At 41.4% G+C, this 57,671-nt stretch carries 54 protein-coding genes and 3 riboswitches (1 of these 57 running past the window's edge); of the genes, 8 read left to right on the plus strand and 46 right to left on the minus strand.

Translation table 11 applies throughout. From position 1 onward, the window contains the following. Both ASG93_RS36410 and ASG93_RS17810 read left to right on the plus strand, forming a co-directional pair. The coding region (locus ASG93_RS36410) for a hypothetical protein (RefSeq protein WP_235550883.1) at positions 1-180 on the plus strand (180 nt) is incomplete at its 5' end. 180 nt (positions 181-360) lie between these two features. After that, the gene (locus ASG93_RS17810; protein WP_056833891.1) at positions 361-768 is read left to right on the plus strand and encodes a c-type cytochrome; all 408 of its coding nucleotides are present in this window, start codon (positions 361-363) and stop codon (positions 766-768) included. An 8-nt stretch (positions 769-776) separates the two neighbouring features. On the opposite strand, the gene acpS is transcribed toward ASG93_RS17810, so the two are convergent. Next, entirely contained in the window at positions 777-1,163 is a 387-nt protein-coding gene (gene acpS / locus ASG93_RS17815; protein ID WP_056833892.1) for a holo-ACP synthase, read from the minus strand. Positions 1,164-1,440: 277 nt separating this feature from the next. On the opposite strand from acpS, the gene ASG93_RS17820 reads away from it, so the two are divergent. Then, positions 1,441-2,418, plus strand: a complete 978-nt coding sequence (locus ASG93_RS17820; RefSeq protein WP_056833893.1) for an aldo/keto reductase — start codon at positions 1,441-1,443, stop codon at positions 2,416-2,418. A 64-nt stretch (positions 2,419-2,482) separates the two neighbouring features. Here the strand turns inward: ASG93_RS17820 and nadE are convergent, their stop codons facing one another. The 15 genes from nadE to ASG93_RS17890 form a co-directional block, all read right to left on the minus strand. Further along, on the minus strand, positions 2,483-3,292 hold the full coding sequence (gene nadE / locus ASG93_RS17825; RefSeq protein WP_056833894.1) for an ammonia-dependent NAD(+) synthetase: 810 nt from the start codon (positions 3,290-3,292) through the stop codon (positions 2,483-2,485). Between the two features lie 171 nt (positions 3,293-3,463). Continuing rightward, on the minus strand, positions 3,464-3,901 hold the full coding sequence (locus ASG93_RS17830; protein WP_056833895.1) for a BrxA/BrxB family bacilliredoxin: 438 nt from the start codon (positions 3,899-3,901) through the stop codon (positions 3,464-3,466). 119 nt (positions 3,902-4,020) lie between these two features. Beyond that, positions 4,021-4,422, minus strand: a complete 402-nt coding sequence (locus tag ASG93_RS17835; protein ID WP_200984496.1) for a DUF3905 domain-containing protein — start codon at positions 4,420-4,422, stop codon at positions 4,021-4,023. Between the two features lie 17 nt (positions 4,423-4,439). Next, positions 4,440-5,327: a prolipoprotein diacylglyceryl transferase family protein gene (locus ASG93_RS17840; protein ID WP_056833897.1), complete on the minus strand. Its 888-nt coding sequence runs from the start codon at positions 5,325-5,327 to the stop codon at positions 4,440-4,442. Positions 5,328-5,393: 66 nt separating this feature from the next. Beyond that, complete coding sequence (locus ASG93_RS17845) at positions 5,394-6,275, minus strand: polysaccharide deacetylase family protein (RefSeq protein ID WP_056833898.1); 882 nt, start codon at positions 6,273-6,275, stop codon at positions 5,394-5,396. A 199-nt stretch (positions 6,276-6,474) separates the two neighbouring features. Continuing rightward, the gene (locus ASG93_RS17850; protein WP_235550884.1) at positions 6,475-7,455 is read right to left on the minus strand and encodes a substrate-binding domain-containing protein; all 981 of its coding nucleotides are present in this window, start codon (positions 7,453-7,455) and stop codon (positions 6,475-6,477) included. Between the two features lie 356 nt (positions 7,456-7,811). After that, positions 7,812-7,973 (minus strand): hypothetical protein, encoded by a 162-nt coding sequence (locus tag ASG93_RS35165; protein ID WP_156410942.1) that lies wholly within the window; start codon positions 7,971-7,973, stop codon positions 7,812-7,814. Positions 7,974-8,557: 584 nt separating this feature from the next. Continuing rightward, a complete protein-coding gene (locus ASG93_RS17855) occupies positions 8,558-9,244 on the minus strand; it encodes a PspA/IM30 family protein (RefSeq protein ID WP_056833900.1) in 687 nt (228 codons plus the stop codon). 3 nt (positions 9,245-9,247) lie between these two features. Continuing rightward, the gene (locus tag ASG93_RS17860) at positions 9,248-9,706 is read right to left on the minus strand and encodes a PspC domain-containing protein (protein WP_056833901.1); all 459 of its coding nucleotides are present in this window, start codon (positions 9,704-9,706) and stop codon (positions 9,248-9,250) included. Between the two features lie 2 nt (positions 9,707-9,708). Beyond that, positions 9,709-10,371, minus strand: coding sequence for a PspA/IM30 family protein (locus tag ASG93_RS17865; protein ID WP_056833902.1), 663 nt, complete (start codon positions 10,369-10,371; stop codon positions 9,709-9,711). 43 nt (positions 10,372-10,414) lie between these two features. Further along, positions 10,415-10,711, minus strand: coding sequence for a LiaF transmembrane domain-containing protein (locus ASG93_RS17870; RefSeq protein WP_056833903.1), 297 nt, complete (start codon positions 10,709-10,711; stop codon positions 10,415-10,417). 331 nt (positions 10,712-11,042) lie between these two features. Further along, positions 11,043-12,029: a DUF6612 family protein gene (locus ASG93_RS17875; protein ID WP_056833904.1), complete on the minus strand. Its 987-nt coding sequence runs from the start codon at positions 12,027-12,029 to the stop codon at positions 11,043-11,045. Positions 12,030-12,042: 13 nt separating this feature from the next. After that, entirely contained in the window at positions 12,043-12,285 is a 243-nt protein-coding gene (locus ASG93_RS17880) for a hypothetical protein (RefSeq protein WP_056833905.1), read from the minus strand. Positions 12,286-12,331: 46 nt separating this feature from the next. Next, positions 12,332-12,425: riboswitch (cyclic di-GMP riboswitch) on the minus strand. Positions 12,426-12,642: 217 nt separating this feature from the next. Further along, positions 12,643-14,904, minus strand: a complete 2,262-nt coding sequence (locus tag ASG93_RS17885; RefSeq protein ID WP_056833906.1) for an S-layer homology domain-containing protein — start codon at positions 14,902-14,904, stop codon at positions 12,643-12,645. Between the two features lie 23 nt (positions 14,905-14,927). Beyond that, positions 14,928-16,370 (minus strand): O-antigen ligase family protein, encoded by a 1,443-nt coding sequence (locus tag ASG93_RS17890; RefSeq protein WP_056833907.1) that lies wholly within the window; start codon positions 16,368-16,370, stop codon positions 14,928-14,930. Between the two features lie 214 nt (positions 16,371-16,584). Continuing rightward, positions 16,585-16,672, minus strand: a riboswitch (cyclic di-GMP riboswitch). A 605-nt stretch (positions 16,673-17,277) separates the two neighbouring features. Between ASG93_RS17890 and ASG93_RS17895 the strand changes: the two genes are divergently transcribed. Then, complete coding sequence (locus tag ASG93_RS17895) at positions 17,278-19,563, plus strand: stalk domain-containing protein (protein ID WP_056833908.1); 2,286 nt, start codon at positions 17,278-17,280, stop codon at positions 19,561-19,563. Between the two features lie 426 nt (positions 19,564-19,989). On the opposite strand, the gene ASG93_RS34225 is transcribed toward ASG93_RS17895, so the two are convergent. The 16 genes from ASG93_RS34225 to ASG93_RS17970 all read right to left on the minus strand — a co-directional run bounded on the left by ASG93_RS34225 (position 19,990) and on the right by ASG93_RS17970 (position 33,260). Next, positions 19,990-20,154: an IDEAL domain-containing protein gene (locus ASG93_RS34225; RefSeq protein WP_082614952.1), complete on the minus strand. Its 165-nt coding sequence runs from the start codon at positions 20,152-20,154 to the stop codon at positions 19,990-19,992. A gap of 545 nt (positions 20,155-20,699) precedes the next feature. Then, entirely contained in the window at positions 20,700-21,452 is a 753-nt protein-coding gene (locus tag ASG93_RS17900) for a hypothetical protein (RefSeq protein ID WP_056833909.1), read from the minus strand. Positions 21,453-21,617: 165 nt separating this feature from the next. Next, a complete protein-coding gene (locus ASG93_RS17905) occupies positions 21,618-21,962 on the minus strand; it encodes a hypothetical protein (RefSeq protein WP_056833910.1) in 345 nt (114 codons plus the stop codon). 14 nt (positions 21,963-21,976) lie between these two features. Further along, positions 21,977-22,237 carry a hypothetical protein gene (locus tag ASG93_RS17910; RefSeq protein ID WP_235550885.1) on the minus strand — a complete coding sequence of 87 codons (261 nt, stop codon included), beginning with the start codon at positions 22,235-22,237 and terminating at the stop codon, positions 21,977-21,979. Further along, positions 22,234-22,464: a hypothetical protein gene (locus tag ASG93_RS17915; protein WP_056833911.1), complete on the minus strand. Its 231-nt coding sequence runs from the start codon at positions 22,462-22,464 to the stop codon at positions 22,234-22,236. The genes ASG93_RS17910 and ASG93_RS17915 overlap by 4 nt, the downstream gene beginning before the upstream one ends. Positions 22,465-22,927: 463 nt before the next feature. Then, on the minus strand, positions 22,928-23,746 hold the full coding sequence (locus ASG93_RS17920; protein ID WP_056833912.1) for a hypothetical protein: 819 nt from the start codon (positions 23,744-23,746) through the stop codon (positions 22,928-22,930). Positions 23,747-23,813: 67 nt separating this feature from the next. Continuing rightward, on the minus strand, positions 23,814-24,428 hold the full coding sequence (locus tag ASG93_RS17925; protein ID WP_156410944.1) for a hypothetical protein: 615 nt from the start codon (positions 24,426-24,428) through the stop codon (positions 23,814-23,816). A gap of 301 nt (positions 24,429-24,729) precedes the next feature. Next, a complete protein-coding gene (locus tag ASG93_RS17930; protein WP_156410945.1) occupies positions 24,730-25,080 on the minus strand; it encodes a hypothetical protein in 351 nt (116 codons plus the stop codon). A 10-nt stretch (positions 25,081-25,090) separates the two neighbouring features. Then, complete coding sequence (locus tag ASG93_RS17935; protein ID WP_056833915.1) at positions 25,091-25,738, minus strand: hypothetical protein; 648 nt, start codon at positions 25,736-25,738, stop codon at positions 25,091-25,093. Positions 25,739-26,622: 884 nt separating this feature from the next. Next, positions 26,623-27,210 (minus strand): hypothetical protein, encoded by a 588-nt coding sequence (locus ASG93_RS17940; RefSeq protein WP_056833916.1) that lies wholly within the window; start codon positions 27,208-27,210, stop codon positions 26,623-26,625. 17 nt (positions 27,211-27,227) lie between these two features. Beyond that, on the minus strand, positions 27,228-27,899 hold the full coding sequence (locus tag ASG93_RS17945; RefSeq protein WP_056833917.1) for a hypothetical protein: 672 nt from the start codon (positions 27,897-27,899) through the stop codon (positions 27,228-27,230). Positions 27,900-28,061: 162 nt separating this feature from the next. Further along, positions 28,062-29,279, minus strand: a complete 1,218-nt coding sequence (locus tag ASG93_RS17950; protein ID WP_056833918.1) for an IS110 family transposase — start codon at positions 29,277-29,279, stop codon at positions 28,062-28,064. A 463-nt stretch (positions 29,280-29,742) separates the two neighbouring features. Then, positions 29,743-30,282 carry a hypothetical protein gene (locus tag ASG93_RS17955; protein WP_056833919.1) on the minus strand — a complete coding sequence of 180 codons (540 nt, stop codon included), beginning with the start codon at positions 30,280-30,282 and terminating at the stop codon, positions 29,743-29,745. A 7-nt stretch (positions 30,283-30,289) separates the two neighbouring features. Then, positions 30,290-30,955, minus strand: coding sequence for a hypothetical protein (locus ASG93_RS17960; protein WP_056833920.1), 666 nt, complete (start codon positions 30,953-30,955; stop codon positions 30,290-30,292). 138 nt (positions 30,956-31,093) lie between these two features. Next, complete coding sequence (locus ASG93_RS17965) at positions 31,094-32,335, minus strand: IS110 family transposase (protein ID WP_056833949.1); 1,242 nt, start codon at positions 32,333-32,335, stop codon at positions 31,094-31,096. Positions 32,336-32,483: 148 nt separating this feature from the next. Continuing rightward, on the minus strand, positions 32,484-33,260 hold the full coding sequence (locus ASG93_RS17970) for a recombinase family protein (RefSeq protein WP_056833921.1): 777 nt from the start codon (positions 33,258-33,260) through the stop codon (positions 32,484-32,486). 173 nt (positions 33,261-33,433) lie between these two features. Here ASG93_RS17970 and ASG93_RS17975 point away from each other — a divergent pair, with 173 nt between their 5' ends. Further along, entirely contained in the window at positions 33,434-33,646 is a 213-nt protein-coding gene (locus ASG93_RS17975; RefSeq protein WP_056833922.1) for a helix-turn-helix domain-containing protein, read from the plus strand. Between the two features lie 253 nt (positions 33,647-33,899). Here the strand turns inward: ASG93_RS17975 and ASG93_RS17980 are convergent, their stop codons facing one another. The 9 genes from ASG93_RS17980 to ASG93_RS18020 all read right to left on the minus strand — a co-directional run bounded on the left by ASG93_RS17980 (position 33,900) and on the right by ASG93_RS18020 (position 42,525). Next, the gene (locus ASG93_RS17980; protein ID WP_056833923.1) at positions 33,900-34,817 is read right to left on the minus strand and encodes a phage/plasmid replication domain-containing protein; all 918 of its coding nucleotides are present in this window, start codon (positions 34,815-34,817) and stop codon (positions 33,900-33,902) included. A gap of 126 nt (positions 34,818-34,943) precedes the next feature. Next, positions 34,944-35,558: an ATP-binding protein gene (locus tag ASG93_RS17985; protein WP_056833924.1), complete on the minus strand. Its 615-nt coding sequence runs from the start codon at positions 35,556-35,558 to the stop codon at positions 34,944-34,946. Positions 35,559-35,685: 127 nt separating this feature from the next. Next, positions 35,686-36,345: a hypothetical protein gene (locus ASG93_RS17990; RefSeq protein WP_056833925.1), complete on the minus strand. Its 660-nt coding sequence runs from the start codon at positions 36,343-36,345 to the stop codon at positions 35,686-35,688. Positions 36,346-36,361: 16 nt separating this feature from the next. Continuing rightward, on the minus strand, positions 36,362-37,153 hold the full coding sequence (locus tag ASG93_RS17995) for a hypothetical protein (protein ID WP_156410946.1): 792 nt from the start codon (positions 37,151-37,153) through the stop codon (positions 36,362-36,364). 112 nt (positions 37,154-37,265) lie between these two features. Then, positions 37,266-38,510 (minus strand): IS110 family transposase, encoded by a 1,245-nt coding sequence (locus ASG93_RS18000; protein WP_056833927.1) that lies wholly within the window; start codon positions 38,508-38,510, stop codon positions 37,266-37,268. 344 nt (positions 38,511-38,854) lie between these two features. Continuing rightward, the gene (locus ASG93_RS18005; protein WP_056833928.1) at positions 38,855-39,730 is read right to left on the minus strand and encodes a recombinase family protein; all 876 of its coding nucleotides are present in this window, start codon (positions 39,728-39,730) and stop codon (positions 38,855-38,857) included. Positions 39,731-40,052: 322 nt separating this feature from the next. After that, positions 40,053-41,369, minus strand: a complete 1,317-nt coding sequence (locus ASG93_RS18010) for a phage/plasmid primase, P4 family (RefSeq protein WP_056833929.1) — start codon at positions 41,367-41,369, stop codon at positions 40,053-40,055. Between the two features lie 269 nt (positions 41,370-41,638). Further along, on the minus strand, positions 41,639-41,845 hold the full coding sequence (locus tag ASG93_RS18015) for a hypothetical protein (RefSeq protein WP_056833930.1): 207 nt from the start codon (positions 41,843-41,845) through the stop codon (positions 41,639-41,641). Between the two features lie 65 nt (positions 41,846-41,910). Further along, positions 41,911-42,525: a hypothetical protein gene (locus tag ASG93_RS18020; RefSeq protein WP_056833931.1), complete on the minus strand. Its 615-nt coding sequence runs from the start codon at positions 42,523-42,525 to the stop codon at positions 41,911-41,913. 147 nt (positions 42,526-42,672) lie between these two features. Between ASG93_RS18020 and ASG93_RS18025 the strand changes: the two genes are divergently transcribed. Next, positions 42,673-42,870: a CopG family ribbon-helix-helix protein gene (locus ASG93_RS18025; protein WP_056833932.1), complete on the plus strand. Its 198-nt coding sequence runs from the start codon at positions 42,673-42,675 to the stop codon at positions 42,868-42,870. A gap of 1,308 nt (positions 42,871-44,178) precedes the next feature. On the opposite strand, the gene ASG93_RS18030 is transcribed toward ASG93_RS18025, so the two are convergent. From ASG93_RS18030 to ASG93_RS18050, 5 genes are all read right to left on the minus strand, one after another. Next, positions 44,179-44,631, minus strand: a complete 453-nt coding sequence (locus tag ASG93_RS18030) for a hypothetical protein (protein WP_056833933.1) — start codon at positions 44,629-44,631, stop codon at positions 44,179-44,181. 16 nt (positions 44,632-44,647) lie between these two features. Next, on the minus strand, positions 44,648-50,986 hold the full coding sequence (locus tag ASG93_RS18035; RefSeq protein WP_056833934.1) for a DUF6531 domain-containing protein: 6,339 nt from the start codon (positions 50,984-50,986) through the stop codon (positions 44,648-44,650). Positions 50,987-51,002: 16 nt separating this feature from the next. Further along, positions 51,003-53,000: an S-layer homology domain-containing protein gene (locus ASG93_RS18040; RefSeq protein WP_056833935.1), complete on the minus strand. Its 1,998-nt coding sequence runs from the start codon at positions 52,998-53,000 to the stop codon at positions 51,003-51,005. A gap of 145 nt (positions 53,001-53,145) precedes the next feature. Beyond that, positions 53,146-55,872 carry a stalk domain-containing protein gene (locus ASG93_RS18045; protein WP_056833936.1) on the minus strand — a complete coding sequence of 909 codons (2,727 nt, stop codon included), beginning with the start codon at positions 55,870-55,872 and terminating at the stop codon, positions 53,146-53,148. 56 nt (positions 55,873-55,928) lie between these two features. Beyond that, positions 55,929-56,023, minus strand: a riboswitch (cyclic di-GMP riboswitch). 192 nt (positions 56,024-56,215) lie between these two features. Beyond that, positions 56,216-56,905 carry a 3D domain-containing protein gene (locus ASG93_RS18050; protein WP_056833937.1) on the minus strand — a complete coding sequence of 230 codons (690 nt, stop codon included), beginning with the start codon at positions 56,903-56,905 and terminating at the stop codon, positions 56,216-56,218. Positions 56,906-57,186: 281 nt separating this feature from the next. Between ASG93_RS18050 and ASG93_RS18055 the strand changes: the two genes are divergently transcribed. Both ASG93_RS18055 and ASG93_RS18060 read left to right on the plus strand, forming a co-directional pair. Further along, positions 57,187-57,528, plus strand: coding sequence for an ArsR/SmtB family transcription factor (locus tag ASG93_RS18055; RefSeq protein ID WP_156410947.1), 342 nt, complete (start codon positions 57,187-57,189; stop codon positions 57,526-57,528). 2 nt (positions 57,529-57,530) lie between these two features. Then, a protein-coding gene (locus ASG93_RS18060) for an SRPBCC family protein (RefSeq protein ID WP_056833939.1) crosses the window boundary here: on the plus strand, positions 57,531-57,671 show its 5' end (the start). The gene runs 393 nt beyond the window's last position; 141 of the gene's 534 nt are visible here — the first part of the coding sequence; its start codon is at positions 57,531-57,533; the stop codon falls past the right edge of the window.

The raw sequence follows: 57,671 nt of genomic DNA on the forward strand, positions 1-57,671 counted from the left end.
CTATTAAGGGCATTGACCCGTTGCAACCCCATCGTACAGGAGACGCTCCTTTTATTTCAAAGGCCAAATATTAGCGTCTACAGGAATGTTCTTATTTGGCAGATTGAGCTTAACAGCAAATTCGGTGAGCAGCCCACATTTTCAGCAGTAATGTGGAGATTTGATGCACAAAATGCATGATAACTCTTCAAATCATCAGAAAATAAATGATTATTTGCTGCACTTTTTGCAGCTTTCTGCGAAATCTAACGCATTTCCATACTATCCCCCCTCTGCCAAAGCTTGGTGCTGCCTAACTGAGGCTAGAAAGGGAATATAGAATACAGTTAGAATCAACCCCAGCATAGGAGGAAGCTCGCTATGGAACAAAACAAAAAGGCTTGCGCTCGCGCAAGCCTGAATAAAAATCTGATAGGCGCGCTCGCCATCGCACCGATGGTTCTAACGCTAGCCGCGTGCGGCGGCGGTACTTCGGGCGGCAGTGCCGCCACGAAGACACCGGCCGCTACCGCGGCAGCCGAGAGCAACCCTGCTTTCGTGAAGGCGCAGGAGCTCTTCACAACGAACAAGTGCATCAGCTGCCACGGCGTTGATCTTGCCGGCAAAGTCGGCCCTAAGACGAATTTGCAAAAGGTTGGCAGCAGACTGAGCAGCGAGCAAATCGCGAACAAGATCAAGAATGGCGGAGGCGGAATGCCCGTCTATAAAACCACGATTTCCGAGGAGGAAATCGGACTTTTATCCGAGTGGCTCAATTCGAAGAAGTAACCGCCGCTTTAGAGCTTTTCCACGATTGCATAGGCGGCAGCCATCGATTCCGTATGTGTAATGCTAATATGGATGCGGTGGCTGCCTACTAAGCCTGCCCGCAGCAGCGCTGCCTCGTTTACACGGCATACCGGTTTGCCAAGTTCATCCGGCAGCACCTCGACGTCTTGAAAGCCAATTTGCTTACCTATGCCGCAGCCAATCGCTTTGACAATGGCCTCCTTTGCAGCAAAACGCCCTGAAGCAAACTCAGCAAGTCGGCCACGCCGTCTCTGTGCCAACTCTCTCTCCTGAGGCGTCAAAATCCGTTCAAGAAACCTTTCGCCCGTAGAACCCTCTAACATTTTGCGAAGCCGTGCAATTTCAACCAAATCCGTTCCGACTCCAATAATCATAGACACCTGAACCCCACTTTTCTTGCAACGTTGTGCGTACAATTTACATGATTCCTTGCTTGCGGTCAAGGGGGAGGAAGCGCTCGTCTACACTTGCCCCTAGTCTATCCTTGTTCATTCTTATGGATGTGAATTGGACCATTTTGTTCTCCCCAGCTCTTCATGTCTCCCCCAACGCTTACTTCGAGGTAAGTAAGTTACACTATTTTCAGCTCTTCTGCCGATCTTTGACTAGGGGTATACTGGGTATAGATTAAAAGCTGGGAGGCCAAACATAATGAGAATCATGCCACTAGAGAAACGTGGAATATCGAATAGCCGAGTCGTCTATGGATGTATGGGAATTGGCGGGGAATGGAATTCGACTCCTTATTCGAAAGAAGATTACATCATCGCTGAAAAAGCTGTAGAAGCTGCATTGTCCATTGGCATTACGATGTTCGATCATGCTGATATTTATAAAAAAGGCAAATCCGAGTCTATTTTCGGAGAAATCCTCAAAAAAAGACCTGATCTGCGCGACCAAATCATTCTGCAATCCAAATGTGGCATTCGCCCTGGTGATGGCGTGCTTCCAACTCGCTTTGACTTCTCCAAAAGCCATATCATAAGCTCAGTTGATGGAATTCTTCAGCGTCTTGGCGTGGAACATCTGGATATTCTCTTGCTGCATCGTCCAGATCCGCTTATGGAACCTGAAGAGATTGCAGAAGCTTTCAATCAATTGCGATCAGCTGGAAAAGTGCGTCATTTCGGTGTATCCAACATGTCTTCCGCACAAATTCGTTTCATTCAAAATTCACTGCCAGAACCGATCGTTGTGAACCAATTGGAAATGAGCTTAGCCCGTCTAGACTGGTTGGATCAAGGTATTTCAGTCAACCAGAAAGCTGGCTTGGACACCAACTTCGCAGACGGCATCATGGAGCATTGCCAAATGCAAGACATTCAAATCCAGGCTTGGGGCCCTCTTGCCAATGGAAAGTTCTCTGGCAGCAGTCTCGATGATGCACCTGAAATCGTGAGACAAACAACGGCTCTCGTACAGAAACTAGCCGACCAATATGAAACCAAACCGGAATCCATCGTGCTAGGATGGCTCATGAAGCACCCAGCTCGCATTCAACCTGTCATCGGTACGTCTTCCGCAGAACGCATTGTCGCTTGCAAAGACGCCGTGAGAATAGCCGAATCCCTGACTCGCGAAGAGTGGTACACCCTCTATACCAGCTCCCGCGGCAAACAGATGCCATAGACGTAATTCACTAACACCCCCCGGCCTCTTTTGGCCGGGGGGTGTTTTATGTCTTCGCGAAACTCTATACACCCGGAATCGGGATGCGTTTATGCTCCGTTTTCAAATATTGCTTCTCCAGCTTCTCCTGCACAGCGGGATCAATTTGCTTGCCTTCGAGGTAGTCACTGTTATCTCCGTATGTAATACCCAGCTCGTTCTCGTCCGTCTGTCCGTCCCAGAGTCCGGCTGTCGGGGCTTTATCCAGCACGCTTTGCGGTACGCCAAGCTTCGATGCAAGTGAACGCACTTGACGCTTGTTCAGCGTGCTCAACGGCGTAATGTCGACCGCACCGTCGCCATATTTGGTGAAGAAGCCCGTGATTGCTTCAGATGCATGGTCTGTCCCTACAACAATCAGACCAAGTTCAAAAGCAAGTGCATACTGCATAACCATGCGTGTCCGCGCTTTGATGTTGCCTTTGCCGCCACGGCTTACATGCTGGTGGACGCCGATATGCTTGAGACCATACTCGACTTCAATGGCCATTTCGTCGACGGCTTCTTCAATATTATTTTCGATTTGATATTTCAAATCGAAGGCTTTGGCCACCGCGTAGCTGTCCTCGATATCCACTTGCTGACCGTATGGCTGAAACACACCAACGGTTTTGTACTCTTTGCCCTTCTCGGCCGTCAGCTCGTCCGTCGCTTGCTTGCACAATCCCGTAGCCACTGCGCTGTCGATACCGCCGCTGATAGCAATCAGCAGGCCGTTTGCATTCGCACCCAATACATAGTTTTTCAGAAAGTCCACACGTTTGCGGATTTCTTCATCCACATCAATCTCCGGCTTAACGCCGAGCTTCGCGATAATTTCTGTTTGCAAACTCATGCCTCTCTCCACCTTTTCTATAGTTTGAAACCATTCGTTCTTTAAGATTTAGTATAGACTTTCATTCTTGAAATTTCAAAGGCAAATCCATCGAACATGGCTCCAAAAAGCAAAAAGGCCCACTTGCAAATACTGCAAGGCGGGCCTTTCCGAACATATTCATGCTATTTATTATTTGCAGAATTCATTGAAGGCATTAATTAAGTCGCCAGCAATCATATCCGCGGAGCGGTCTTCGATTTGGTGACGTTGAATGAAGTGTGCGAGCTCACCATTCTTGAATAATGCAATGGATGGGGATGATGGCGGGTATGGCGCCAAGTATTCGCGGGCTTTCGCTGTTGCATCCTTCTCTTGTCCAGCGAACACTGTGTATGTGTACGTTGGCAGTGTATCGTTTTGAAGTGCTTTGGCTACACCTGGACGGCATTGGCCGGCTGCGCAACCACAAACAGAATTGACGACTAGCAGCATTGTGCCATCCTTCGATTTTTCAATCGCTTCTTCTACTTGCTCTGGTGTAAGAAGCTCTGTAATACCCAGACGAGTCAAATCTTCTCTCATCGGTTTAACCATATCTTTCATGTAAGAATCAAAAGACATTGCCATATGTGCCACCCCTTTGGATTTATTAGTTACTCTCAAAACGTAATCGTTATGATTATATTATACATCCGATAGCCGTGAAAGCAAAGTCCAATGTCCCAAAAGAAATAAAGCGAAAGCTTTTACGCTTCCGCTTCATCTTCCGCCTTCTTGCTAGAAGCCTGTCCAGGCTCATAAGAAACATCCTTATCCGGATGCGTGAAAATTCCGCTTTGCGGCAGGATGCCTTTTTCAAAATATTCCCGATTCTCGGCACTTTGGAACCCAACATCCTTAAAAGGATGAACCCATTCATCTCCGGCCATGACCTCAGGGTCGGTCTCAGCCGTCCACTGCTCTAGCGGGGAATTGTCAGATTCATACTCATGATCACCAATAACGACGCCATGCTCATTCACAAAAGCTTCTCGCGGGCCGCGCCCCTGCTCAAATTGAGGGAGAAATTCAATCTCGAACGGATCGAGATCGCTTTGGTTCTTATCGCTTTGCTTTTGAATGCTCTGCACCTGAGCGGATTTGGCCATCTTATTCTTGTCTGGACTCATGTGGAAGGTCGGTTGGGACCGTCCAGTTTCTTATCAACAAAGCCCTCTTTCCCTGCTGGTGTTGCGGCTTTCTCTCGCTCTTGGTTTTGCTGTTCTTGCTGGATTTGCGTCTTGGAATCGTTTTGACTCAATACATTCAGCTCCTTTCTGCTAGTATTATGTGTCAAAACGGGGAGAAGCATTCCAATGATAAGCATGAATAGGAACAATAGCTGCGCTAAGCTGAGGTACAGCAGTGTCGGTTTAACAGCGGTAAAAAAGCTGGCCAGCATCCCCGCCGCGCCCCCATACACCAGCGAATACTTGAGCAAAACGCCTTGTCCAAGCGTCTTCTTGCGCGGCTCAATAATATGCTGCCAAATAAGCAGCGGCACAAGAAACAGCGAGATATAAGCGTGATAAGGATGAAAAAGAGACGCCGTACCCTCAACTCCAATGCCCCAAGGTACCGTTGTAGGCAATCCATATGTGGGAATCAGTGCACAGAATAGGAAAATAGCAGCCGTTATTCCAATTGAGATAGCATCCAGTACAAGGAACAGAGGAATTCGATGTTTGCGAATTTGATAGTAGATATAGATACAAGCAATAAACACACCTAATGCAATCTCCGTGCCGGAGCCAGACACCATGATCAGCTTTAATGGATTGTTCCACAATAGGGATGGCTGCGTCACAATGATCCCTAGCTTCCAGGTCAACAGAACGATAATAGCACCGTTAAAAATTAGATCCTCAATTGGCTTGGCTATCACGATTTGGCTGTCCTTCAGCAAACGCTGCGTGACCCTTCGGATTAGCCATATTCCCAAAGCACAAGCCAGCAGCAGCGCCAGTAATCTTCCTTGCAGTTGAAACGGTCCAATCTGTAACACATCAGGCATAGTTAACGCCAGCCTCTCTCTTTCGACTATCTTTATCGTAGTCAAAGTAAGAGGTATCTGCAACTGTCAAGGAGACAAGAATTGAAACGTGAATGAGGATTTCTTTAATTTCTCAAAATGAAATCCAGCTGATTGCAGCTTTTTGATCACGATAGGCAGCGCTTCTAAGGTTGTCGTCTTATAGGTGTTATCGTGCATCAGCACAATAATGCTCTTCTTGCCGCGGCTTGCGCTAAGCACGGAATCGATGATCATTTCCCTTTCTTGCACAGGGGCAGCCGCATCCGTTGAGCTCACATTCCAGTCGAAATACTGGTAACCCTCCTTTTTCACCACGCTAGCTACCTTACTCATGATACCTCTGCCTCCTGGCTTCCAGCTCAAGTGATTATTCGACCCACCCGGAAACCGCAAAATATCTGGACGATAACCAACCGTTTCTTCCAAGAGCTGATCCAGCCTACGCACATCCTTCATGAAAGCTTCAGGCGATTTATAAATACGATTATAGTCATGCGTGTATGTATGATTCCCTAGGGCATGGCCTTCAGCGACGATTTGCTTATAAAGCGCGCGCCCCACGCTCGTATCCGCACCGACAACAAAAAAAGTAGCGGTGACACCGAATTTTTTTAAAATATGAAGAATCTTGCTCGTACTTTCAGAGGGACCGTCATCAAAGGTGAGGTACGCAATTTTGCCTGAAAAAGGGATATGTGGAGGTCCCGTGTAGGAATGCTGCGTTTCTACGATTTCATCGTCTACGTAAGTCGCAGTAGGAGTTGTGGATGTCTTCCCTGTTTCAGTTGTTGCAAATGGCAATGTCTCGATGGATACTGATTTCGGTCCCTTCCCTTTATGTAATTCTGGTGTCGAGCATCCAATTAAGCTGGATCCACTCAGAAACATCGTTACAACTACACTTGTTATCCGATTCATGCTCCCCATTCCTTGTTCCCCCCTGCCCAATCTGAAACACTCTTCTTCATCGCGACAGTCGCTCTACTACAATTCGTTCTTATTATGGCTTCCTTTGCTTTCGACATTAAACCCAATATTTCCCGGGAAATTTGTAGAAGTGCTGTTTTCTTCGTCTAAATAACGCGAAAAAGCCCCCAGCAAGGAGAGCTTCTTATTAAAACACTTTCTATTTCTCAACGAATGGAAACAGCAGCTTTTGATTTTCTCTGGTGTACATATTTTCTTTCATAATAACCTCAGAGCCTGTATCTATGGATGCTTTAACTTTCTCCCCATTATAAACCTGAAGTGCTGTTTTCACCGCTAAATATCCCATGTTAAAAGGTTTTTGCACAACGGTTGCTTGCAGGGTCCCCGCTTCTAAGAATGCAATTTCATTCATCGAGCTGTCGAAGCCCACCAACTTAATGTTGTGCTCGGGATCCAGCTCTTTCAACGCCCTCGCAGCCCCAATCGTAGAAACTTCATTCAACCCGAAAATACCGCGAATATCCGAATGTTCGGCAAGGAGCTGTTTCGTTTGCTCATACGCTTTGTCTTCAGAACCATTACTATATAACGTGTCTAAAATCTGGATGGAAGGATCATTCTTCAGACTGTCTCGCACCCCATTCTCCCTATCCAGCTGAGTTGTGGATCTTTTGACAAAACTAACAATTGCATAGGTAGCAGGCCCCTGTATATAGCGCCTCATCGTTTCCACTGCTTTGCGCCCTGCGGCATAGTTGTCAGTTGCAATCAAACTGGTTGAAACACCGCCTTCGAGACCCGAGTCTACAGTAACTAGCGTTATGCCGGAGCCTATCACTCTTTGAGCAACAGGCACCAACCGGTTATAATCCGTTGCCGCCAAAATAATCGCTTTCGGCTTCAATGCGATCGCCTCTTCCACCAACTTGATCTGATCATCAATGTTTGATTCGGAAGGCGTACCCATCACTTTAACCTCTGTATTGTACTCTTTGGCCGCCGCAGTCACGCCTTGGTTCAAAACCCGCCAAAATTCCACATGAGGATCGATCGTCTTGGGAATGAGGATAAGCGGCCTGTCCTTTGCCTCCATCCCCTTTGAAACGAAGAGATACGCAGTCGTCATGAGTAGGACCACTATGACTGCAATCGCTACGTAGCTTGCTCTAACTTTCAATTTGACACCTCAATTCTCACGGTCGTTATGGACTGGGTGGATGACCTGAATACGTACGGGACCGTCGTCCCTCTTCCAGCTTACTCTCAAAGTGCAATCCATAGAGCTTCCGAAATAAAGCTGAATGTGATGATTCAGGAATGAGCGAGGAGAGATTGAAATCGTTGATGATCGCCTGCTTGGCATAATCAAAATCCTCGTAACCGGTTACAATAATAACTTAAACATCCCGATAAGTCGCGGCAGTTAGCTCTGGTCACCTCTGGCGAAATCGAATTAAGCTCTATGAGTATTGTACACAGCAGTTATATAAAATAACAATAGAGGCTGCCCTTAATGGCACAGCCTCTTTTTTCCTATTCGTAGAGCAGCGGCTTGATGTCAGCAGCATCAATGTTCGTTTTGTCATACCAGTGGAAGCCTATATTGATCGATTTGGGAATTGTCTCCCCTTTAATCGATTGCCAACTCCAGACGACATTGATGGAGGGCGTGCACACCAGGAAAATGCTTCTCAATTCCTTCCATCCGGACTAGAGCTTCACTCATGACCTCACCTCGTGTTTCGTTTTAGCATTTCGTGCTTATGTGCTAATTCTATCTACTATCCTCTCGAAATAGAGTGGATTTATCTCTGCAAAAAAGTTGAAAATCTTATGATTTTGAAAACCGTAAACTACCTCAGAAAAAAACCACTTGTTCCGAATAGCGTTGTGTTTTGTGCAACAATATGCTGACAATTCCGCGTGATTCCGGCAATTATTGCAAAAAATGCAACAATTTCAACCAAAAGTAGCTCTATTGGACGAAATAAGGCAAAATTGTTGTAAATCGTACAACATCTATGGTTTCCTGAGAAGAAATCCACGAGAATTGTTGTACGTTGTACAACTTACCATAAAATAAATCAGGAAAAGGGCCGAAATCCTCGGCCTCTAGCCTTTAAACCTTTAAACCTCTAAGCCTCTAACTCTCTAACCCTCTAACCCTCTAACCCTCTAAGCCCCCAACCCTCTAACACTCTAACCCTCTAACCCTCTAAGCCCCTGGAAAACACAAAAAGCCCCTCACAAGGAGGGACTTCTCAATCAAACAAAGTTCATTACTCGACTTCTTTACTGTTTAATTTCTCTTTTAGCAGATTCAACTGCTCATCAACTTTAGCTTGCTTTGCAACATCAACAGGTGTGTAGCTGCCTACTGAACCTGCTGGTACGTAAGGCTTGCGAGCGATTTCCGCTTCAACCTCCAGTTGGATAATTTTCTCTTCCATGCGTTGGAAGCCGCGGGATGCGTTGCCGCTCTCAATGACGCCATTGTAGGATACTTGTGCCATTTGTTTTTTGGCTTTAGCCAGCTGAGCGCGGGACACAAGCTCGTTGCGCTTGTTACGCAGTTTGTAGAACTCATCTTTCATTTCGTGCAGCTGCTGTGTTAGCTCATCAGCATGTGCTTTGGAAGCCGTATATAGATCGGTGTACTCAACAATTTTATCTTCGTGGTACAATTTTTCTTCAACAGCTTGGCGAGCGATAGCCTCTTGGCCACTTTTGATCGCTGCGGAAGCTTTAGCTTCGCGGTCAGCCACGAGACGAACAGACTCTTCCAAACGCTGCTTCAGCTTGCGCTCATTCGCGATTTGTCTAGCAACGGTAACTTCAGCTTGTGCGATTTCTTGTTCCATATCCCGCAAATATTGATTCAACATAACGATCGGATCCTCAATTTTATCCAATACCTCGTGAATTGATGCTTTTGTCATATCCTTCATTCTTGTAAATACTCCCATGGTTTACACGTCTCCTTTTTTAATATCAATTGGTTGTTGTTCGAAGCGAGCGACTTTGGCTCTAAGTTCTTCTACTTCTTTTTGCAGAGCTTTCTTTTCAATATCTTTCATCATCTCATCGATGTTGTTTACTTTCCCTGTGTCGTATGGAGCATTGTAGCCCGTATGTTGTGGCGCATGGTTAGGTTGGTGCGGCTTGTGAGCGTTCCAAGCCCCGCCATTATAGCCTTGACGGCCATATGAGCCAGCATAAGGATCAAATGGAGGCTGATCATACCCAGGTTCCTTCGGAATGACAAGCGCAGCTACAAAGTAGATGAAAATGACCGTTCCTCCAGTGAAAATTGTGGTGATCACCACTAACAAACGTAGTAGCGTTGCATCTACATTCATGGCCTCGGCGAGTCCGCCGCATAGACCAGTAACTTTCTTATCTCTTCGTGAGCGGTAAAGTTTGCTCATGATTACTTGGCTCCCTCCTGCTGCAGTCTGTTTCTAAGAGCTTCCATTTCAGCATCTACGGCCGGGTTGCCCCCGCTATAGTAGCTTTCGCGCCCCATTCGTCTTACATCGCGGAGCGTTCTTGCATGGAGCTCCATATCGGATACGCGCTCTTCCAGGCGGCCGAACATCCGCGGTGTAGCATCCTGCGCCACATTGCTGCGCGCATGCATTCTTTGCTGCAACCGAGCGGACTCCATTCGCGCTAAGTAGTAGCTGCGTTTGTCTGCCACTTCTTTGTAATCGGCTTTGAGCTGCTGCAGCTCCTCATCCAAATCAAGGATGGACTGCTTCGCTTGATCGTACAACTCATGATACTGCTCACTTTTCTCTTCGGCTTGCAGCTTCTCTTGAAGCACGATTCTTGCCATATGTTCTTCGCCGGCCTTCAGAGCCAGCAGCGCTTGATGCTCGCGCTTCTCTTTGGTTTCCAGCGCCGTCAGATATTGCTGCCGGAGTGAAGCTGCGTGGCTTACGCATTGCTGATACAGTCTCTCGGACTGTTGAAGCTGCTCACGCTGCGCTGCTAAGTACTGGTCAATCAAGCGGACCGGATCTTCCGATCGCTCCAGATGTTCATTCAGTGTCGCTACGGTAATGTCTCTCATTCGCCTAAATAGGCTCATCTCTCATACCACCTTTTTCACTTTCTGTATTCGTTTCACTTCATTAGACCGTTCTTCTTGTCAACATCGAAATTCCGTATCCGATCAACCCAATCGCCAGAAGAATGATGATCCAACCAGCTAATTTACCAATCAGGATGATACCGCCAAGCCCTGCAATAATCCAACCGAATTTGCTCCCGTTCTGTATGCCTACGTAACCAAGGCCAACCATTCCTATTGGAATTAAGTATCCCATCACCGAGCCAATAAAGGGTCCCATGTGAACGCCTAGCTTATTTAACAGAATCAGCGCACCGAATGCGATTAGCAGAGCGGCTAAGCCCGTATTTCTTTTCATCGTTTCGTCACCGCCTTTCGTTGTTTGCTTTGTTATTTGCTGTGCTCTTGTTCATGTCTTTATTTTAGGTAAAAACGAAGCTTTCCAAAACGGACTAACGACGGTATTTGTTCCTAGACCTTAGTCGGGGCGCATCTAAGACCTGTGTCAGAGCACGACAGCGTTTATACGACAGACGTTACTTAGCAAGCTTGGTACCCGCGCTTAATATGCCTGAAGGCAGCGCGGCTATCCAGAGCATCGTTGTGGAATTTGATAGGTCAATGCAATAAAAGCTAAGTTAGCCGCGAGGCCAAACTTAGCTTTTTTTGCACATCATATAGTTTCTTTTTTACAGCCCTTCCGGAACAGGAATACTCTGAATCTTATTTAATTCGTTATAAGAAACGGTGACCGTGCTCTTCAAGTCCCTTGGTTCACCATCATCAAGATCAACGATATCTGAAACAATCTCCAATCGAACAGGCAGCGATGTTTCCCCATCAACCAGAAGCTTAAAAGTCAGCTGACGAACCGAAATCGCTTCTTCCGTAGGTTTATCCGAGTCCAGGAAAAAGTCTAGGGCATGTGACTTCCATTTCTCACCTGAGCCACCGGTTTGTAATACCATACCTTCAGGAGTAGAATCAATCCGAATAGGTTCCGGTGACGATAAAAATGCTTTTAATACCTGCTGCGGGTCAAATGTATCGTGCGAAAAGATGCTTGAAATGGAGTCTTTGCTTTCGGACCATTTATTAGAGAATTTGAATAACTTATTATTGGTAAAATAGTATCTTCTAGAAATCGGCTTTCCAAATATCGAGAGGCTTCGTTCACCGGAAATTATTGTCTCCGGTTTTCGAATAACGCTAGCATCGAGGCCAGTCTCAACGCCTATCTTGAAACCTTCATCACCGACAAGTATAGAGCCATTGACTTTCATCGAGTAGCTCCGAAGCTTATCTGCATTTTCCAAACCATGATTGATGATCTTAGTCGCTTGTTCCGCTTGCTCCTTCTTCTTCGATTCCTGAGTCCCAATCCAGATGGTTTGCGTCTCCTCGTTCCAAGCAACTTCCTTGCCGAGCGATTCACTAACAAATCGTAAAGGAACATACGTCAAATTCTCGTATACGAATACCTTTCCCTCATCCGGTTTCTTTTCCACGCCATCGAACATCATTTTGATATTATGAAAAAAGACATCGATCTTGGAACCCCCCTCAGCGTAGGCAGAGCCTCCTACTACAAAGAAAATACAAATGAATATTCCTGCACAATAATGCCCGAGAAAAATGTTTTCATACGATCTCCAATCATCAATAAACGATTTCATTTGAGACAATTCCTTATGAAGCAAAAAAAGTTCTATCCGGAAAACCGTCTCCCTCTGCATAGCATCTTGCAATAGCTGAAGCGGCCTTCATGAACATATGATCTTTGGAAGTACCCGGGACCCTCTCTAGCTGCCGAAATTCTTCATTAACTAGATCAAACTCAATTTCACCCAAACTTTCTTCTGTTGGACCAAATTTGTATATGACCTTTTCGGCATCATCGAATACTTTAATCAGCATAAAATATGTTGCCATTTTCCGACCCTCCTTCCTTTTTTGGCAATAAAAAAACAAGCCCCTAAAGAGTAACCCGGCTATCATCCCATGCATGTGATTCATGGCTTAGACCCGTGGCTTTGCGTCTCCACCTTTCGATGGATTTGCCGTTGTTCATTATTGCTTGATATTAGGTGTGTTTTACTGATAATTTCTAGTTGTAAAGTACTAGCTATTTCCATGGTATTCCATAAAATAATGAAATTCAACATATTTCTACAAAAAAGAGGGAATCTCTACGCAAAGTGTGTGATTTCTCACAAAAAAGGTCAACCAGAGTACTGGTTGACCTTTTTTTGATCTGGAGCGCGCCAACTGATTTCGATAAATTTCAAGTTAGTTAATAAATTCTACCTTTTGCAAAAATCTCTTTATGATCGTCGCCGCCTCAGCTCGTGTTGCACTTTCAGTTGGAGCGAATAGATTACCGGTCGTGCCTGTTATCAGTCCCGCTTGCTGAGCTTGCACTACAAATTGTTGTGCCCAAGAGCTAATCGAAGCTTGGTCAGCGAAGTTCGTACTCTTTAGTGAAGTCGTTGATGAACCATCCGTACCCTTGTCCACAAAATATTGCGCTTTAGCGATCATAGCAGCCATTTGTTCACGAGAAATTGGACTATTGGGTTGAAATGTACCATCTTCAAATCCGTCAATGAGGCCTGCCTTGACTGCTGCACCAATAGCTCCAGCTGACCAATCAAGCTTTGAAACATCCTTATAATTTGCTTTGCTGCTATCCTCCAGTAATCCTAAGGACCGAGCTAGAAGCGCAGCGAACTCAGCACGCGTAACTTTGGCGTTAGGAACGTAATTATTATCCAATGAACCATTCACTACTAACTTAGTCGCTAGTAGTTCTATATCCGCTTGAGCCCAATGCTCTTCTAAATCTTTGAATGATTGTTTAAGTACAATTAAAGCAAATGTGCCTGTCCGATTACTTTTGAAACTAGCTTCCGTTTTGCCATCATGATTATGAAAGATTACCGGTACAAAGGACAACTTACCATCTGCGTCATAAACAACTCCAGTTACTTTCGATGAATCGACTGTAGATGGAAGAGTAAGAGAACGGACCACATATGCATTTTCAAAATCGTTCAAAGATATCTTGTTGTCCTTTACGTCCAATGTAACCGATACATGATAAGGTTCAGCCAGCATTGACGCACCCAGCTTTTTCGTTTCTCTACTCAAGGCGTCTGCAATTTTATCCTCAACATTAGTGATTTGAATGATGACCTGCAGATCTTTAACATTCATATTCATTTTCTTTGATAGTTTCTCTGGATCTATTGCATGAATCGGAAGATCATATTTGGATGAACCCGCTCCGATAGAAATAATACCGTCAGGGGTATTATTTACCGCCTCAGTTAACGCTTCGAGAGGGATAATAACACTTAGGTTGTTTTCATCGCTTTTTAAAGCCATCTGTAGAATTTGTTCCTTGGGCGTTTTACCTTTCAGAAGTTGTAAGGCTTCTTTAAATTTATCTCGATCCATTGAAATTTTTGTGAGAAGTTTCCCATCTTTATCTGCCTCTTTGGTAACTTTGCCCACGTTTTTGGACTGATTATCACCAATTGCATTTGCTGTTAGCCAATCCTCAGTCTGAGCCGGGGTAGGCGTTGGTTCTGTTGATGGTGTTGACGGTGTTGATGGTTGGGTACTTGAATTTCCATCCGAACAGTTTGACATATCTCCAAAAGGAGCACCGCCATCATTACTATTTGGCGTACCGCCTACTACTGCGTTTCCGATCTGGATGTTGTAGAAATCAACCTCCGTATAGTTTTGGTCGAAAACAACGTTTGAATTATATACACCACTTACTGGTAACTTCACCTCATTACCTAAACTGGTATTTGACATGGTAAATTCATATTTATGCCCTGCAATAAAGTTGGGCTGAGCCTGATAGCTCACTACAAATGTATCTAGGCGTTGCAAACTTTGCAAATACACATCTTGACCAACAGTTACATCTGTAAGCTTGAAATCAGTAATATCTGTATTTGTTAAATCTAGCTGAGTAAGGTAAGGAAATTTAATTTGGAATCGATTAATAGTCGTTGTTCCAGTCGGTGTAAAATCGACCAACCTTGCACCTGGTTGTAAATAGGAATTCCCGGCCGTTTCTGTGAAAAATTGATTTCCTGCCACTCTGTAATTTCCAATATGGAATCGGTCGTTTGCCGATAAATCATAAGTAGTTCCAAAATTATCTTGATGTGTTGATAACAATTCGTAAGATTGGTTACAGGCAAACAACATAATTTTACTAGGTGCTTGATTCGCAGGTAAGTCTGCTCTAAATCCGCCTGTTCTAACTAAAACATTATTATCATCATGCCCGATAGGATTTGAATTGGTGCTGAAACTTGGTATATAAGTTACCTGAATTACAGAATTGTTTTTAGTGATAGCTGTAACCTTTACTTTAGATGGATCATTGACATAGACCCCACCACTTAATTTTCCGGATGTATTATTGTAATAAAAAGAGGCATAAGCCATAACTGGCGATAGCATGACTACCATCATACAAATAAGAACCGCAATACTTATTTTTTTCTTCATTGTGCTACTATTCATCTCTAATTTTCTCCTCTATATCACTATTGATTTACTTTTTCTAAATCTATTTTTAACTCCTGATATATCTTTTCTAATGGTGCCCGCTTCAATGCAGCTTCAAGTTCTACTTGCGCAGCATAGTAATCTTGTAAATTCCTGCTTTGATTTCCTTGCAGCACAAAGCTTTTGGCGTATTCATACAACGTAGTATGCGACCAAGGAAGCAATCTTTTAGCGTTAGAGAAATGTTGATGCGCTTCCTCCCAATGACTCTCAGCTGCACTGCGAATGCCTAATTCTTTCTGTTGGTAACCAATTGAAATAATCAAGGCAAACCCAGTAATGGAAATTAAAACTCCTCCAATGAATACTATAGGTAGCCCTGAAAGCTTGTACACTTTAGTGAGCTCTCTATCCATTACGATAGAGATTAAAAATAAGAGAATACCAAAAATAAGTGGAAAACTGAGATCAAAATCAAAACCAGCATGTAAAAGAATAACAGAAACCAAGATGATGGTTGATTTGCTCCAATACTTTTGATCAATACTTAATTGAGCATTAGTTCGTTGTTTCCAAGCCTTAATATAGAACCATATCATAAAGAAAAGGAAGAACCCTAACCCTATGATTCCTATATCCATTGCAATTTGCAGATAATGATTATGTACATATTTGACAAAGTACGCTTTGGATTGATAGTCGTGCTGCAGTAGTCTCCAGCCCCCGCCGCCAGTTCCTCCCCACCAATAATCCCGAATAATGAGAAGGCTGTCACGCCAATAAACAGTACGTATTTGCAACTCAGCAGTGTCAGGCTGAATGCTTTTCACCCTATGCCAAAGAAACGATAGGTCTTGTCTAATTAGAGCTGCAACAAGGAAACTCCCCAAATGAGAGAAACCAATTATCATCATATTTCTTCGATTTCGCATCTCAGGAAAACTAATGAAACTAGCGATTAAAGCAATCCCCCATAAAACCCATACCGCACGTGATAAGGTTAGTAATAACCCTGTCCCTAAAATCACGAGCACCAATGATTGCGCGAAGCGTCTTTCTTTTAAATAGAAAAAAAGACAAATCATCAATGTAACCAATAGCAAAATAGCAAGAGAGTTTGCATACTCAATTGTAGACTCCAGACGCTCCTTCCTCTCCAAGTGAAAAACGACACCAACGATAACAAGCAAAGCCCCAATCCAAGTCCACAGTCGTAGAAGGCCAAGCCTTTCTTCAAACTTCAATGTAGAAATGATTAAACTAAATGGCAGCAAACACGTTATCCTTAATGCTTCTAGCAGAGCATGCTCACGATCAACAGCATAAATAATGGAGATTCCATATAGAGCTACTAATCCAAAAACGAGCACATTTAAGGGTGAAATCCGTATTTCTTTGTGGAGGATTAACATAATACCAGCAGCTATACATAGCGTACATGTTATTAATAAATAACCTAACTCAAAAAAGTAACCTTGCATTAACGAACCTATTACAAAAAACAGCGCAATCCAATAACGGATACGCCCAACCTCCCTTTGGACAAAAATAAATTAACTTCGCTGCGAAGCCAAAACATTTAGCCCCTGAATTGATAGTATGTTATGAATCATACCCCTATTTTCTTCCCTTGAAGCCTCACATGTTTTCGCTCCTTTTTCAAACTCGATAATAGAAAACACAAAAAACCAACCTGAGAGTAACCCGGCTATCATTTCCTTTTAAGGAATACAGACCCGTGGCTTTGCGTCTCCACCTTTCGGTGGATTTGCCTTTGTTCATTATTGCTTGGTTATTAGGTGTGTTTCACTCAATATTGCTAGTCGTAAAGAACTAGCTGCTTCCATAGTATTCCATAAAATATCGAAATTCAACATATTTCTACAAAAAAGTAGCACCCCGTAGACAAAGGTGTGATTACACAAAAAAAAGGCCAATCAGACTTCTTGTCACAGAGCCTATCTATTTTACTCTAATCTTTTCGAATTCCTGTCACTAAATCAATCTCAAGGCTTCATGAATGAGAATCCATTTAAGAAGTAATAAGTATATCTCTTGTTAGATAGCTTGTTTGAAAAAGTTGGAAGCAGCCTTGATCTGGACCCTCTGTCAAGGACACTTGAATAAAGGGTGGTTTATGTCTAGGAAACCAATAATAGATGATTCCTGTATTATACAGGGGGCATCTTCTTTATTCCCCATTGCTACTTATTATTGTTGTAGTAATTAAGTTTTTCTGCTATTTCTATCGGATTGCTCTCAAAATGTGACAAAATTCACCAAATTACAGGGTATTCAAACAAGCTAATATACACTATTATAAAGATAGGTTCCGTCCAGTTTTTCCAAGTGGTTCATAAAAGAGTAATTGACAAGGAGATTAAACTAGTGAGAAAAGCATTTCTATCAAAGAAAAGATGGATAACGATTCTTGTGTTGATACTTGTTGTATCAAACATACAAATTACAACATTTGCCGAGGAATCAATCCCAACATCAAATTTCGTGGTTGAAGATGAACTGAAAGTGAACGAATCCGGTGCTGTTTGGACAGCGTTCGATAATCAAGAACACCGCCAAGTTTATTATAGTCCCAAGATGGATGGTAAAGCGCAGGCAATTTCCCAATCCTTTGGTATTCGGGAAAGACCGGTTGTCGGAGGCAATCTTGTTGTTTGGCTAGAGAATCGGCACGAAGCGAGAGGTCTAGGCATTTACGACCTCTATGCCTATGACTTGGAAACGAAAGAGGAACGGAAGATTACAGTAAACAATGAATGGAACGGCAGTGTAACGACGGATGGTCGGTATATCGCTTGGATTGAAGAAGAGACTCGAATTGTGAATCTCTATGATTGGCAGACGAAACTGACTACTCAAATTGGCAAGGGCAATAACCCTGTCGTTGCTAAAGGAAAATTAGCTTATGAGAATAACGGCAGAAACCAGATTCTCCTATTTCAGCCTATGGATCATTCAACGAAGACGTTACTTACAGTTCCGACAGGTCGCTATTTATCGGGCTTTCAATTCAATGGAGACTGGTTGTTGTATCTCTCTAATAAACAGGCTTTTGATTACAAACTTTCTCTGCAAAAAGCCGATGGAACGTCGGGACCTTTGTTTGAGTCAGGAACTGAGTTTGTATCTGTGCTAGGCAGTATGGTCTACAGTTCACTTAACAAAGAATACGCCGTTTTCCAGGTGTTCTCCTCAGAAAAAAAACATACCATTGTGATCGATCTGGATACCGGGCAGGCTAAGCCATTGAACATCCCTGGTGATAGAGAAACAATCCTCGGTATTCAAGGAGACTCCTTATATTATTCGCAAGAAAAACAGGGTGTACAAACACTTTCTATTTCGAAAACACTAGAGAGCTTGACGGGGGAGGATCCCCTTCTGCCAAAGGTATCAACCAACTCCAATTTAAATCCAACACCAGCTCCTTCCAGAACGAACCATGATGCTGATCAACTAATCGTTGCTCTAGATGGTAAAAATATCTCATTTCAAGTCAATCCGGTTGTTGAAGACGGCTCTTCCATGGTGCAATTCCGCCCGTTATTTGAAGCAATGGGTATGTCTATCGAATGGCAGGAAGAGAATCAAACCATTATCGGGGCAAAGGGCAAATTTCGAATTGAGCTGAAGTTGGGCGATAAGACAGCACTCGTTAACGGCAAGACGATGGACCTTCCAGTCGCTCCACACACGATCAATGGCAGCACGATGGTACCACTTCGTTTTGTAGCGGAATCGACGGGACGATCTGTGTATTGGGTAGCAAGTTATACGGAAAAAGAAGTGCATATCAGCCGCACGATAGCTTCAGATTTATTTGATGATCTTTATTCAGACAATCTCGTGTATCTTGGAGAAACGTTAAATGGTGTCCCGAACGGGCAAGGGACGTATACCAAAAATGGTAGGCTCCGGTATGAGGGGCAATTCGTAAACGGGGCGATGGAAGGAAGTGGATCCGTTTATCAGAATGGTAAAATTTTTTACAAGGGTGAGCTGAAGGACAATTTGCCAAATGGACAAGGTAAATTATATGAGTTAGGTCTCTATGTAGGACAGTTTGTAAACGGCCTTCGCCATGGAATAGGGAAATATTATGAAAATAATGGTGCGCTTATTTATTCGGGTCAATTCACCGAAGATACCGAAACAGGCAAAGGGACCCTATATGAGAGCAATGGTACGAGATATGTCGGCGACGTTATCATGGGCATTCGTGAAGGTCTTGCAGAAGTGTATGACCAGGACGGCGATCTGCAATATAAAGGCCGATACGCAGGGAATCATCCTGTGCTAAAGGGTACGCAATTAACGTATATGGCTATGCTACTTTACGCTCAGGCAGGCAAAGATACGAAGGCAAACGCCATGTTTGAAGAAGCAAAAAAGTCCGCTAATCAAGGAATGGTTCCTTACTATATGATAGCTGAGACTTATATTTCTCTGAATAACGCGGATAAATCTAATGAATACATACAAGTCGGGCTTTCTAAAGACGCAAATGATCCTATTTTGAATGCCTATCTAGCACTTACTTACGCGTTGCAAAACAAGCCTGATCAAGCGAAGGTGCAGATGGACAAAGCCAAGACACTGGGTCTTAAAAAGGCGGAAGTTTGGGATGAGCGGCTTAAGGCGATGATCGAATAATTAAAGGAGATGGCCTATCGTTGCTTCTTTTTAGTTCTTGAGGGACAAACTTAGTTGGGTTTAGTATGCCATAGATTCAATCTCTCCCCTCACTTGCTGCTTTACCTACATTGCTTCCTAAGCCTTTCTTAGGACTAAGGGATAGACTACACTCTTTTCACTTAAATAGTAAACAGCGAGTAAAAACTGTTAGTCAGAATTAATGTTAATGTGATGGAGTATCAACCGCTCATATTCTTTTAGCAGTTATTTATGTTGTTAACGATACAGCGGAAGACCAAGAGAAACCACCCTATGTTGGTTAGTCGCATTGCGGTTATCAAGTAATTCAACTGCAAGGATTATTCCAGTATTGGTTCCTATGCCCATAAGAAATAACCGTTCATTCATTGAACGGCTATTTTCTGTTCCATTTTGGGCTTATATTTAATCTATCAATCCGATATCTTTACAAACCTCTCCCTCTAAAACTTGAAGTTCCTTCTTTTTTCTGACCAGTTCATTGAACCATTCTTTATCATTCATGACTAAGGCTTGATCAATAAGTGCTTCATAATCCTTTGATGCTATTATCCGTGGTAATTTATTCATATAGTCCTCTCCTGTTCAAAGGTCAAAATTTCATTTGACCGTAACATAATAAGAAAATCTCTTAATTCAAGTTTATACCATCATCACTCCGTACTAAAAAGACACTTCAAGATGAGTTTTTTTATTATGTTACAAATAGTCAAAATAGCAACTTTAAGTATCCTGATGAATTGCAGTTCCGGACTTTATTTTTACCTATGATCTTTCGTTATGCGCTATTCTGCTAACGTTCGGGTAGTTTGTACGGTCTGCCGTTAAAAAACGTCATCACACCGGGTTTGTGTTAGTCATTCAGTGGATGCATGAGTTGTCTAACTTCGCTTCACATAAAACGTTCACCTTCATGAGTCTTATGAAAAAATTCTATTTTTAATCTCTCCCACCACAGATTCATGTTAAAATTTCATGTCCATAAGTAGTATCAATTTTTCAACGTAACTTTCTGCCGATCATATTCTCTGAGCGGTTATTTGTTTTGTTAGCGATACAGCGGCAGACAAAAAGAAAACCACCCTACGATGGTTAGTCGCAAGGTGGTTTAGTTATCAACCTAAAGGAGGAACTCTTTTGTATTGTGGTCCGAAGTGATTAGGCGTGGCATCATATTCAGCCTTATTACCAAATGAATCTATTCCAAGAAGTTCCTTTGCTGTTGTCTCTAAATTTGGAGAATCCAGTAATTCTTGATGTGGTTCATTTGCTAGTAAAGTAAGTAAACCGTTTGATAGAGATTCGGTTTTCTGCCACGGTAACGATAGAATAGTATCCTGCCTAAAAAAATCTACGTAAGTCTTACCAAAGTAATTACACCAAAATACCCCTGGCATCCTTGTTTCTAATGTACCTGTCACGTGTTGGCGAGTTTGGGCTTTATCGTGTGAAATGTAGCCGTGAATACCATCGACTAGTTCAATTGTCTCCTTAAAAAGAGTTACTATTGCATCTTTGTGTTTCATAAAAGTTTTTAATGAAAAATAAAAATCAATATAATTCAACGAAACCTTATTTGGACACTTATACCATTGAGTAGTAAATTGAAATGCTGGAGAAATGCTTTTCCCAAGCATTCCCCCAGCTTTACCGACCATCCTTCCCACTTTCTCATCAAAACAACCCGCCTCCTCACGTGTCCACATTTCCATAGCTTCACTTGGAGTATATGATTTCCTTAAAGGTTCATATGTACCAATTTTTTGAGGGGTAAAACCTTTCTTAACAAGATTTTCAAAAAATTTATTTGCAATTTCAGCCGTATTAAAAGGCGTTATAGTAAAAATAACTGCAGTCATTTCGTTCATAGTGTCCTCAGCCTAACTATGGAAATATTCATAATCCACAAAGTCGTTAGCTCCTCTTCTTACTTTAATAGTTCCTCCACCTTTCTTAATTGCTTCGAGTAGAGGTTTTGACACTAGCGTTATTTAGGGGTTGAAAATGAGTTCATTAGGCACTGGGTAGGGTTTTTAATCAGCCGCCAAACAACCCTTGATTTCATCTGCTAGTTCAAGTACTTTCCTCCATTCAGGTGCATTTCTTACTGCATCAACATTCCATGAATTTCCTTGCTGTAACTCTAGAACTAAGTTTCTTAGAATAGAGCTTTTATACATCGTCTCATCACTAATAAGTTCAGCTTGGTACAGTCTTTCCAAGGTCTCATTGTGTAAAAATGAAATAACCCCTGTATCGAATTCTTCAAAAATGTTATACCCGATTGTCACATCGTCCTCATGTAGCAAGTATGTTCCGCACTTATTTATTGTATCTACGTATAGCTTCATGAGTTTCTCTATAGAGATTTTCCCCATTAAAAAAGTCTCCTTTAATTTTGAATAATCGTAGCTCCATCGTCAGGTAACGGTTTATTATCAGACCCTACTACCTTAACTCTACCAGTTTGTCCACTTGCAAATCCATAATATGACCCTTCATGAACCCCTCCACCTGGATGATAGAACACAGACTTATCGCCGCTTGTGAATTTCCACCCAGTACCTGCAGAGCCATACGTACCTCTCGTCCAACCGTCCCCAAGAGCCCCAAGTAACATTTCCGTTTCCATATTTGCTCTTGAAGTAATCATTCCATAGCTCCTGTTCGAGGTATCTGTGCAGAATTACCCGATGGAAAATATGATGTTGCCGCCTTAGCTGCCACCGCTTCTTCAGCTAGAATTGATAAACTACGACTACCAGCTAAAGCCAATTCAAGTGCTTCAGGTGACTGTAAAATACTATACCCTTTTTGAAATCTATTAATAAGATCATTTTTTGCCCATTCAGCATTTTCAGGTGTATTTTCACTAGCCATGTAATGATGACCTGTTGCCATATTGAACAAATACAAGAATTGATTTCGATTAAGTTCTTCAAATCCGTTCAAATGTTTTATTCGAGTTTGACCGAGAAAATCACGTTGGAATGAATAGTCACCCTCCGTTTTCCTAGCCTCTAAAATTGAGTACTCTATGTTACCTGCTGTCAGCCAAGTATCCTTTCACGTATCCTTTCACGTATCCTTTCCAGAATAACGATGCCCAGTCGGATCAGTATAAATCAATGGATTATTACCTACATAAGTATATCCATTCTGACTCTGCGGACTCTCTAACGTCCCCTTATACGTATCCTCACTAATAAATCAATTGCTGTCAATCATTTTCCGTCAGTAGCACTTCTGAGCAGTTATTTGCTTTGTAAGCTACACTGTGGACAAAAGAAAACCACCCTACGATGGTTAGTCGCAAGGTGGCATTATTAAAACACACAAAATCTTAAATGAATCTAACTGGTTCTGGTCTTAGTAGCTTAATTTTATGTTTCTGAAAAAGTTCTTTCACTTTTGCACTTACGATCAACAATGGAATACGATAAGCATTCAGATATTCAAAGGTCAAATTAAAGTCCTGAAACTGCTCCATTTCTTCCTTCCTATAAATAAATTCCGAACGAGGGAAACCTTTCGAACTACAATATTCACAATCACTGACAGAATAATGCTCGTAGGGATCAATGCGTACCTGATCATCAATTGGTGGCAAAATATTCTTTACAACCAACTGATATACCTTTTGCACATCCCGATCCTTATAATCTCTAGCAGGAAGGATTTCATAACCGCTAAGCTGATTGCTCTCAATTACCTCCTTAGCATAATCAGTAATAATAAATTCAGGTCTAATGTGAACAAAGTGGTTCTTACCGATCTTCTTCACATCTAACTTTAATTCAGAAGCCTGAATTTTACCGCAGTGTTCGCAGCGATGATCGTGAACAAATTCGTATTTTGTCCCATAATGTTCAGCATCCTTGAGAGCATCATGCTCCCATGGGTAGTGAACACCTACATGAAAAAAATTCGCTTCCTTCAATTCTTGTTTTGTATATTCTCTCGATTCAAAAAAACTATAATCGATACGATTTGTTTCAAGTACTTGCATTAAGTCTAAAAATCCAATTGACGCTTCATCCGTTATAATTTCCAACCCAGAGGGCAAAGATGAAATTTTATCAACTTTCTCATGGAATTGACTATAAATTTCGTTTGTAGTATCTTGATTTCCTCTAATTTTAAGAAGCGCAATACGTTTCATCGTTATCCTCCGAAATAATTACTAACTTTTACTCCCATTTCCATAAATACCGGCTTCAACGTGTCTATCACTCTGGCATGTTAACTTCTGTATACACGTCAACTACTGCATCCCAAATATCTTGAAGTTCAGCATTATCCGTTCTAATCGTTTTATTATCATATGCATATCCGATTTTTTGTCTGAATAAATTCGTTATCTTCTGATGTGTGTCCTTGTCAATTGCAATTGACAATATATCATTCTCTACAATTTTATTTTTACCTGCAGCTTCTAACCCCTTGTTAATCTGATAGATAAATCGTTTTTCAATCAAGTGATGTGCTTCTAATCCTGTCCCTTTGCTGACTTTACGCAAATCGCTATACGCCATTACAAGCTTTCCACCTTGAATAGCGGCAATTTTCTCAGACTTCTCTAGCTTATTGAGACCCTCGACCACTTGATTAACTGCTTTAGCGCCTCTCCCCAATCCAGTTAAACCAGGAACTGCTGCTGAAAGAGTATCTAATGCTGCTGCGAAAAAGTCTGCTTCTGCAATATCCATAGATATATTATTAATATCCATTGGAAGGTCAGGTGAGGCTAGGACTGCTGAAGCATACACATAGACTAAACAAACTGGGCAATGTCCTGTTGGGTCATTGTATTTTACTGGAATATTATAAACATACGTATACAAATTCAAACTCAGCGGATTATCAATCTGCCCTTTATACGTATCCTATCTAATAAACCGCTCAATAATTCCTAACCCAACTACTGCTATTTTACCACATCTACCCAGCTTGCAAGCCTATCAGAATCGGTTCTCTAGCACCAGACCGCACCAAATCCTCATTTTTGCCATTCGTTGCTGAGGGGCGTGGAACTCTTATTAGTTCAATGGTTATATGTGTTGTTAGCGATACAGCGGTGGACAAAAAGAAAACCACCCTACGATGGTTAGTCGCAAGGTGGTAATTTGTAGATATAATCCAAAATTACAGTTCTTCCATTTCCCATTCTAATACACTTATTTTTTCACAATTAAAAATATCTAAGATATCCTGACAGAATAATTTTAACTCATCAATTTCATTATCTTTTTTAATCAATCTTATTTCTGCTACAAATCCGTTTTCAGCAGGGTTAAACTCTATTAAGCTAAATGGCTTAAAGTTCTTCCCCCCCTTAGGGTATGTCCAATTACTTATAAGATTAGGAAGATTTCTTATATGGTATCCATCTAACTTATTATTTATTTTAACCATAACCTTTATGGTAGTCGAAAGCTTAACCTCAAAATTAGGTGGAAAATACAACTTGTCAATTTCATCGAACTGCATTGCCATCTTCCCTTCTTCAATAGCCAGGGGATAGTTTTCCACCCCATGGAGTCATTTTTAATAATAATCTAGCTACTATATAAGCCGCGCCTACTGTAGTTAACTCTTTTATACCTCCATCTTCATTTTCATAATATAAAGAATAATTAACCTCTCCAGCTGCTGGGAATGATACATTCATCTTAACATTACCAAATACAGGTACACCATTGATCGGATTAAAATAATCCCCTTCTATTAGATTACCTGCCTTTTTATATAGTTCTAACTGAGGCTTTGGATCTTCTCCATTTAGTGGCTTTACTTCCCAAACTTTATTTCCCAAAACGATATCAGCATAATAATTCCCTTTGCCTTCCCCTTTTGGTTTACTAATACTTTTTTCTAGTGTCGGGGATTTTCCATATTTATCATAAATTGCTTTTGCAGCTTGTATTTGTGCAATTTCATGAAATGGAACAAATAATTGACGAAAGTTAGCCTCTGCATCAGCAAAATCAGAGAATTCAGGTATTGCGGCTGAGAGACCATTAGCTCCAAATATTAAAAGCGAAGCATTAGCAGAATTGTAAGATTCATTATTGTAACCCTTAGAAATCAAATTAAGAGACCAAGCATATGAATGCCCTGTCGGATCAGTACGAGTTAATGGGTTATTCTCCACATAAGCATACCCATTTTGACTCGTAGGATTACCTAACGTCCCCTTATACGTATCCTAGCTAACTAACCGTATTGACTCGTAAAAATGGACGGTGATTGTATTCCAATCGCCGCCCATCTGTTCCAATTATATCATCCTGCCTCTTTCAATACGACAGGCATGGTATACTCCGTCCTATTCTTCATTAGTGCATACACCAAATCAACTAACTTTCTCATTATACAAATGATTGCCTGTGTCTTGGTCTTTCCTGCCGCCAACCGCTGTTGGTAATACTCATAGTAATAGGGATTGTTAGCCGTTTGGTACCGCCCAAGAGATAATGGGATTCATTTTAACTCAGAAGCTATTGGGTTCTGAGGCAATCGCTAAGCCCTCAAAATCAACCTACAATCGAAAAATGGAGAAACTTCAAGAGATTGGGCTAGTTCCTGTATATTCAACAAGAATGCTTCCCCCATTGGATTTTTCAGGTCTAGAGTAAGCAGCTTGTCCAATGTACCTTTACACCGGAATAATTATGCACCGTAAAGTACTTTCAAAGTAATCCTTTTGTTGGATCCAACTAGACTTCTGGCACAACACCATACTCAAATCTCACACCTATAATGGCGATGGGTGGCGGAAAGACCATTAAACCTTGTATCGAGTATACGGAACTGGGATCATCATGACAGACTTATAGCTACATCCAACAAAATAACCGCCACCTATCATCGCCTCTCACCTTTTACGATTGCCCTTTCGACCTTCACTCGCCAACCTTTACCCTAGTTTGCCCCTCCTTTGTGGGCAAACTCAGCACCATTGCGTTGCACTGCGGGCGGCGGACAAAAGAAAAACCACAAACGAGAGGTTAGTCTCGTTTGTGGCTAGAGAAGCTATCAAATTACATCTTTATATGTAATCCATCTTCCTAAATGACCGTAGTAAATCTCCAATTCTCCCTTTACAAACATTTCATAAGCTTCTTCGCCAAACCAAATGTTCTTGTCTTTAAGCTTTTTCATCTTAGATTTCATAATTTTAACGACACGCTTATGTTCCCCTTTAACCGAATGAGGGATTGGTATTACGGCATGATTTGCTTTGTCATAAAGTTCTTTTGTATGCGATAAGTAACCCGATACCCCTCTAAGCCCATCACCATCCTTGTTAATAACATAATGAGAAGTTGAAAAAACTAAGCTTGGTGCAGCATGAAAACTCAGTAAACCATTAAACTCGTTCTTGGTATTTAAAATATGATAGTCTAACGGAAACACTGGATAAAAACTCTCTTCCCAGAGATGAAACATACCGATCCTTTCTAATGTGCATTCAACAATACTATCAACTTCTCTTACAAAAATAAGGTCTTTCTGTGACTTATAATTATCTACTGGAATAAGTTTAAGTTCGGTTTGTCCTAAGATAACCTTAATCAGTTCGGTATTATCTTTCGGGGATGCAAAAAAATCAAATCTAGCCAAACTCACTTCACCTCGTTCTATTTCAAAGCTTTTATAACATACTTTACTGTCCACTTAATACCTTTAGCAGTATATTCAACTCCCTTTTTCACTTCTCGTGGAACCATTCCCTTTGAATTTGCCCTTACAGCTTCAAAGACCTCTACAACTTTTCCTGTCGCTCTGTCTTCAACCCACACGTCAGGTATTCTATTCACATCTACCATACTCTTTATTGATGTTTGATTATGAATATTATACTCTGCACGGTTAGGATACCTTTCCTTGGCTAAGTCCTCTAACTCCTGAACTGTTTTTTGATGCTCTGGAGTTCCCTTCGAACCGTAAGGGTTATTCGCAGTTCTTATTTTTTCATAGTTGTCATTATTATAAATTTTGGACAAAGGATTTTCGATATCCGAATCGGCATAAGCAATATCAGGGTCGCCAATTTCAGCATCCATAATAAACAATGCGACTTCACCTAAAGCTTGTTTTATAGGATGATCCGCTGCCCATCTTACATTATCTGAAAAATACTCCGCATTTCCTTGAATTGTTTTTTTATCACCGTAATTAATTAAACCTAAATTGTATGCTGTATCGGCAAATTCCCACTGTTCAGTATACATGGAAAGTTGAAGCAAAACATCTTCGTTATACTTTTCATCTCCATCTTTGAAGTGACCAGAAGGGTCAGTATAAATCAACGGATTATTCTGAACATACGCATACCCATTTTGACTCTGCGGATTTCCTAACGCCCCCTTATACGTATCCTGATTGATAAACCGTCATAAGAGTTAAATGAAAGGCGGCACTTCAACATGATTGAAATACCGCCACTGCTACCATTATACAACTTTTCCCTGCTAGGGAGAAAGAATGTACTCCGTCTTATTCTTCATCATCTTGTAAACGATGTTCACCAGCTTACGCATCACGCAGACGATTGCCTGCCCTTTCGTCTTGCCCTCCGACTGTTTCTTGTGGAAATAATCCAAGAACATCGGATTGCGCGGTTCATGATGCCTGCGTGTCAAAGCAAGCTGTCGACAAGCCAATTGAAAAAACAATTCATGCAGCACACGATTGCCTTGATTTGTCTTACAGTGTTTGATTTTACCACTCGAGCCTACCTCCACAGGCGCAATCCCTGCATATCTAGCAAGCTGGTTCGCAGAAGCAAAGCGATTAATATCTCCAATCTCCGCAACAAACGATGCTGATGAAACCAAATCAATGCCTGTCATGGTATCCAGCTTAAAGCCCAAATCCTCCATTAGCGGCTTAATTTCTCGCTCCGCACATGCGATTTCTCGCTTATGAAAACGAATCTCCTTCACAATGCTTCTAACAATGAAATCGCGCTTCTCTTGAAACGCTCTATGCAATTCGCCATCCGCCTTCACAAGCGTCAAGATTTCCTCCGCTTTCTTCGTAGAGCAGGCGTTATTACTTAATTTACGCAGGAAGTAGGCTAATTCCTGAGCAGTCACACTCTCAAGGTACTTTGGAGAGGGAAAGCGGTGGAAGAAGCCGAGAGCCGTTTTGCCATCTAACTCTGTGAAGAATTTAGGGTAGCTTGAGTAATGGTGTCCTAGCTGCGCATGAAGTTTCTTTTTTGAAAACTCCAATCCTTTCATGCTGGCATGTCGTCGCGATACAAGCTGCGCAATTGCCCAATAATGGTCAACAGGCTTAGCAATGGGTAAACGGTCAAATTCCTCAATTAGTACCGCTGCAATGCACTCTGCATCCCATGAATCAGACTTCCTAACGGTGTTGTGGCTCTTGCGTTTAGCACTAGACAGCTTGCTACCTACTTCTCTAACGGTAAAGCCTTCATCAATCAAATAGACCGTCAAGTTTCGCCCATAGTTGGTAGTGTCCTCCAAGCCGAAGATAATGGTTAAACCTTTAGCATTAGCATACTTGCGGATTTCATTGACCATCTTCGGATACACGGAAGGCTTATTTTCAAACGTAACTTCGCATACCTTCTGACGGAAGAAATCTAGTCCCACAGCGGTATGCTGCCGCTTGTGAGGGTCAACACCGACATAAAGATAGTTCAATCGTTCATGCAACTTTGGCAACCCCTTCATGTTGTTATGGATGGTTTAGTGGCTCATATAGGGCGGTGTGCAACCTCCAAGATCGAGCGTTAATCACATGGATTCGCAAAGATACACTAGCAGCACCGACCTGTATCAACCACCAAAACATCGTTTGTCAATGAACAAGCATAAAGGTATGGATTCGCAATCTGGGGGCAAGCGTTCATCTTTCGATGCGCAATGATACAACAGCGTTCCCCACACCTTGATTTAATTTTTAGCTGCTTGCTTTCTACTAAACCCTGTCGTATCGCTGAAAATTAATCGTGAATACGTCTGTGAGTGTGCATGTGGGTTTATTTGGAAGGAAAAGGGGAAGCGCGGTAATATGGGTAACCCGACCCTTGTTCTTTCAAATAATGGCTACATGCTGTCCAGCGGCAGACAAAAAAAAAAACCACCCTACGATGGTTAGTCGCAAGGTGGTTAAAACTTATAATCTACCCAACTTTTCTAAAAGACTCACTATAGGAGTGGTAACTAGAAATATCTTGTTAATACTCTCCAACTCTCCGACAAATTGCTTCGCTTTAGTAACTAATTCGTTTTTAAATTGCCTCTCATTTATTCGGATATTTTTCCATTCACCATACTCATATTGATCTAAAGGTGACGTAGATATAAATCCTCCTCCCGCCTGTTTAGTCGCTTTAATTATGCTAACATCAATCTCGTCAGCACTGACTTTAACAAATTGTATCCATGTATTGTTTGATTCAATAACATCTAGTAATACAAAATTCTCTTTAGAAATCGCTAATGTAGCTTCTACAAGTAATTCAAACCAAGTTAAAATGGATTCTAATCCCATCTCTCCGTCTTGTAGTGGTCTATCATGAAAGTATCCATAACTATTCGTATGATTGAAATCTATTCGAAAATGCCCCGTTATGGGGAACTCGTCTCGAACTGAAATCAGCGATGATTCAGAATCGATTTCCATTGGATTGATTCGGTAAAATATTTTGACCATTCCATTCCTACTTTCCGAAATAACTCTTTGTAAGTTTATTTAATCCATAAGCTGAACTTAGATTTCCGTTCGAATCAATGAACAATCTGATATACTCGCCATTGTAATAGTAGTCGTATCTTCCAGTTACTCCGTCCTTAAATGCACTCTGGTATGCAGTTTCTACGCCCGAAATAATGTCCTCCTTAGTCCAGCTAGAGTTAAAGAAAGTATTATCCTCAAGGTATTTGGTAAAATCAGCTTCTGGCATATAATTCACTTGTTTTGCAAATGTGTCTGGCATGTGTCCATTCAATATATGCTTAATTTGCTTATTGCTTAATTTTGCAGCAGCCTGAATAGCGGTATCTGTTGCTTCAACTGCTACTTCGATTTCTTTTTCCTTATTGGCAAGTTTAACAACTATTTTTCCACCTTTAATCAGCTTGCCTAAAGGTAAAAAACCTGCCGCTGCCAATCCCTTATCAAAGGTACTAGCATCAGGATCGATAATGGTCTCTATATCATCAATCACTAGGATACCTGCGATTTTACCACTTAGCTCCCATCCATCCAAAATTCCATTGGTAATATATCTGAATACATCAGGGGTTGAGTTTTCTCCCATATACCCTGATCCGTAAACGCCACCTTCACCCATAACTTGATGACCTGTTGGGTCAGTATAACGCAATGGATTATTCCAAACATAAGCATACCCATTCTGACTCTGCGGATTGCCTAGTGTCCCTTTATACGTATCCTAGTTTATAAACCGTTCAATTGATATAAAAAAGATGGCGACCTAGCTTCCAGTTACCACCAAATTATATCATCCTGCTAACTTGTATTGTACTGTTGGCTTTACATATGCTGTCTTATTTTTCATTAAAGCGTAGACCACATCTACCAATTTTCGCATGATACAAATAATAGCCTGAGTTTTTGTTTTTCCTGCCAACATCTTCTGTTGGTAATACTCATAGTAATAGGGATTGTTAGGCTCTTTGCTTCCTCGTTTAGTTCCAATCTGCCGACATGCAAGTCTGTAAAACAACTCATGCAATACCCTATTCCCTTGCTTACATTTATAGTATTTCCCCTTATCTCCTGAACCCTTAAAAACAGGAGCAATACCTGCAAATCGTGCTAGCTTCTCAGAACTTTTGAACCTGCCGATGTTTCCAATCTCTGCAACAAAACCTGATGCAGAAACCAATTCAATGCCATACATAGATTCTAGCTTATATCCTGTTTCTTTCATTATCACTGCCAATCGTTCCTCAGTTGCTTGAAGTTCTTCCTTGCAGTTTCTTATACGTCTAATGTGACTCTGGATAATAAAATCCCTGTCCTCTTGATACTCACGTTTGGTACTTCCATCCTCATGAATCAGATTAAGTATTTTCTCTGCTGACTTGAAGGAACATGCGTAGTTGCTAGGTTTCAGCAGGAACTCCCTTAATTCTTCAACCGTAACACCCTCTAAATGGTTTGGTGCAGGAAACTTCTCAAAGAAGGCTAAGGAAGTTTTACCATCCAGTTCACTAAAGAACTTTCTGTAGCTGGGATAGTGATGCCCTAGCTGTGCGTGAAGTTGGTTTATGAGAACCGTCAAATCTGTTGCAGTTGCCGTTCTTGTGGTCACAAGTTGAGCAATAACCCAATATTGGTCTATTGGCTTTGCATCTGGCAATCTTTCAAATTTATCAATGAGTACATGACCAACACATTCAGCATCCCATTCATCTGACTTTTGAGTGATTGCATTCGCTTTACGTACACCATTTGGAAGGGCAGGGTTTACTTCTTTTACAATCTGCTTCTGTTCAACCAAAAATACAGCTAATGCCCTACCGTAGCCCCCTGTATCCTCCAATCCATATGCAGGAGTAATACCCTTTTTGAGATACTTTTTTACTTCTGCTAATAATTTTGGAAACTCATTTGGCTTATTGTCAAACTTAAACTCGCCAAGTTTCTTCTTAAATCCATTGAGAATGACTGCTGTATGATGATTCTTATGCAAATCAATTCCAACAAAAATATGCTTTAGTCTAATTTCTTCTTCCATGTCATGTAGTTCCACAAGCTTCCCCCTTGTTGATTATGAGATTTTCATTTGAATGCTTACTGAGAAGAAGGTTCACATCCTCATTTCGAGTGGTCAAGCCACAAAGATACCTTAGTAATATCCTTCTCCGTATAAGCATTCAAATCAATCAAATAATGGCTGTATGCAATCCAACTGCTTCAATATTTCCATAGCGATAATTACCTTCATAAAACTCCTTGCGGTCAAGAAGTCGTTTGACCTGTACCTTTGTAAAAGCTTTTCCTTGCCCCGTTTTGAATCCTTCATCATTCAATTTACCTGCTAGTGATGAAAGTGAATCCGTAGAATACTGTTCCTTAATGTGGAACAATCTACGTACTACTTCTGCTTGCTTGTCATCTATTTCAATGCACTTAGAACCTCTTTTTCCTTTATAGCCAAAAGGGATTCCTCCACCTGCAAACTTACCCTCTGATGCCTTCTTGCTTCTCCCTCGTCCTAACTTCATTGCGATTTCAAGACGTTGATAAGCATCCAGCAATTCCATTAGACCATTAATCAAGAAGTCAGAAGGGTCTTTCTTATAGATGCTGTAAGACGGATGTTCAATACTGTGAATATCAAGGTTATGTTTCTTGAACTCTCGATGCACAAGCACTTTCACAATATCACTTCTCCACAGTCTGCTCGTATTCAAAACAATCACCAAATCCATTTTACTTTTGGATAAGAATCCCAACATGTCTTGAAATCCTTCTCTCTGAACCTCTAAGGCATCCTCATCCACCTTTGCTCCACTAATACCCTCATCTGAGAAGATGTGCTGTAAGTGCCATCCCTGCTCCTTACAATACGTTTCAATTTCGTCCATCTGATAGCCTAAACTATAGCCATCCTTTGCTTGTCCTTGTGTACTTACACGAATATAACCTATGACATTCATTTTGTTTTCACCCTACCGTTACAGGAATTGTAATTAGTGTTACGCTTATGAGTTATACCCTTAAGAGTATATATCTATTGTATTACTTTTAAGCGTATATATCAATGCTAAATTGGCTAGAATATGATATAGTACCTTTAAGCGTATTTTTTTAGACGGAGGACTATTTTGAAATGAGAGTAAAGATTCGTTTAAAAGAAATACTTGCTGAAAAAGGAATTTCACAGCGTCAGTTATCTTTGCAAATGAATATTCGACATGCAACTATAAATCATCTTTGTTCTGATTCCGTCGATAGGGTCTATATACGAACTCTTGAACAAATTTGCAATGCATTGAACATTAGCATCCATGAACTTATAGTTGAAGAGGATTCTACTGAATAACTATCGTATTCATTTTCAACTTGGCTGTCGCTCTGGATGTGCTATGCCTTTTTTAGAACCCCATTAAGTATGATTAGATGTAAACCATCCCCGAGTGGGGTTTATCGTAGCTTGTGGAATTTTCAGAATCTACCCGCTTCAAATTCCTATAAATAAAAGAAAAACGGATTTAGGTTCTTTTAAATTCATCTAAAAATTTAGCATTCTTATCGTTATCGTGACGAATAAAAGCAGTCTAGTTTTAGATGACTTCTCAGCCTATTTTGGCATAGTCTATTGTCAATGGACTCAGGCAGTTCCCAACGGGAATTGTCATTTTTTTTGCCAAGCTTTTACGGTTTCCATAAGTTGCTGGTCTGTACAACTCTTTTAGTGTGGTTTCATCCATCATGCTTTGAAGCATTTGAAAGCCAAGCAATGTTTCAATCTTCGATATGTTCTCTTTGTTTTCCATTAGCCATGAGATACCAATACTGGAAACTTCAACAGGGTATCTTAGTTCTTCCAGTACCTTGCCTGTCATGAACTCAAATAATTCCTTGTTCAGTAACTCAATGGCTTTACGTGCTTGTGAGAACTTTTTCATATCGTGGATACTTGGTCTGACTTCCAAGCGTAGAACCCCTTTGGCTTGCTCAATAATATCTGCGGGTTCTTTCATCTTCTTCGTTTGTTTGTGTTTATCGTAAAAGATGATTCGATTGCTTTTATTTGAGAACTCTACCGTCTGGTCATGATTGTGACTATGCGTATTCTTAAAGGCAAGCTTCTGTTTGCTCAGATGCCTAATATACTCGCTCACGTCATTCCCAACTTGGAAATTCCAAGATACGTCACAACGCTTCGTAATCCATTCTTCATGTTCTATACGGATGGAGAGCAACTGAAATATCCTCTTCTGTAGTTCCTCAAAGAACTTAAGTATATCCCCTTCTGATATTTGGGATACATTGTTTCCGTATAGGAATTTAGGAATGGAAACTTGAACATTCAAAATTGATGAACCGTCATTGTACGTGATATAAGGGATTTTCTCGTCATATATCACGTATTTAGTGTTTAATGCTCCTGTTTCTTGCTTTAAAAATGTAACTACTTTGGGATTATGCTGATTCAGCATATCTGCGTTAATGTATATGCCTTTTGCATAGAGGTGAACTGTATCAAACATTGAGAACCTTCTTTCGTCTGTAATTTAGCCTATAAATTTTATCTGATTCTAAAATTTTAGAGTGGATTAAGTATGTTATATCAACTTGTATCCACGAGGATCATTCCTTTAATGTAATGCTTGTAATTACTCAATGATTTTGTATTTCCTTAAGATTTCCCCTACTTCGTTGTACATTTCTTGCGTACCCTTACTTGAATTAAAGAATGGATCGAATCCCCATTCGTTATCAGAGTTCAAGAAATAAAACATCATTTTTACCACACCCAATTGCTTTGGATTTTCTTCTTTTAAAATTTTTAGTAACTTCTTAATGAATTTCTCATTCTTATATTGGTCAGGTCCATCTTGGAGCAATTCCTGTAAGTCCTCCAATATTTCAATTTTCTTTTGTTCCTCACGAAGATGATAGATTAACCCCTCATTTTGATATATCCTCTTGGTTACCCACACTTCTTCACCTGTTTCCTCATTAAAGATAGGCACTTCAACTTCTTCAAACTCATCAGTTTGAGTTATATATAATTCCTGAACTCTTAATTCTTCTTTTGAATTTAATTCCTTATTAAACAATTCAACAGGGATTATCGGGAATATTTGTTTTAATTCTTCAAGTTTATTTAGCGGAATGTCTTGCTGTTTAATCCACATCGAGATGTTAGCCCTATTAATCTGAAGTTGCTTTGCTAATTCAGAATTTGTCATATTATATGTCTGTAAAACACACTTCAAACCGAACATAAAAATCAACTCCTTAACTTTGTTAAGAACATAATATCACCTTAACATTGTTAAGTCAATAGGTGCGATAATATTTTTTTAATAAGAAAAACCACCTTACGATGGTTAGTCGCAAGGTGGTTTGACATTAGACTTTTAGTTTTAACTGTACTTTGTTTTGATTAATAATTTCACTTAACTTTACTTTTAAACTGCTTGGTTCATTTTTAGCTAGCTCTAACATCGTTCTCACTAAAGCACAAGTATCTTGCACCCAAGGGCGTGAATCTCCCTGAAAGAACTGCAATACATTCTCCAGAGTAAGCTTAGCTTTATCATATTGTTCTAAAGATAAATAACTAAAACCAAGATAGATATAGCGTAAATGTGGTGGGAAACCTACAAATTTAGAATCAGTTATTTCTGAACCTTCAATGAATGAAACCAATCCTTCCATACTTCCTTTTTCCTCAAACCAAGGTGAAATTTCCGCATCCAAATTTTTTTTAAGTTCAGTTACAGATTGTTCCAAAGAAATTTCTGAATCTCCAATGTCCCATAAATCTTTTCCTTGCTTTCTAACTCTACTACCACAACTTAAAACAAAAGTAGTGGCTGGAACATAGAGTGGTTGTAAAGCATAGTTACAGTAGAAGTGTTTCGGTTGTACCGTAAAGTCAAGTATCTGAACGAAATTCCCGTTCAGTTTATACAGTAATGTAGGATTTTGGAATTTAAACCCTTTTTCCTTGGCATAGAGACTCATGTTATGTTTGATGAGCTGCTTAATTTTTTTGGTATCAGTCAAGAACATCACCTCTTCATTACTTCGGTCTAACTTCATATACAGGAGCATAGTTAGGCAATTGTGCTTGAATTTCTTTAATCCTTTTTGCCGTTAATCCTGCTTTTCCTGTTTTCAAATCGAACACAGCTTTAATTGTACCGTCTACGTTGTACTCCACAGCATCTAGCCTCGCTGCACCCTTTGTCCCATAGCTTACCACACTACCATTCAAATAAGTAACTTCGGTTTTTAATAAATTATTCCCTAAAGCATCAATTTTCGTAGCGAAATAACTATGCTTAAGGGTTCCAGCTACAGTTCCACTCTGCCCAACTGACGCCTCCGCCTCAGTTGCTAATCCTTCCAATTGGGCTAACGTTGAAATTGATTTTCCTGATTTTGAAAACACAGCTAATGGTGCTTCTATACTTGATAATACAAAGTCCCATTGCCCTGCGTAAAATTCAGCATCTTCTCGGCTTTTATTCTCGAAAGAAGCTGCAAGTATTGCAGTAGCCCAATTTGCGTTACCCTCTGTATAGTCCGTATCAGCCTCTGTTGCAGGATGGCAATTATTATTACTATCACATGCTGTCATAGTTGCCAAACCAAATAACCATTTGAATTGGTTATTATCATCATTAGTAGCATTATTAAAGAACTTTAAGGCATCCGTTCCCAATGAAGAGCGGATATTCCAAAAGACTTGTGAAGTATTGTTTGTTCTAGCTACATCAATGAGTGTTTTAATATTTTTACCGTTTGGAACATGTCCACTTGGGTCTACCATATTAATTGGGTTATTCCAAGTATAACTATACAAATTCAAGCTTTGCGTATCCCAAACACTGCCCTTGTACGTATCCTGAATGATGAACCATAGCTCCGCATAATAAAAGGCGATGCAATCATTTGATTAACACCGCCGTTTCTATTGATAATTATACAGCATTTTCCTTTTGGGTAACAGGTCTTACGTATTCCGTCTTGTTCTTCATCATCTTATAGACGATGTTTACAAGCTTCCGCATAATGCAAACAATAGCCTGTCCTTTTGTCTTGCCCTTTGAACGCTTTTCGTTATAATACTCAAGGAATATAGGATTTCGTGGCTCCTTATGTCTTCTGGAGAGTGCCAATTGACGACATGCTAACTGAAAGAATAATTCGTGCAGCACTCGATTACCTTGACTTGTTTTTTTATGCTTTACCTCACCGCCAGAGCCAACCTCAATAGGTGCGATGCCAGCAAAACGAGCAAGTTGATTAGAAGAAGCAAATCGATTTACATCACCAATTTCTGCTATAAAGGATGCCGCAGTAACTAATTCAACACCAGTCAATGTATCTAGCCTGATGCCCAATTGGTCCATGAGTGGCTTAATCTCGTCTTCACTTTCCGAAATCTCCCTCTTGTGAAATCGAATCTCTTTGACAAGACTTCGTACAATGAAATCACGCTTGTCTTGAAAGTCACTATCAAACTGTCCATCCGTTCTCACCAGTGTTAAAATTTGCTCTGCTTTCTTTGTAGAACACGCATAATTGCTCAATTTCCGTAGAAAGTGAGTCAATTCCTCGAGTGTAACGCCTTCTAAGTGTCTTGGTGATGGAAACCGATGAAAAAAGCCGAGAGATGTTTTACCATCCAGTTCAGAGAAGAATTTTCGATAAGTTGGATAATGATGCTGCAACTGAGAGTGAAGCTTACGGATCGAAAATGCCAATCCCTTCATACTTGATGTTCGCCGTGAGACTAGCTGCTTGATTGCCCAATAATGATCAATAGGATTGGCTACTGGTAATCGATCATACTCTTCGATTAAAACAGCGGCGATACACTCAGAATCCCAAGCATCTGACTTTTTGACTGTTGCATAGCTTTTCCTCTTCGCTTCCGACAGTTTGCTATTTACTTCCTTGACCAAGTATTTCTGCTCTTTAAGAAAGATAGTCAAGTTCCTTCCGAAATTATGCGTATCTTCCAAGCCGAATATGATTGAACTGAAATTACCTTTAACGGCGATCTTTTTTATTTGCTGTATCATTTGTGGAAATGCAGACGGTCTGTTATCAAACGTAAATGCTTTGTCAATCTTCTTATGAAATAAATTAAGTGCTACTGCTGTATGTTGATGTTTATGAGGGTCTATTCCTACGTATAAAAAATTCAAGCGTTCTTCCATATCTCGATCATCCTTTCCAAGTGTAGATTTATCATGTACTTCTGCTGATTAGCCATTTGAGTGATTGATAAAGGACAGCTCGCAACCTCCAGTTTCGAGCGTTCACCGTAACGAACACGATGCGCAAAGATAGATGAGCAATACTATCCTCTAGCAATCACTCAAATGATTTATTTGTCAAAGAACAATAGGTGAAATATGGATTTGCAATCTGAGGGCAAGCGTTCATCGCAGGCGTTCACGATGCGCAATGATACTACAGCAATATGCCATACTTCAAAATAGTCTGTCGTAAGTAATTATATTAGTGGGACTTGAATATTAAATTTAGTCTACTAAAGTGCCTATAACTCTTTTCCATAAGTAGTAGCTTTCTTGTCAATTCGCATTCTTTGTACCTTATTGAATTGTTGCTTGGAAATGATGGCTGGAATAGCTGTTTTACTCTGTAGATTATTCTTCTCTTTCCTGCCGTTATAGCTGTAAATACCAGTGTACGTTGAGTTTCTAAGCATGTAGCATATTGAAGTGCGTGACCATTGCTTCACTTTGTGCTGGCTTGAACATCCAGAATCGTCTAGGTCATTGTTTTGCAACCTATTCAATAGTTCTGCTATATAAGCATAGCTCTTACCCTCAAGATACATCCTATAAATCTGTTTAATGATGTGCGCTTCCACTTCATTAACTACAATTTGCTCGTCTTGAAGCATGTAGCCATATGGAATCTTGCCACCAGCATACTTGCCTGACTTTGCAGTAACCATTCTGCCAGAACGTGTCCGTTCATTTATCAGGTTCCGCTCAAACTCAGCGAAACTGCCTAGCATTTGCAGTGTCAACATTCCTTGTGGAGATGCGGTATCAAAGTTTTCAGAGACGCTAACAAAAGCAATGTCATTCGGCTCTAGTTCATCCTCAATCATAATCAACAAGTTCTTTAAATGACGGTGAATGCGATCTGATTTGAACACGATAATCGCATCAATACCATTTGTCTTATCGCAAACATACTCAACCATCGCATTGTACTCTTGCCGTTCGTCTGTGCAAGAAGCAGACTTAGCTTCATCACAAAACGTCTTAACCAATTGCCAGTTCTGACTCACACAATACGCACTGATTCTCTTCAATTGTTCTTGAATCGATGTGTTTTCTTTCTGGCCTTCTGAACTGACACGTACATAGCCGACAACCTTTTTAATACTGGCCTTAACCATTGCCTCAACCTCCTGTATGTAATTACCAGTTATTGGTTGAGCAAATTGTACAGGCTGTTGGCTGAACATGTACACGTTGTACTGGTGCTTGATGACCAAATAATTTTAATTTTTTGGACTGAAATCATCAGCAAGCCGTTAATAGGACTAGCATTTCCGCTGTTAGTTAAATCGGTTTACTCCGCAACTTAATAAAGAAAGATGTGCAATCCATTCCGGTGATTCTGGTGCAGCGTTTTCTTTTTCAATGCGGCATGAACAGCTTACTACTGACCTATGGCATTCATTCCGGTGACATTCAGGTTCTTGTTTTGGTGCACAACTATATGAACTCGCTCAACAAACTAATCCCTTTCCAATATCTTGGACCACCACGCCTTGGTCGATAATCGTAGATTAATTCAGGATATAGTTCCAAGAGTCGTTTATTAAAGTTCTTCTTTCCTTTAGAATGCAAACCACTGTCTGTTGACCATTGTTTGTACACCTCATACATTTTCTTTGTATCCGTTAGCAGATAGTTAACGTCACCAGTCATACAACAACATTCTTCTGCGAAGGACAGAACGTGATCGGCTTCATACTTGTATTGCTCAAGCGCTTTTCTTGTCGATTCATTATCCGAAAATCCTTTTTGTCGATCCAGTCGCCTTAGACTTTCTACTGCCAGCTTTAACAAGTAAGACAGGCTGTCCTCCGTCGTAATCTTCTCCAAAATGTTAGGATCACGGTTTTCATCTGTAAATTTGAATGGAAAGGGAATGATCATTAACCTTCTAAAAAATCCTTCTGTTACATCTTGTGTGCCTGGCAGTGCATTGGCCGAGAAGATGAGAGTAGCAAAAGGATTGTAGTCGAATGGGTCTTTCCCCTTAAACTCAGCATTAACGCTATCGCCGCTTGTAACCTTTTTAATCGTTTCCGTCTTGGAAAGCCCTTTATGCGAAATATCCGCACAAATGTTGATCAGCTTGTTATATAACTGAGCAACCTTAAAACGACTTCCTTCCAGTTCCTGTAGTGATACGCTCGAACGATTCTGCTTCCCTACAAATGCCTCGATGAGTTCAATGAGCTTACTTTTGCCATTGGAACCCGTACCCAAGAAAATAAAGCACTTTTGATATTTCACATTCTGTATCAAACAATACCCGATCATTTCAAGTACAAGATTCACGGTGTCCTTAGGTACAATGGTTTCTAGAAAGTTTAGAACATGAGCATTATAAGCTTCTGGATTCCATTTCACTGGGATCTGTATCGTTGAAAGTTGTTCAGGTGTATGTGGCTTTAATTCTCCAGTCTTCCAGTTAAGAAGTCCGTTACTGCAATTGATCCAATCATCATCTGTCTGTAGTGGCAAATTACGATCTAACAAGGTCTGATTGGTAATGTAGTATAGCGTTTCCTCAATGTATTTTTTGCGGCTTCTGTCCCCTAGCAAACACTGTGCGAATTGCCTGATCTTCTTTTCACCATCACGGACATAAACGCCATTCTGATATACATACAAATGACCATTATCATTGAACGTAGGTAACTGCTCTAACAAATACTTCGCCATACCAACAGGCTGAAACTGTCCTTCCTTAAAGAATCGACTAGCGGCATTTTCAATTAGCATATTATTATGAACCATTGGCTCCTCCTGAATTTAATAAGCAATCCGGATGCTTGTAGAGCGATAATAAAGCATCTTCAAGAGAGGTACAATGGATGAAAATGGAGGGAAATAGAAGATTTCAATGCAGTATTAAAAAGGAAATGTGGCATTGAACTTTTTTGTCGAATGATGTCATATTGAAAGAAAAATTTTATTCCATCCAAGAAATCCAAGCTGGTATTATGCTGTCAAGCATAAAAAAAGAAAGCACCCATAATCGAGTACTTTCTCTGCCATTCTCCGTATTATTCTTCCGACACATGAATCTGTATCAACTGCAAGTTGATCATTTCAGCTACAAGCTCATACTGTTCCTCATTAAGCTTCGTTAGTTGCCCTACTTCTTCTAGCGTGATTTGACCTTGACGAATCTTCTCCATAAGTTCATCTTTTAATCGCACCGTATAGAAGTATTTCTGAATCAAATCATTTTTCTTGGCCACTTCATCCATTTGTTGTTTCAACCCCTCTCACAAAGTTGGAGCTATCTTACTGTGTGAGATTTGAAATGTACACGTTAGAAATTATCTTTAACTGCTGTATGATTCTCAATGTTTTTGTAATCGCTATTGGCATGTTGTTTAACCCAATTCATAAATAGAGTTGGCCCTACTTGAGCGTCCGTCCAAGTGCTTGCTGGCTGTGTGCTTGCTTGGTTGTTGCCAACCGACACTACTAATCCTACGATTCCAGTAGGCTTGTTAATAATGATCGATGTTCGAGCTAAAGGCAACCCTGTTGCGTATGCTGAAAATGTAAAGTCACGAGCTACCTTTTCAGCAGCACTTTTTAAAAGCGGACCATCCTCTAATGTGTATTCCGCTTCAACTACATATCGTTGGTTCCTTTTGTAAACATTGATTCCTTGTAGTCTTGTAACTGCTTGTTGAATAGCATATTGGATTTTTTGCTCGTCCGTAAGATTTTGCTTCGTCTGCTCTACTTTCATTTCATTCTGAGGCTGATTATCTACTTTATTTTGCGCATTTTTTGCTGAATTAACAGCAACAGTCGTTTGCTCTTTTACTGTAGGAGAGTAGTCCTGTCGCATCTCATATTTCCATAACAATACAGAAGCTAAGACAACATTCACGAACACAAGAGAAATAACGAGTAGAACTTTCCATACCATAAGTGTTTAACCTCACTTTTTGTCGAAATAAAAGGCAACAAGCATATCTTACCATATATTGATTGGATTTGTATTCTTTTATGATTGCATATTGTGTTATACCAATACATCATTGTTATTTCTATACTGATAGTTGAGGTGAACACAATGAGCAATGATGATTTTATTGTAACGCCAAAGGAAGATAAGTCTGTCACCATTACGATTCGAATTGATAAGGCCATACAGGAACAGCTTGATGAATTGTCTAAGCAGAGCAATCGATCAAGAAATGAATTGATTAATATGGCTTTGTCCTACGCTTTGAAAAACCTCAAATTCATAGATAGCACCAACAAGAACTAAGCCAGTCCTCTTTATGGGCTGGCTTTTTGTTTTGCCTGTTATATTCTGTTCTGGCATGTCACGTCTTGAATGCGTTGATTTTTTAAATTGAAATGTTAACGAAAACTAATCATATTTTGCATACTCCAGAAGTGCTCAGTACGTTCTTTATTAATCGTTTGTAGCCTAGATGAGCAAATCATAAGTGAGTAATCTTCACATTGTTGGAAGCTATTCTAAGCGTACCGTTTTATCTGTCTATTTGCTCATTTATCTTGACCATCTCTATGCTAATTTTCATACTACATTTACACTTGGACCATCTCAAAAAAGCAAGTAGGGGGATTATAGGGGGAGGAAGGATTGGATATTTAAAAGGATTTTATAAGGTCTCTTCTTTAATTCTTCATCTTTAAAAAGATTTCAGAATTAAAGATAGAGTGGCGGTGTTACCACTCGCCACGTATTATTTTGTTTGTGCTGGTTTTATTCATTTCGTTTTGGATTCACCAGAATATCATCCTTGACATTTATAGTGCTTGGTCATAAATTTGTACGGATATGCCAGTTGAATAGTCTGGAATGGCATTCTGGCTCTCTTGGCATATGCAAATTTTGATAATGCCAACTCTCATCCCAACAGTTCTCTTGGATTTCACTGAAACCTTGTACACATTTGTAAACTTGTAACTTGACGGAAAGGCACCGATTCAATGATTAACACTTGTATTGAGATTTCCTTTGTTGGCACTCAAAAGAGCATTTTAATTTGCCATTGTGACAACCAAGCAAAATAATGAGTTATCCAGTTCATCTTCTGGATGCTTTCTTTGCACCCTGCATATATTTTATCGGTCAGCAGTGCTTAAATGCTCTGACGATATGCTCTAGCATTTCTGGATCTATGAGAATAGCTTTGCAATACATAAATTTGCATCGTTATTTTTCGTAGATTTGTTGGATCATACTTCGGTAAATCATGATGATGCTTGTCGTTGTGATTTGTTAATTCGTTAGCTCAGTCTATGGTATTGACGTATTCTTAACTTCTTTAGCATTTAAGCATAGCTCATGGTTTATTTATTGTTCAATTTTATTCATCTCAAAACAAATCCTAAGAAATAATGCATACTGGCAAGGGAACATCGTCAGCACAACCTATTCCGAATAATAATTTTTAAGTGATGCTTAAGTATCCGTTTAACTAACAGATACCTGCCGCCGATCATACTCTCTGAGCAGTTATTTGTGTTGTTAGCGATACAGCGGCGAATAAACAAGAAACCACCCTACGATGGTTAGTCGCTAAGGTGGTCATCAAATAAATACTTAACTATATATTCTCTGTTGTCTTTCCTTGTCTTGCATTAAGTTGTACATAAAAAGATAAATGTCTTGACTTTCTTCCATGTCATCATTAAATGACGGATCAACCAAGTTAAGTTCGTCATATTGCCAAGAGGTGTAGGTTACTGTAAACACTATATTCTCGTTTTGTAAGATACTAAAGTGGTTATGATGGTCTTCTCTAACTAAAGTGATTTTACAATTTGTATCACTCAAACAGATTTTCTCATCGTCTGCTTGAAAATAGAGCTTGTTGTCCTTCTTATAGAGCAGGATTAAGTAACCATTCGTTTGTTCATAATGTCCTTGAATTTTGACGTTTGGTTCTGGTCTAGCTATGATGTTTTTTTCGCCAGTATCAGGATCGAACATCATCATTTCTTTCCAGACCTGCCCATTTTCGAGTAGCAAATGTTCTCTGTTAAGTTGCTTCATAATGTGACCTCTTTCTTCACTCTATCCCAGCACGTTTATTAAATTCGGGAGAAGTACGTTTGGCACTATCAATGATGTTTTCAAAGGACTTGCCTTTGTTGACTAACGATTCAAAACTTGGGCCAAGTTTATCACCATACTTTTCAATATTTCGGGCATAAATCTCTTCTAGTAGTTCGGGAGAGGTCATATCCTTATACTTTACTCCTATGTCCCTTCTGGCTTGATGTAGTGCTCGTGCGATGGCTTCTAAACTAGCTCCTGACTCTCTCATTGAAGATTCCATACTACTTAACCCTCTGACTTCTTGTACATAAGCTTGACGGACTGCAATATTAGCAGCAGCTCCCGCTTCTGGAGTTATCTCTTCTATAATTCGTTCTGCCCTTGCCGCAACAGGTGCTGATAGATAAGCAAACTCAACCGCTGTAAAACCAAGAAACAACCCCGATGTAAATATTTCCAATCCATGCTCAAATACAGGAGCGTATAGTTTCTTCTTTATAGCAAGTTCAATATCATTATCATTCTGTGTTACTGTCATATCCCCTAAAAGATACATGTAATACAGGTCATCGATGGTAATGTCCACAACGTTATTCAATAATTGAGCTTTTGCCCACTCAGCATTTCCGTCATTTCCGACAGCTAGACCAAATAAGTAATCTGATTGATTTTTATCAAAATATCCATAATAATGAACACTTTGATGAAGTTCATTTAATGCCCACGAAAAACCCTGTCCACTTGACTTACCCGTATTAATCAATTGATTTAAATCACTTGCGTTTCTTTGTTTAAAGAAACCACTAGGATCGATAAAGTTTATGGGGTTATTACTAACATACGCATAACCATTCTGACTTTGAGGATTCCAAAGTGAGCCCTTATACGTATCCTCACTAATAAACCGCCCAAGCTCCGGCTTATAGTACCTAGCTCTAGCATAAGACAGACCACTATAGTAATCATACCCTAATCCTGTATATCCGAAAAGGTTATCCGGTCCCGGCCAGTTAACGTCAAATTTCTTCGCGTCTGTTGGAATGCCGAATTCATCATAGTGGTAGCGTGACGATACGCGGCCGTCCTTTTCGATCAGGCCAAGAGCGCTGCCCAGCGCATCGTTCAAGTAGTAGAGTGTCCGGGGCGCTACGCCCGGCTCAGCTCCTGCCGTGCCGTCGTGAGGATCCCATCCGTTATTAGCGTCGTACGCTGGCAGGTAGTTCATGCTGATTCGTTCTCCACCTGCTCCATACGTATAAGTCTCTTTCCAGCGATAGTAGTCGTTCGCACCGCTTAATTGATCCTTATCCGTGACTTGAAGAGGTTCAGGAAGGGCTAGGCTAACATCGTTCGTATAATTAAATTCCCAATGCTTTTTCTTAAATTCCTTTTCCCAGCCTTCGCGCGGTCCTCCTGGATGCATATCCGGATAGGGTTCTTCCACTTGCCCACACTTCTTAGCCAGTCCTGGAGGTATGAATCCAGGCGGTACTTCATGACAATTAGCATTACTATTGCCATTATTTGCGTTACTATTTCCATTACCGTTCCCATTGCCCTGACCATTCCCATTACTGTGGTCGGTTGGACCATGATCAACATCCACGGTCATCTTCGTCCGGTTGCCATCTCCGTCGTATGTGTAACGAGAGATATCACCCTTCTCACTAACGTGCTGAGCGAGGTAGTTGGCTGCATTCCAGCCATACTGTTCGAGCACTTGAGGCACGCTTGTTGTAACTGATGCAGTGCTGAACGTTTGTCCGTATACGTTAGAAGGCACTGAAGTTCCACCATACACGAGACTGGATACGGAAAGCATACTCGCCGGCGTCACATCATCATTGTTGACGACTCCCATGACCTTGAGCAGATTACCTCGCAGATCGTAGGTGAAATCTTTGTAATCCAAGCCATTTTGCCAGTGAGTTAGCTTATCTACCCCATCATACGTATACTCCTCGAGGCTCGATATTCCACTCCAAGCGAGTTGTTTGCTCAGACGATTACCCACTGCATCATAGTTGTAATTCGTGGTAATCGGATCTGTTGTAGCTGTAGAACCAGGGTTGATCTGCTGAACTTGCTTAAGCTGGTTCAGTGCGTCATACGCATATTCCGTTATTACGGATTCCGGATGACCACTGCTATCCGTGTCGTCTTCGTCATTGCCGTCCGTGGATCGCTCCATACGAATCCGATTGCCGACAGGGTCGTATGCATAGGTCAATTGCTCGACAACTTTACCGAATTGATTGGCATGGCGAATGTTCATGACTTGACCTACAGCATCATATTGATAGCTGCTAACACCTTGTGTAGGCAATGTCTTTGATAAGAGAAGACCTCTTGCATCGTAGGCATATTGGGTCGTAAGTCCGCTTCCATCGGTCACACTGGTCATGCGATCTATCAGATCGTAGCCGTAGCTAACCGCGCTGCCATCCGGATAAGTCACTTTGCTCCGCTGATTTGTAGGTGTCCACTCGTAACGTATGGTTTGACGAGCCCCGTTCGTTACCTGCGTCAATCGATTCAATACATCGAAGGCATACGTTGTCGTGCCTTGTTCATCCTGCATCATCGTACGTCGGCCCAAAGCATCATATGCGTAGTGGACAGAGGTTTTGTCCGAATAAAGCATATCCGTTAGATGATTTACGTTATCATACTTATAGGAAGTCTTCTTCCCGTCCGGGTGTGCAATGCTGCTCATATTTCCGTTATCGTCATAAGCAAGCTGGGTCATTTGCTGCAGTGGATCAATTTGGGCAATTAATTCATCTCGCATATTATATTGATAGCTCGTCAATCGATTCAGGGCGTCGGTTTTCCCCGTGATGTTGCCTACTGCATCGTACGTATAGCCAGTCTTTGCTCCCAACGCATTCGTCACGGAAGTCAGTCGACCTAGCAAGTCGTACGAATAGCTCGTTGTTTGCTGTTTGGCGTCTGTTATTGCCTGAATGCGGCCAACAGGATCATAGGACATGTTCGTCACCTGATTCATGGCATTCATTATGGATGTTGTACGACCCAATGCATCATAAGTATACTTGTTAACTTCACCCGCTTGATCCTTAGACGAAATGACTCGACCAAGTTCATCCCTTTGCATAGAAGTCGTATTACCTAACGGATCCACCGTACCGACCAGCATGCCACGGGCATCATACTGCATCGTCCAGACTGCCCCATTCGCCTTCACAGTACGTATAAGGAGACCCGCCTCATCATAAGTGAAAGTTGTGCTATGAAGAGTTGCATCTGTCACTTTTACGATTTGACCTACAGGATCATATTCGTATATCGTGCTGCTGCCGAGCGCATTTGTTAATTTGGTCAGGCGTCCCAGCTTATCGTATTCATTCGTTGTTATAGCGCCGGATGCATCTGTTACGGAAATCGGCAGATTTCTTTTATCATACTGAGTGACGGTTACATTTCCTTTCGGATCGGTTTTTTTCGTCACGTTGCCATTGCCATCATATTCGAAATGAGTCACCAAGAAGACATCGTTGTCATGGTCACCCTTCTCGTGGACGATCATCGTATCCAGACGGTTGACGTTATTGTAATGGTATTCAGTAACGGCCCCCTTCGGATCGATCGTTTCCTTTACATTGCCGAATACATCATATTTCACCTTGCTCATTTGTTTAGTGTCAAGATCTCGAGAAACGGATCTATCCATAGAAGTCATATGATCGAAAGACCCGACATATCCCAGATGAGTTTCGCCACCTGCAGGGTCCCGGTGATAAATAAGATTACTATCGGTATCGTATTGGAACTCTTCTTTTTGCTGCAGCGCATCTGTTCTCGATTTTACACGATCCCTTTCATCGTATTCGATTCTGTTGATTTGATTCAAGGCGTCCGTGATTGATGTCACGCGATGCAGTCCATCACGTTGCAAATGCTGACGATAACCAAGCGGATCCGTCACGAATTCAGCAAATCCGGATGCGTCGTTTTTAATATTTACGGTTTCGCCCTTCGGATTCGTAATTGAGGTCGGCAAACCTCGGCTGTCATGTATGATCGTATAAGAATGCCCAAGTGCATCTTGAATGCCTGTTATATTGCCTTTTTCATCATAACCCAACAAGGTCATATTTCCGAGTGCATCAGTGATTTGATGTGGCTTATTCAAGCTATTGTACTCGATCGTTGTCACGTTTCCGTATGGATCGATAACCTGATGCATGTTCCCCTGCAAATCGTATTGGTAGGTCATCGTATAGCCATTACGATCCGTCTTGCTCGTTATATTATCATTTTCGTCATAATCGAAGTGTTCGCTTGTACCATCTAGGTACTCCACATCCGTTTGCCGATAACGAGCATCAAAATGGTACACCGTTGTGTGTCCTTCATCCTCGGTAACGGTTGTCATCTTTTGATCTGGCGTATACATCATCGTTCTGGTAACACCATAAAAATCCCGCTGTACGCGAACCCGCCCAGCCTCGTCATACTCATTGGTAATAGTCGCATCCCCATTGGGGTTCGACAAACTTGTCATCCGATGCTCATGATCGTAGCCGAACCGAATCTTGGCACCATCGGGCAGATGAATAACGTTCAATTCATGACGCAAGTCATTATACTCATACTCTGCATATCGTCCGGTTTGATCGGTTACGCGGGCAATTTTACCGCCGTTTCCGTATGTAAATGATAAACTTGCGCCCTCAGTCGATGCCTCTATGAGCAGTGTGCCTTTATATTTCAATTTTGTCATGTTGCCATTGGTATCCGTGATGCTTAGCAGCGCACCGTCTTCCCGGAACCGATACTTCCACTTCTGCGAATTTGTCATTTCATACGTGCCGTCCGTAAGCTTCTCAAGCGTATTAAAGAATCCCGGTGGCGTTTCGTATTTCCCATCTGACAACGGAATATATGGATACTTCGCTCCTTCCGGTGTAACTACATACATAATATTTTGATCTCTTAATTCCAACCGCCACTCGAAAGTGTGATGCCAGCCTACCCCCATCGCCCCATCGTAAAGGTCTCTGGATTGGTAAGTGACTGTAAATTGAAGTGGCATAATCGCCTGCAACGACAGGTTTGTATGACTGAATGCAAAGTTACCTGTAGCTAGATTAATTGGATCTCCAGTTAATGGACCAGGGAACTTTAGATTATGAGATTGTGCTTCTGCTAAAAAGTCTGCCTCGTGATCAATCACATCGTAAGAACGTAACGGATTGAAAATGAGCAGATTCCAATGCTTCATTACCCAGCCCGGACAAAGCTCGTGGTCGCTGCATTCCGGTACTGTGAGGCCGTTGTCATGGGCGATTAACTCAACTTTTTCATTGATAAGAGGGATCTCATAAACCTTATGATAATAGGCGGCTATCGCCGACCAGAGTACGCCGAAATCTTTGGCTACATATCTCAGCACGTTGATTTCCTGTGAACCTGCTGATTCCTTATTATCATATCCCCTGGTGACATGCGTTTTGATGATTGCGATCAGGTAGGGATCCAACTGTACTTCAACAGACCATTTTCCGATCATATTTTGCGGCGTTGTTGTGGAGTTTATTGGGAAATCATTGAAGTAGCTTGCATCTACAGATTTGCCATCCATCCAATTTGGATGCTCCCCCCACCATCCTTCGTTGTTGTCTTTAGGTACTACATCCGCTGTATATTCGGCCGTGCCAACGGATACTCCCGGATTATCATGGTTAAAATACTCAATCTCAACGGTAACGGTATTTTTCACGTTGGAAACGGCCGGGTTGTTGATTTCGGCGATACCGCTAATGACATGAGTAGTTTTGGTTAAGTCCGCGTTTGGATTTACTGTTACATACTTCGGCGCCGGCGGAGCTGGGTTGAAGATCGAAACATTCGAATCCACGCCATAATAAACCGGATTCCCATCGTCATCTGTTGTCGGGGCATCGGTTGGCGTTACGCAAACTTGATATGCGCCTTCTTGTAAAGGTGCCCCGTTTGTAAACCCATTCCAGGTAAATTTGTTATATACCGTCGGCTGCCCAGGCGGTGATGTCGGGTAGCTGCCAGAATGAATCATTTGCAAGAAATTCGGCACAATCCCTGCTGAAGGTTCACATATTTGAATGTTGGTAGAGTGGGAAGTTTGCTGGTGCCCGATATGCATATCCGGATCATTATAAACAAATGTGAGATCAGTCTGCCCTCCATAGATTGGGCTAAACTTATTAGGATTCACTTGTAAGGTAGTGCTTGCTTCCGCAATACCCATACGATCTCCGGGAAATAAGGGGACGCCGGATAACACGAGCACAATAGCCAATAGTAAGGCGATGACAGGCTTTCCTTTTCGCAATCTTTTTTTCATGATAGTTCCCTCGTTTTCAAAGTTTATGTAGGTGCTCTAATATACGGAGCATAACAATCGCAGCTTGAGCTCGGGTAGAGGCATCAGAAGGACGTAGTCCCTCGCTGTCTCCTTCGATCAGCTTCTGCTGGACAGCAAGTGCTGCATATGGTTTTGCCCATTCGCTCACCTTATCGGCATCCTTGTAAGTGAGTGCTTTGCTTAAATCAGATGGACTCATACTTTTCGCTTGCTGTTCGATTCCTAAAGCACGCACAAGCATCGCCATCATCTGCTCGCGGGTAATGCTTTGGTCAGGACCGAATACATCGCCATCCCCTTGTATAATTCCCGCTTTATAAGCTGCTTCCACCCAGCCGGCACTCCAATGAGCTGCGCCTACATCTTTGAATGTGGCCTTGCCACTTAGGTCTTCCTTCAACCCGAGAGCCCCGACCAGCATTTTCGTAAACTGTCCTCGGGTTAATGAAGCATCTGGGACAAAGTTGGTAGTTTCCATCCCATTGACGATCCATCTAGACGCCAAAATTTCAATCGGCTGCTGTGCCCAATGCCCTTTAATATCAGTGAAACGGACGTCATTGATCATTAATGAATAAGTACCTTCTTGAGTGATAGGCGTTCCGACATTACAGTCATTGCTATTCACGGTACCGCCGCTATAAACCCACTCTTTCAAGACCTCATCGTAATGATAAATACCCATCTTGAGCATTTGCTGTGGAGCCACTTCCCTATCTTTACATGAAAAGTTGAGCGCAAGCGGTTTTATGGCATTTTTGAATGAGATGCTCCAAGCTGCACTCACTGGCTTCAAGCTGCTCGGTGATGTTGCAATTGCTGCCTTATCCGTCGTTTGTTTTATTTCCACCCAAGTGTTGTCGGTAAACGTATCTTTATCAACTTTAAGCGAGACGTTGCCATGATCGGCAGAGAGCTCGCCTCCTTCGGGGCCGATTTGCTTTCGTGCTTCCTCTGATATAACCGGTGCCGATCCATATTGCGTAGGCTGTGTGTCTGGTGTTTCTATGCGTACAGGCAGCCGGTAAACAAATGCGCCATTCGATCCTTTAATAATAGATTGGCTGCCATTAAATCCATAAAACATATTGGTAGTCGATGGCGGGGCCAGTTCAAACGTTTCCTTGGTCTGTAAGTTTACGCCTTCGATAGCTGGCTGGCCATTCTGATCATCAATCCATGCGGCCGTACCGTTTCCAACCTTAACACTCAAGTATTCACGAGCTCTTAGAATCGCAGGTGTTAAATCCTTGGCTCCAGATACCGGCTCGATAGCGTTGATCATGACATACTTGCTAAGATCTCCAACATGTTGGAGCCAAACCGCGTAAGTACCGTTAAAATCGAACTCTAGTACGTATTCCCCATAACTTAGATCAACGACATTAGTAACGACTCCACTTTTGATATCATATAAGCTTAATCCGTCATTTGAATTCTTATATAACACTTTTCCATCGGCGACTTTGGGGATTCTTCCTTTTCCAATCAACTTGTCTACTCCTGTTGCAGAATCGTACACATACATCTGATTCTCATTGACCCCGTCATACCAAACAACATAGGTACCATCCGTACTGGCTTGAAGGAAATAACCCGGTTGCGAGTTAACTTTGGTTATTTGTTTGGATGTCAAGTTGTAACTATATACATCCATCTTAAATGACGATACATTGCTGGACCAGACAACAAGGTTGCCCTTCATGGAAGGATTGACCTTCCTATCGGTTGTATTAGTAATCTGAGTTTTAACTCCCGTCGTTACATCTTTCATATAAATCTGTTTGATCCCTTTATCATCGTTGTCGGCAAAGGCCATGTAGTTGCCGGATACCGTAATGTCGCCACCTTCTGGCATGACATCTGTTGGCGTATCGGAAAATGTATAGCTCACAGAAGCGTGAGCAACTATCGGAGGCCAACCTTCTAAACTCGTCCCATATAGAAGACATGCCAAACCTAAACATATCAGTCGTTTCAAACTTTTCCCCATTTTCGTTATTGCTCCCTTCGATATGCAAACCAAAATAAAAAAATCAAGCTCTGATTGCCTTTATTCCTATTGCTTGGTTATAGATAGATATGCCAAATATTACTAGTCTTATAGACTTAACAATTTTTATATGAAGCCACATTGTTTAAGCTTCAGGCTTACCGTCCTTAAATTTCCCTTGGAATTTCACGGTACCGTTTTTGTCATAAAGTACACCTTGACCGTTAGGCCCGCTCCAGTTAAATTCTCCTTCGTAACGTTCGCCATTTTCGTAATAATAAGTACCTTTCACAAGAAAATGTTGTTCGTACTGCCCCTCCGCCTTAAGCTGTCCGTTCTCATAATATTGTTTTCCAGCACCGCTTCGAGCGCCACCCAGGAATGATCCTTCATAATACTTAGCTCCAGATGGATAGTAATCGATCCCTTTGCCATCCTGACGACCTTGCTTGTATTCCCCTTCTCGGACAAGACTTCCCTTATCGTCATATTCCTTGCCGTAACCATCTTCCATGCTTTTTACAAAGTCACCTTCATATTTAAGCTTTCCACCCACATAATATTTTCCATGTCCGCTGAAGTAGCCATCTTTCATCCCTCCCTCATACCTCGGACGACCTTGGATGTACAGCTTCCCTTGTCCAGTAAGACTTCCAAAGACCTCCTGACCCTCGTACTTCAACAAACCGCTATCATCGAACTTGCGAATGACACCATTAGGCAACCCATCCGTAAATTGCCCGATAATAATCTCACCTGTGCGATCTTCACCGAGAAAATCCCCATCGAAATACATCGTGCCCCAACCCGTAAGCTTATTGTTTTGAAATTCAGCATCGTACCATAGCGATCCGTCATTGCGGTAAAGCTTGCCTTTACCATTCATCTTGCCATCTTTGAGTTGACCTTCGTACATGAGCTTGCCATCTTCGTCATACAGCTTACCTTCCGTACTCGCATCATACAGGTATACTGCCTTCAAATTGGGATCCCACACTACTTTGCGTCCTGTTGCTTCACCGACAAAACGAAGCGGAACGAAGGTGTAGCCTTTGTTTGAATAAGGCGCAACCGGCATATCCAGAGAATTCCCATTGTTGGAGGCTGATAGATTACCCAGCTGCAAGCTGAGCTTCTGACCTTCCTTTTCCCCTGTTATCTCCTGCGAACTTTCGTCCCAATGAATGGTTAATCCAAGCTTTTCAAAAATAGTGCGAAACTCCACTGTCGTGTAATTATCGTGCAGCTTGGGCAGGTCATTGAAATGCAGCTCTTCCCCGTCAAGGAATACTCGAATGGGATCCGCCTCAATTGTTTGAGCAATTCGCTTCTTCATCCAGTACTCTTGCAGAGGAATATCTGAAGCGTCATGCAGAAAAATCGCATAAATTCCCGGCTTTTCGATAGCTGCATGGATCCGATTAGCTTCTTTGTCTGGTAAGCCCCCCATATAAAACCATGAGTTGGATTCTAGTCGAAAAATACCAAGCTTATCTCTTAAATGCTGCGGCACCCTGCTTTCGATATAAGACATATGAAGTTGGATTTCTAACACCGTTTTATCCGGAAAATCAATATGCCACGGTAAGCTCACCATCATCTGTCCACTCTGCATAGCCTTTGTGAGCTCCAAATTCTTGTCTTCCGCTGGCTTCAGGATGATTTTGTCTAAACCACTTTCGACAAATGTATAAGGTGGTACGTCCAAAGTCACACTATTATCCGAGGATGCAGGATGGCCTTCTACTTGAGAATTGTCTTGTCTAAGTTCTTTGTATGTAAGTCCTTCTTTATAAAACCGTGTATCAAATTCAACAGCTTGAGGCCTTTGCTTGACATCTGGTACAGCGGATGAAAGAGTTTCTTTCTTCGCCGTGGGCGTACCGCTTACTTGCAGCGAACTCAGTAAAATGTTTCCGTCATTACCCTGAAGTGCGACTTGATCGTTGTAAATTCCGATCAGCTTAGACGCTGTTGTTTCGTTCGCGATAACGATTGATCCCCCGTATGTAAGCTCTCCAGCAGCAATCTCACTCTTCTCTCCATCCTCCGATGCTTGCCTCCAGACAATGAGATTGCTGCTAATGGCAAGCATCGTAGGCCAGGAAGTGTTTTTATCCATTTTCTTTTGGGCTAATACAGTGGGTACCGCATTCAGCTCATCCACATTCATCATTCTGACTTGAACTTCGTGTTCGCTAACTTGTTGCGTCCAGACGACCACTTTCCCATTGAACTTAAAATTGATAATATATCCATCTACTGGTTCCTTTATCGTCCTCGTTGTTCCTGAAGCACAGTCATATAACAGCAAACTTCCTTTCTCATCCTGCATAATGATTCTGCCGTCTGCTGCATGTGGATAACGCCCTTTAATCAGCTGCTTCGTTTGTTTTAACCCTAAATCGTAAACGTATATGTAGCTGTCTGTCTTATTCATATAAGCTGCATATCGCCCGTCCGTCGTGAGGTTTTCGACCATAGTATGGTTTATAATCGACTCCGACTCACCCGTACGGAGGTTAAGCAGCACCACTTCACGCCGATCGGCGAAATAAACTGCATAATCGCCTCCTGCCCATAGATCGGTTTTGTTTGTTTTCGCGTCGGTCAGCTGTTTCGTTTCCCCCGTGTTCAAATTACGATAAAATATTTGATACAAATTCGTTGCATCACTACCAATCCAAACTAGGTCGTTGCCTGAAATAAAAGAATTATTATAAGATTTACGTACAGGGGCAGGATAAGAAGTTTGAGTATCCTTAACCGTCACCGTCTGGTCAGCTAAGGCTGTATTCCCCTCACCCATACTTGAGAGCAACATGGCGATTAAGCAGCCTATTACCATTTTTTTAAAATGTGCTTTGATCATATCTCCAGCTCCAATCACACAGAAAGTTTTTGTAGACAATAAAAAACCAAGCCCCTAAAGGTAACCCGGCTATCGTCCCATGAAACGTGACTCATGGCTTAGACCCGTGGCTTTGCGTCTCCACCTTTCGATGGATTTGCCTTTGTTCATTATCGCTTGGTTTTTAGGTATTTTTACTCATTGGAACTAGTTATTTAGAACTGACTGTTTTCCATATTAATCCACCTTATTTCAAAATTCAACACTTTTCTACAAAAAAGAGGAATTCCATACAAAAGTGTGTGATATGACACAAAAAAAGGCCAATCGGATGTCCCGATTGACCTTTAGCCTAGCTATCGATTTATACATTCTCTCTATCTAGCAAGTAGACTTTCACATTCTTCTTTACGCCAAATTCTTGAGCTTCACTCAAATCATTCATGAATACATCAATCCTCGAACCGCGGATGGCCGAACCAATATCCTCTGCTTTACGAATACCGATACCTTCTATGAACACCGTAGATCCTAAAGGGATGATAGCAGGGTCCACAGCGATCGTGCGTCCTTCTTTGGCTTTAAGACCGCTATAGGTTATGCCATACATGGGATGGGAAGCCTTTTTACCTGTTGATTCAACGCCAGCCGTATAAGCTGTAAGGGTTGTGTTCAACACTTTTTTGATAATTTTCTTTTGACCATTTGGCAAACCAATCTCGGATTCACTCTTCGGAATCGTTAAACTTTGACCAATCGTTAGCTGGTTCGGATTTGGAATATTGTTAGTGTTGATAAGGTCATCTACGGTTACGCCAAAATCCCGGGCAATTTTGAACAGAGTATCTCCTCGATCCACTTGATACTCCGTCCTAGGCTTAACAAGCTCAGCTTGAACGGCTTCTTCCACAGTGCCTGCATTGCTTGCCACACTATACGTAGGAGGTAATTCCCCCCCATCTTCACTTTCAGGGTACGAATAGGCGGGCTGCACCTGCCACAAACAAAGCAGCAAAGGAAGCGTCAAAGTCACATAAAGAATTTTACGAAACATAGTATCTCCTCCTCTTAAAAATTAATAGAGTTATAGCTACTAGATTCGTCCAATTCTATGATTTATATACGTAACCAAAAAAATAAACAAGAAAAATGGGTAAAAAAATAAGAAGCATAATGTAGTATACAAAACGAATCTTAGCTTAGACTAACACATGTGAACGAATGTGAAAGAAGGAAAGACTGCCGGTCAGGCAGTCTTTTTGCTTTTCAACAAATTGCGATTGCATCCATAAATATTCCTTGACAGGAATATTCCACTCGGGGTATATTATGTTTATGAACAAGACTTTCAGTGCTCTTGCCGAGCCAAACCGCTTGCACATTGTCGAGCTCTTGCGTGACGGCCCCCTTACTGTCGGGGAAATAGCGGATCGGCTTGAGCTCCAGCAGCCCCAAGTATCCAAGCATCTCCGTGTGCTGAGTGAGGCAGAACTTGTCGAAGTACAACCGGCCGCGAATAAAAGAATCTATAAGCTGCAATTTCAGTCGCTCAAAGAGCTGGATGGCTGGCTAGACTCTTTCCGCCGCATGTGGGAAGAGAGATTCGATCGCTTGGACGATTATTTGCAGCAATTGTTAGAGAAGGAAAAGAAAAAACAATTTGATTTGGAGGATTAGACATGACGCAAGAAAAAGCAGGGAATAACTACAATGCCACCGTAGAAGGAGGCGAGTTGGTTCTTACTCGCACCTTCAATGCCCCACGTGAACTCGTCTTCAAAACATGGACTGAGGCTGAACATTTAGCTCGTTGGTGGGGA

Origin of the sequence: Paenibacillus sp. Soil787 (genome assembly GCF_001429545.1) — a bacterium.
GTDB lineage: Bacteria > Bacillota > Bacilli > Paenibacillales > NBRC-103111 > Paenibacillus_E.

Excerpts from the sequence above, each read along its gene's own strand:
- ASG93_RS17810 (WP_056833891.1), top strand. The coding sequence starts at position 361 with ATGGAACAAAACAAAAAGGCTTGCGCTCGCGCAAGCCTGAATAAAAAT.
- acpS (WP_056833892.1), bottom strand. The coding sequence starts at position 1,163 with ATGATTATTGGAGTCGGAACGGATTTGGTTGAAATTGCACGGCTTCGC.
- ASG93_RS17820 (WP_056833893.1), top strand. The coding sequence starts at position 1,441 with ATGAGAATCATGCCACTAGAGAAACGTGGAATATCGAATAGCCGAGTC.
- nadE (WP_056833894.1), bottom strand. The coding sequence starts at position 3,292 with ATGAGTTTGCAAACAGAAATTATCGCGAAGCTCGGCGTTAAGCCGGAG.
- ASG93_RS17830 (WP_056833895.1), bottom strand. The coding sequence starts at position 3,901 with ATGGCAATGTCTTTTGATTCTTACATGAAAGATATGGTTAAACCGATG.
- ASG93_RS17835 (WP_200984496.1), bottom strand. The coding sequence starts at position 4,422 with ATGGCCAAATCCGCTCAGGTGCAGAGCATTCAAAAGCAAAGCGATAAG.
- ASG93_RS17840 (WP_056833897.1), bottom strand. The coding sequence starts at position 5,327 with ATGCCTGATGTGTTACAGATTGGACCGTTTCAACTGCAAGGAAGATTA.
- ASG93_RS17845 (WP_056833898.1), bottom strand. The coding sequence starts at position 6,275 with ATGGGGAGCATGAATCGGATAACAAGTGTAGTTGTAACGATGTTTCTG.
- ASG93_RS17855 (WP_056833900.1), bottom strand. The coding sequence starts at position 9,244 with ATGGGAGTATTTACAAGAATGAAGGATATGACAAAAGCATCAATTCAC.
- ASG93_RS17860 (WP_056833901.1), bottom strand. The coding sequence starts at position 9,706 with ATGAGCAAACTTTACCGCTCACGAAGAGATAAGAAAGTTACTGGTCTA.
- ASG93_RS17865 (WP_056833902.1), bottom strand. The coding sequence starts at position 10,371 with ATGAGCCTATTTAGGCGAATGAGAGACATTACCGTAGCGACACTGAAT.
- ASG93_RS17870 (WP_056833903.1), bottom strand. The coding sequence starts at position 10,711 with ATGAAAAGAAATACGGGCTTAGCCGCTCTGCTAATCGCATTCGGTGCG.
- ASG93_RS17875 (WP_056833904.1), bottom strand. The coding sequence starts at position 12,029 with ATGAAATCGTTTATTGATGATTGGAGATCGTATGAAAACATTTTTCTC.
- ASG93_RS17880 (WP_056833905.1), bottom strand. The coding sequence starts at position 12,285 with ATGGCAACATATTTTATGCTGATTAAAGTATTCGATGATGCCGAAAAG.
- ASG93_RS17885 (WP_056833906.1), bottom strand. The coding sequence starts at position 14,904 with ATGAATAGTAGCACAATGAAGAAAAAAATAAGTATTGCGGTTCTTATT.
- ASG93_RS17890 (WP_056833907.1), bottom strand. The coding sequence starts at position 16,370 with ATGCAAGGTTACTTTTTTGAGTTAGGTTATTTATTAATAACATGTACG.
- ASG93_RS34225 (WP_082614952.1), bottom strand. The coding sequence starts at position 20,154 with ATGAATAAATTACCACGGATAATAGCATCAAAGGATTATGAAGCACTT.
- ASG93_RS17900 (WP_056833909.1), bottom strand. The coding sequence starts at position 21,452 with ATGAACGAAATGACTGCAGTTATTTTTACTATAACGCCTTTTAATACG.
- ASG93_RS17905 (WP_056833910.1), bottom strand. The coding sequence starts at position 21,962 with ATGGGGAAAATCTCTATAGAGAAACTCATGAAGCTATACGTAGATACA.
- ASG93_RS17910 (WP_235550885.1), bottom strand. The coding sequence starts at position 22,237 with ATGATTACTTCAAGAGCAAATATGGAAACGGAAATGTTACTTGGGGCT.
- ASG93_RS17915 (WP_056833911.1), bottom strand. The coding sequence starts at position 22,464 with ATGGCTAGTGAAAATACACCTGAAAATGCTGAATGGGCAAAAAATGAT.
- ASG93_RS17920 (WP_056833912.1), bottom strand. The coding sequence starts at position 23,746 with ATGAAACGTATTGCGCTTCTTAAAATTAGAGGAAATCAAGATACTACA.
- ASG93_RS17930 (WP_156410945.1), bottom strand. The coding sequence starts at position 25,080 with ATGGCAATGCAGTTCGATGAAATTGACAAGTTGTATTTTCCACCTAAT.
- ASG93_RS17955 (WP_056833919.1), bottom strand. The coding sequence starts at position 30,282 with ATGGTCAAAATATTTTACCGAATCAATCCAATGGAAATCGATTCTGAA.
- ASG93_RS17965 (WP_056833949.1), bottom strand. The coding sequence starts at position 32,335 with ATGGAAGAAGAAATTAGACTAAAGCATATTTTTGTTGGAATTGATTTG.
- ASG93_RS17970 (WP_056833921.1), bottom strand. The coding sequence starts at position 33,260 with ATGAATGTCATAGGTTATATTCGTGTAAGTACACAAGGACAAGCAAAG.
- ASG93_RS17975 (WP_056833922.1), top strand. The coding sequence starts at position 33,434 with ATGAGAGTAAAGATTCGTTTAAAAGAAATACTTGCTGAAAAAGGAATT.
- ASG93_RS17980 (WP_056833923.1), bottom strand. The coding sequence starts at position 34,817 with ATGTTTGATACAGTTCACCTCTATGCAAAAGGCATATACATTAACGCA.
- ASG93_RS17985 (WP_056833924.1), bottom strand. The coding sequence starts at position 35,558 with ATGTTCGGTTTGAAGTGTGTTTTACAGACATATAATATGACAAATTCT.
- ASG93_RS18000 (WP_056833927.1), bottom strand. The coding sequence starts at position 38,510 with ATGGAAGAACGCTTGAATTTTTTATACGTAGGAATAGACCCTCATAAA.
- ASG93_RS18005 (WP_056833928.1), bottom strand. The coding sequence starts at position 39,730 with ATGGTTAAGGCCAGTATTAAAAAGGTTGTCGGCTATGTACGTGTCAGT.
- ASG93_RS18010 (WP_056833929.1), bottom strand. The coding sequence starts at position 41,369 with ATGGTTCATAATAATATGCTAATTGAAAATGCCGCTAGTCGATTCTTT.
- ASG93_RS18015 (WP_056833930.1), bottom strand. The coding sequence starts at position 41,845 with ATGGATGAAGTGGCCAAGAAAAATGATTTGATTCAGAAATACTTCTAT.
- ASG93_RS18020 (WP_056833931.1), bottom strand. The coding sequence starts at position 42,525 with ATGGTATGGAAAGTTCTACTCGTTATTTCTCTTGTGTTCGTGAATGTT.
- ASG93_RS18025 (WP_056833932.1), top strand. The coding sequence starts at position 42,673 with ATGAGCAATGATGATTTTATTGTAACGCCAAAGGAAGATAAGTCTGTC.
- ASG93_RS18030 (WP_056833933.1), bottom strand. The coding sequence starts at position 44,631 with ATGAAGCAACTTAACAGAGAACATTTGCTACTCGAAAATGGGCAGGTC.
- ASG93_RS18035 (WP_056833934.1), bottom strand. The coding sequence starts at position 50,986 with ATGAAAAAAAGATTGCGAAAAGGAAAGCCTGTCATCGCCTTACTATTG.
- ASG93_RS18040 (WP_056833935.1), bottom strand. The coding sequence starts at position 53,000 with ATGGGGAAAAGTTTGAAACGACTGATATGTTTAGGTTTGGCATGTCTT.
- ASG93_RS18045 (WP_056833936.1), bottom strand. The coding sequence starts at position 55,872 with ATGATCAAAGCACATTTTAAAAAAATGGTAATAGGCTGCTTAATCGCC.
- ASG93_RS18050 (WP_056833937.1), bottom strand. The coding sequence starts at position 56,905 with ATGTTTCGTAAAATTCTTTATGTGACTTTGACGCTTCCTTTGCTGCTT.
- ASG93_RS18055 (WP_156410947.1), top strand. The coding sequence starts at position 57,187 with ATGAACAAGACTTTCAGTGCTCTTGCCGAGCCAAACCGCTTGCACATT.